We start from the raw sequence: 56,380 nt of genomic DNA, 5'->3' as shown, positions 1-56,380 counted from the left end.
CTGACCCGCGCCTGCACGATCACGGCAACCTGTCATTACTCTGTGCGGAGGACCTTCGGTAGTCCCACCGTGTCGAAGCGCTTCGACAGACTTATGGACAGGTGGCCGTCGATCCCCATAGGGTCGACAGGTCGAACGGTCACGGGCAACCCGCGCCCGTCGAAGCGCTTCGCGTCGGCGTCCCCCCGTCACGGCTCAGGAGAACGACATGGTCACGCTCGCAGAGGTCGCCCGGCACGCCGGAGTCTCCGCCAGCACCGTGAGCTACGTCCTCAGCGGTAAGCGGTCCATCTCCGCGGCCACCCGGGAGCGCGTCGAGAGCAGCGTCCGCAAGCTGGGGTACCACCCGAACGCGGGCGCCCGGGCGCTGGCCAGCAGCAGGTCGAACATCATCGCCTTGATGGTGCCGCTGCGCACCGACATGTACGTGCCGGTGATGATGGAGATCGCGATGGCCGTCGCCACCGCCGCCCGCACCCACGGCTACGACATCCTGTTGCTCACCGGCGAGGAGGGCGCCGAGGCGGTGCGCCGCATAGAAGGCAGCGCGCTCGCCGACGCCATGATCGTGATGGACGTCGAGCTGGACGACGAGCGGCTGCCGCTGCTGCGTGCCGCGAACCGGCCCGCCGTCCTCATCGGCCTGCCGTCCGAGACCGCCGGACTGAATTGTGTGGACCTCGACTTCGCCGCCGCCGGGGCAGTGTGCGCCGAGCACCTCGCCGGCCTCGGGCACCGTGAGATCGCCGTCATCGGCGAGGCCGCCGCCGTGTACGAGCGGCACACCGGATTCGCCGAACGGACCCTGACGGGCCTGCGGGAGCGCAGCGCCGAGCTGGGCCTGCGACTGCTCCACCGCCCCTGCGAAGGCAGCTACGCCTCGGTCTCGGCAACGTTGTCGCGGGTCTTCGACGAGCGCCCCGGCACGACCGCGTTCGTCGTGCAGAACGAGGCGGCCACCGACCCGCTGCTCGCCTTGCTGCGCCAGTCGGGCCGCGCCGTCCCCGAGGACGTCTCCGTCGTCGCCGTCTGCCCCGAGCAGGTCGCCGCGCACGCGTCGGTGCCGCTCACCTCGGTCGCGGTGCCCGCGCAGGAGATGGGGCGACGCGCCGTGGAGCAGGTCATCGCGAAGATCGAGGGGCGCGGCTCGGACGAGGAAGTCGTCCTGCTGGCACCGGAGTTGACAGTGCGCGAGAGCGCGGCCCAGGCGCCCGCCGAAACCTGAGCCGCGCGTCCCTCTGCGCGCGGGATCAGCTGCTGGACACCTTGAAGGTGTTGGTGGTGAAGTCCAGACCGCCGGCCGACGATGTGATCTCGTAGCCGAACTGCACGTCACCGATGGTCTCGTCGCCCCACCAGCCCTTGGTGTCCTTGATCCACTTGAGGATCGGCAGGACGTTCACCGTGCCGGACGTCGAGTCCGAGGTGCGCAGGAACGAGAAGACCTCGTTGGCCCCGTTGTTTCCCTTGTAGACGGTCCAGGTGTGCCCGCCCAGGCTGACGTTGCCCTGCGAGGTGCCGAGCGGGCCGACGGCTCCGTTGTAGTTGACCCAGAGCATGACCTCGTAGTCGTAGTCGCTGTCCCAGATGTCGTACGACGTGTTGTACGCGCCCGACGACGGCACCGTCACGTTGTAGGTGCTGGTGAGGGAGGACAGCGAACTGATCGACTTGTTCACGACCTTCTTCGCGTTCGGGTAGGACTTGATGCCGCCCGTGTTCGGGTGGTCGGCCCAAACACCCCAGTTCGACGACGAGTTGACCCAGATCGACTGCGCACCCGCGCCCGAACCCCAGATGTTGTTGTAGAGGGTGTAGCCGTCCGAGGTGGTGTAGTTGCCCCACTGGTCGGAGGAGGACCAGATCGCCGCCTGCGCGGGGGAAGTGGCGAGGGCGAGCAGTGCGCCGCCCGCGAGGACGGAGCCGAGGAGCGTGCGGCGGCGCAGGGAGTGTCGTGCGGTGGGTGCCATGGTGTCCCTTCCATGGGTGGTGGAGCCCGGTGGGCCCCGGTGGGGGGAACTAGTGCGTCCTCAAGATGAGTTCACGGTCCTCGCCGGCGGTCAGGCGTAGCAGGCCGTCACTGCCGGCGGGGGTTCTGAGATCGACGTGCGCGTCACGCTCCGGGCGTACGACGGCCGTGCAGCCGCCGTCGGCCCATGTCAGGTCGACGCGGGCGCCGAACCGGGTGCGCAGGCCGCGCACGGCGCCGTCCCGCCAGGCCGGCGGCAGCGCGGGCAGCAGCACGAGGCGGTCGGGCGTGGACTGCACGAGCGCGTCGGTGAGCAGGGCCGGCAAGGTGTGCGCGGCGTCGGCGTTGTAGACGTCGCGGTCCGGGTAGTGCGAGCTCATCAGGGAGTGGTGGAAGTAGTCGCCGGTCAGGACCTGGCGCAGTGCCGCGGCCACCCGGTGAGGATCGCGCAGTCGGGCCGCGATCAGGGCATGGTGCAGATGGCCGTGCGCCGAGTGGTTCTCGGCGCCGCGCAGTTCGAGCGTGCAATGCGCTGCCTTCGCCAGCTCCGGGGTGTCGTAGGGGGTGATGTCGTGGTGCGGCCACACCGGGTACAGGTGGCTGAGGTGCCGGTGGTCGTAGGTGTCGTCCAGGCCGGGCCAGGCCCATTCGGCGAGCGCACCGTCGGAGTTGACCCGGTAGTCGGGCAGCCGGTCCGCGAGCGCGTTCCAGCGGTCGCCGTCCGCTCCCGGGTGCCAGGCGGCGGCGGTGCGCAGGGCGTGCCGGGCCGCCGCGATGTCCATCGTGGCGTTGAGCGTGCCCCAGCTCGCGTTCGCGGGCCGGTTCTCCGGCGAGTACGACGGCACGACCACGAGGCGGCCGTCCGGTCCTGAGCGGGTGAGGAAGTCCTCGTAGAACAGGGCGAGTTCGGTGAGGGCGGCGGCGAGCCACGCGGGCCGCACCCCGGTCGTCTCGGCCTGCTCGACGAGCGGGGTGAGCAGCCAGTCGGCGCCCGCCGTCCACAGGTGCAGCGGCCACTCCCGCTGGAAGTGGTACGTGTGCCCCGACTCGCCGTCGGTGTGTGCGGGCGCTACGATGCCCCGCGCCCCGAAGATCTCCCGCGCGTTGTCCCGCCAGTCAGCCAGCTGACCTTGGATCAGGGCACCTTGCGCCTGGGCCACCTCGGGCAGGTCGCAGGCCGCCGCGGACGCCGTCTGGAGATTGAGGTTGGCGTCCGTGGTGAATGCCCCGGACCAGGCCGTGCCCCATTCGCCGGTCCACAGCCCGGTGAGCCGCGGCGGCAGCGTGCCGGACGCACTCAGCAGGTGGTAGCGGCCCGCCGCGAACAGCCGTTCCAGGAGGGCTGGGCTGTCGGTCCGTTCCAGCAACTCCGAGCCGGGCAGGTCGCGTTCGGAGCGTGGGGCGTCGAGAGTGAACGTGACCCGTTCATAAGCGGCGCGGTGCAGGGCCTCGTGCCGGGCGAGCAGGGTCTCGTAGGTCTCCTCCAGGTCCGGGCCCGCCAGCGAGGCGAGCGCCGCCGCCTCGGCGCCCGCGTCCAGCTCTCCGGGGTGGCGCCGCACCCGCGTGAGCAGCAGCAGTCCGGCCGCGCCGTCGATTCTTAGCCCCGCGCTGCCCACCGAGCGCCGCCCGCCCTGCACCAGCGCGACCGTCACCCCGGTGTACGCCAGATCGCTGTCCGGGTAGCGGCAGCGCAGTGTCAGCCAGGCGCCCTGGGGTGTCAGGACGAGGCTGCGGCCGACCCCGAGCCCGTCCGGCACACCGGTGAGGCGGTGGTCCAGGGACACGTCGCCGTCGAGCCCGGGCCCGGTGACGTACTGCACGACGACATCGTCGGCCCGCGACACGAACACCCGCCCGCGCCACCCGCTGCACCGCGCCTCGGCCACTCCCGTCGCGAAGGCGACTGCGCGCCGGTAGCCGCGCCACACCACGCTGTCCCGCACGAACCGCACCTGGAACGCCGGATGGAACGCCTGCACCCAGCGCAGCGCCCGACCGTCGGTGAAGTGCTCGGCCGCCGTGACATCGCCGGCCAGCAACTGTTGCTGGATGTACGGGAGTTGGGCGGCGAGCGCGGGCGGTCGTGGGCGCGGGCCGCCGTCCGGGCGGACCAGCGCGTGATGAGTGACGATCACCCGGTCATCGTGCGGGTCGCCGAACACGAGAGCGCCGTGGGTGCCGTTGCCGCTGAGGAAGGCGTCCTCCCAGCGCGTGGCCGGCGCCGGTTCCCAGGTGCCGTGCGGATGGTCAGCCGGCATCGTGCCCCCGCGTCGTCGTCCCGAGAGCGAGAATCGCGACACCGAACCGCCCGAGAGTCACGGAACCGGAGTGTTCGGCCCCCGTCAGCAGATCCCGGTACGTCGTGTCGTCCGGCAATGCGACGGTCACCTCGTCCCGACCATGGTGCAGGAGGAACAGCAGCTCGCCGCGGCGTACGGCCTCCACACCTGCGGGGAGGCCGGTCAGCGGAGGCCGTACGCCCGCCTCGGCCGCCACGTCCTCGAGCAGTGAGCGCAGCGCCGGGGGTTCGGGAAGCGTCGAGAGGTACCGGGCCCGGTCGCGCCGCAGCACGGCCGGCAGCCCGTCGAGCTCGCCACCGCGGTACACGGCACTGACCTCGGTGCCGGGCTCGGCCGTCAGCTCCTCCGACCACAGGGTGCCGGTGAACTCCCCGCAGTCCACGGTCTCGTCGGGGTCCAGCGGCCACCACTCGTGCACCGTACGGATCCCGAACAGCGCGCGCAGCCGCGCGTCCATGCCGCCGGGCCGCACCCGGTCGTCCGCGTCGGCGACCCCGGTGAAGAACCCGGCCACGAGCGTGCCTCCGCCGCGCACATACGCCAGGAGATTCTCGATCGCCGCGTCCGTGAGCAGGTACAGGTGCGGCACGACCACCAACTTGTAGGCGGACAGGTCGTGTTCGGGGTGCGCGAAGTCGGTGGTGAGATGCGCCTCCCACAGGGCCCGGTGCCAGGCCCGCACCACGTCCTCGTACGTGACGTGCGCCGACGGCCTGCCGTCCTGGCAGCCGGCCCACCAGGAGTGCCAGTCGTGCAGTACGGCGACATCGGCGGCGACATGAGTACCCGCGACCTGCGATCCCAGCTCCGCAAGTTCCGCACCGATCTGCTTCACCTCGGCGAACGCGCGGCCCTCCTCGCCCGCGTGGCCGACCATCCCGGAGTGGAACTTCTCGGCGCCCTGCCGGGACTGCCGCCACTGGAAGTAGCAGACGGCGTCCGCGCCGCGCGCCACCGTCTGCAGCGACCAGAGCCGGTTGAGGCCGCGCGGCTTGGGGTGGTTCACGCCGCGCCAGTTGACCGGCCCCGCCGCCTGCTCCATCACCATCCAGGGGCCGTGTGCCTGGCTGCGCGTCATATCGGCGATCATCGCGTTGTACTGACCGCCCAGCGGGTCCCGCGGATCCGGGTACACGTCGACCGACACCACGTCCTCCCGCTCCGCCCACGCCCACGCGTCCTGGCCGATCCACAACGGCATGAAGTTGGTGGTGACCGGGACGCGGGCGGGGGAGTGCCGTCGGACGATGTCCCGCTCGGCCGTGTAGCACTCCAGCAGCGCGTCCGAGGTGAAGCGGCGGAAGTCGAGGACCTGCGCCGGATTGTGCAGGTACTGGGCGCGGCGCGGCGGAATCACATCAGCCCACGTCGCCAGGTGCTGGCTCCAAAAGGCCGTGCCCCACGCCTCGTTGAGTGCGGCGAGCGTGCCGTACTTCGTGCGCAGCCAGTCGCGGAAGGCGCGCGCCGCCTCGTCGCCGTAGTCGAACGTGCAGTACTCGTTGTTGATGTGCCACATCCGCAGGGCGGGGTGGTGCCCGTAGCGGATCGCGAGGTCCTCGGTGATCGCGGAGGCATGGCGGCGGTACGCCCTGGAGGAGTGCGCGAACTGCTGGCGCGAGCCCCACCAGACGGTCTGCCCGTTCTCGTCGCGCGGCAGCGTCTTCGGGTGCAGTCGCCCCAGCCACGGCGGCGGTGACGCGGTCGGTGTCGCCAGGACGACGCCGATGCCGTGCGCGTGCATCAGGTCCATCAGGCGGTCGAGCCAGCCGAACTCCCTTGCCCCTGGGGTCGGTTCGAGCTTCGCCCAGGAGAAGACGCCGAGTGTCACCGAGGTGACGCCGGCCTCCTTCATCAGCCGGACGTCGTCGGCCCACACCTCCTCGGGCCACTGCTCGGGGTTGTAGTCGCCGCCGTACAGCAGGCGGCCGTCGTGTGCGATGGTCACCCCTTCACCGCCCCCGTGAGCATGCCCTTCTTGAAGTGTCGCTGGACGAACGGGGAGGCGACGGCGACCGGGATGAGGGCGAGCACCATCATCGCCATCTGGAGTCCCAGGGCGGACAGTTCACCCGCATTGACCCGCTGGCTCAGCCCTGTCGGCAGCGCCGTGTTCTTCTGCACGAGCTGCATCAGCACGTTCTGAAGCGGCAGTTTCGCGGGATCGTCGATGTAGATCATCGCGTTGAACCAGGCGCTCCAGTACGCCACCGCGTAGAACAGCGAGATGACGGCGATGACCGCGCGGGACAGCGGCATGATGATCGTCCACAGGATTCTGAAGTCCCCGGCCCCGTCGATCCGGGCGCTGTCCGTCAGCTCCTGCGAGATGTTCATGAAGAACCCACGCAGCACGAGGACGTTGAAGACACTCACCGCGCTCGGAAGGATCAGCGAGAGGTAGCTGTCGGTGAGCCCCAGCGTCTGCACGAGGAGATACGTCGGGATCAGTCCGGCGCTGAAGAACATCGTGGTCATCAACGCCATCAGCAGCGCCCGGTGCGCGAACGACCCGGGCCGGGACAGCCCGTAGGCGGCGAGCACCGACACCACCATCGAGAACAGCGTGCCGAATCCGGTCACCCCCAGCGAGACCAGCATGGCCCGGCTGACCTGGCCGCCACTGAGCAACTCCTTGTAGTTGACGAAGGTGATGCCCTCGGGCCACAGCACCAGGCCGCCCGCGGAGTCGATGACGTGTCGGGGCGACAGACTCGTGACGATCACGACCCACAACGGGCCGAGCACCACCAGACAGCACAGGGCGATGATCAGCCCCTTGGCTCCGAGCCCCGCCTTGGTCGGCGGCTCCTCCCACGCCGGGCGCTCGGAGGCCCGCCAGAGCGGGCGCGGACGTTCGACCGTGACACTCACTTCTTGTACACCCCTTGCTCGCCGAGGAGATGGGCGAACTTGTTGGCCGCGAGGACCAGACAGATCCCGACCACACCCTTGACCAGGCCGACCGCGGCCGCGTAGCTGAAGTCACCGTTCTGGATGCCGGTGCTCCACACATACGTGTCGAGCACTTCGGAGGCTCCCGCCCCCACCGCCTTGCGCTGCAGCAGGATCTGCTCGAAGCCCACGGTCAGCGCGTCCCCGACCCGCAGCACGAGCAGCAGCGCGATCACCGGGCGCAGCGCGGGCAGCGTGACATGCCACATGCGGCGCCACCGGCTCGCGCCGTCCATCGCCGCTGCCTCGTACAGTTCGGGGCTGACGGAGGCGAGCGCCGCGAGGAAGACGATGACGGCCCAGCCGGCGTCCTTCCAGATCATTTGCGCCGTCAGCAGATACTTGAAGATCCCGGCGTCCGTCATCAGGTCGAAGCCGTCGACCCCGTGGTCCTGGAGGATCTGTGCGATCAGTCCGGCCCCGCCGAACATCTGCTGGAAGACCGTGACGACGAGCACCCACGAGAAGAAGTGCGGCAGATACAGGATCGCCTGCGACAGGGCCCGCACCCGGGGCCTGACCACACTGTTGATGAGCAGGGCCAGCGCGATCGGCACGGGAAAGAACAGCAGGAGCTGGATGAGGAAAAGGACCAGCGTGTTCTGCAGGGCGTTCCAGAAGTCGGCGTCCTCGACCATCCGCTGGAACTGTTCGAGCCCCACCATCGGTGAGTGCAGGATCGCTGTGATGCCGTTGGTCGAGACGTACGGGTTGTAGTCCTGGAACGCGACCACATTGCCGAGCAGCGGAAGGTAGTTGAAGAGCAGGAGCAGCCCGATCGCGGGCAGCGTCATCAGGATCAGCGTGCGGTCACGGCGCAGCCGGATCCGCCAGGTGATGCCGCCCTTACGGGCGTCGGGTCGGGCCGTCCCGCTCCTGCGGCGCTCGCGCCTGCGGACGGCCTTCTCGGCCGTCCGGGGCGGTCGCTGGGCCTGCAGAGCCATCAGGACGCGCTGCCGTTCTCGTCGAGGAGCTTCTTGTACCAGTCGCGCAGCTTGTCGCCACCGCCCGACTTCCAGCTGCTGATGGCTTGCTGGACGTCGCTCAGCTTCTTGTTGCCGCGGACGTAGTCGTCCTCCAGCTGCTCGAACTTGTCCTCCAGGTTGGCGTAGCGCGACGGCTCGACGATGGTCATGCCGTAGAACGGCGTCTTGGTGACGAACGCGCCCATGCGCTGCTGCCACTCGACCATCGCCCTGGTGACGTCGGGCAGGTCGGGGTAGGCGAAGAACGGCGCCGGGCCCGACAGCATCTGCCAGGTGTTGAGCGCCTGGGCGTTGCCCTTCTCGGTCTTCTTCGGGACGCCGTCGGTGATCGTGAAGTGGGTGCCCTCCTCGCCGTAGTAGGCGAGCATGTGCTCCTTCGTGCCCACGGGCGCGGCGGCGTAGTTGGCGGCCGCCAGCGCGTTCTCCACGATCTCCTTGGGCGCGTTCTTGCGGAGGAACGCCCAGACGTTGGCCGGCGTGCCCGCGTACAGCGTCGGGTCGCCACCGTCGGCGCCGAAGATGTCCATGGCGGCCATCTCGAAGTCGGGGTAGGCCTTGCTGCCCTGCATCTCGGCGGTCTTGCCGTACCAGTAGGCGATGTCGCCGTTGCACATCATGACCTTGCCGCTGGTGAAGCGGAGGAACCCGTCGCCGGTCTGTGCCTTGGCGTCGGGGTGCACGACGCCCGCCGCGTACAGTTTGCGGGTCCACTCCAGGGCCTCGAGGTACTCGTCGGTCTCCAGGCGCTTGACCAGCTTGTCGCCGTCCAGCTTCCAGCCGAGCGCCTTCTCGCTGCCGCCGAGCGAGCCGAAGATGTTGAAGGAGGACCACTTCATGTCGTCGCAGCCGTAGACCCCCGCCTTCTTGCTGGTCATCTCCTTGGCGAGGTCCAGGAACTCCTGAGCGGACTTGGGCGGCTCCCAGCCCTTCTTGCCGAAGAGGTCCTTGCGGTAGAAGGGCGCGATGTTGGGGAGGTACGAGTACGGGTACGGGATGCCGCGAAGCTTCCCGCCGAAGATGCCGCGCCGCCAGGCGTCCTGCGGTACCGCCGCCAGGTTCGGGTACTTCTTCACCTTGTCCCCGGCCAAGTAGGGGCCGAGGTCCGCCATCTTCGCGACCAGCGCGGAGGGGATCTTCCCGGACAGCTCCCAGCCGGGCACGATCATCACGTCGGGCAGCGAGCTGGAGGCGAGCACGGCGCCGATCTTCTCGCCGTAGGTGTTGCCGTCCTGGTTCTGCCAGCTGACCTGGACCCCGGAGGCCTTGTTGAGCGCGGTGTAGTACTCGCAGTCGGACTTCGGTGGCGGCCCCCAGAACGGGGCCATGATCTTCACCTGGGCACCCGTGCCGAGCTTCTTCGGCACCGAGGTGGCGAGTTTGTCCAGGTCGACCTTGCTTGTGAAGCCCACACAGGAGCCGTTCTTCGACGCGATGTCGGGGGTGACGATGCTGCGTGCGGCGAAGGTCGGCAGCAGCTTCTTCGCGGACTTGCCCGAAGTCGCCCCCTCGCCGGACTCGGCGGACCCGCCGCAGGCGGCGAGCAGCGGCATCCCGCCGGCCACCGCTGCGGCGGCCACGGCGGTGGAGGCGAGGAAACTTCTCCGGCTGGGTGCGGAGGCGGAGGGCGAGTTCGGCGTCATTGCGGTAACCCTTCGGGAACGCGTTGCGCATTTGTCGAAGCGCTTCGATGTTGCAGCGAGGTTAAGGGAGCGCTTCCGCGGTCACAAGACCGGTGCACGGAATTCCTGAACGGGCGATTCCTGTCAGCCACTTGACACCTGCCGACCTCACTACGGAGCATCGAAGCGCTTCGAAGATTTTCTGACCTCCTTCGCCAAGGGACCCGCACGTGACCGAAAGACTCCCGCTCCACCCGGACGCGGCACCGCCCACGGACAAGCGCGTCGACGACCTGCTGTCCCGGCTCACCCTCGACGAACGCATCGCGCTGCTGCACCAGTTCACGCCGGGTGTGGAGCGGGTCGGCCTCGCCGCGTTCCGCACCGGGCAAGAGGCGCTGCACGGCGTCGCGTGGATGGGCCCGGCCACCGTGTTCCCGCAGTCCGTCGGGCTCGGCGCGACCTGGAACGACGACCTGGTGCGACGGATCGGCGACGCCGTCTCCGCCGAGGTCCGCGCGATGCGCGAGCACGACGACCGGATCGGCCTCAACGTCTGGGCTCCCACGGTCAATCTGCTCCGCCACCCGCTGTGGGGCCGGAACGAGGAGGGCTACTCCGAAGACCCGCACCTCACCGCCGCCATCGCCACCGCCTACACGCGCGGCCTGCGCGGCACCCACCCCACGTACTGGCGCACCGCCCCCGTCCTCAAGCACTGGCTCGCCCACAACAACGAGACGCTCAGGGACACGTCGAACTCCTCCGTCCGCCCCCGCGTCCTGCACGAGTACGACCTCAAGGCCTTCCGCGCCCCCGTCGAGGCGGGCGCCGTCGCCGGCGTCATGCCCGCCTACAACCTGGTCAACGGTCGGCCCAACCACATATCGCCTTATCTGCGCGAGCAGTTGCGGACCTGGACCGGCCAGGAACTCCTCGTGTGCTCGGACGCGGGCGCGCCCAGCAACCTCGTCGACTCCGAGCACTACTTCGACACCCACGAGGAGGCCACCGCCGCCGCCCTCGTCGCGGGCGTCGACAGCTTCACCGACCACAGCACCGACTCCTCGACGATCACCGGGCGGATCCGCCGCGCCCTCGACCAGGGCCTGATCTCCGAGTCCGACATCGACACCGCCGTGCGCCGGCAGCTCGATGTGCGGCTACGCCTGGGCGAGTTCGAGGACCGCGACCCCTTCGAAGGCGCCGGGGCCTTCGACACGGAGGAACACCGCACCCTCGCGCAGGAGGCCGCCGAGCAGGCGGTCGTGCTGCTCAAGAACGGCGGGTTGCTGCCGCTGCCCGACACCGCCCACATCGCCCTGGTCGGCCTGCTCGCCGACGAGTGCAAGACGGACTGGTACAGCGGCACCCTCATCCACCGCTCCACACCGCTCGACGGCCTCTGCGAGCGGTTCGGCACCGAGCACGTCACCTTCGCGGAGGGCGTGGACCGGGTGCGGCTGCGCTGCGACGCCGGATGGCTGTACGTGCCCGAGAGCGACGCCGACGCGAGCGTGCCCGGTGCCGAGGGTGCCCTCGACCCCGCCCTCCTCGCCGGCCGTACCGACCTCCCGCCGCTCACCACCGCCACCGAATCGGGCACCGAACTCGCCCTCGTCGACTGGGGGAACGACCTGCTCACCCTGCGCGCACCCGACGGACGCTACCTGTCCGTCGCCGAGGACGGCTTCGTGCGGGCGTCCGCCGAGCAGCCCGGCGGCTGGGTCGTCCAGGAGACGTACACCCTGGAACGGCACGGAAACGCTCACCTCCTGAGGCACACGGGCACCGGCCGGTACGTCGCTGTCGCCGCCGACGGCGTGAAGGTTGCCGAGCAGGGCACGGCATTCCAGGTGGAGTACGTGGAGCGCGGCGCCGACGCCGTGGCACGGGCAGCCGCCGACGCCGACGTGGTGATCGTCGTCGCGGGCAACGACCCGCACATCAACGGCCGAGAGACCGAGGACCGTACGACCCTCGCCCTCCCCGACCACCAGGACCGGCTGTGGCGAGCGGCCCGCGCCGCCAACCCGAACACCGCCCTGGCCCTGATCGGCGCTTACCCCTACGCCGTGCCCGACGCGGACACCGAACTCCCCGCCCTGCTGTGGACCGCCCACGGCGGACAGGCCGCCGGCCGTGCCCTCGCCCGGGTCCTCGCGGGCGACGTCAGCCCCGCCGGACGCCTCCCGCAGACCTGGTACGCCGTCGACAGCGACCTGCCGGACCTGCTCGACTACGACGTCATCGGCTCCCGCCAGACCTACCTCTACTTCGAGGGCACACCGCTGTACCCCTTCGGACACGGCCTGTCCTACGCCTCGTTCGACTACGACGGACTCTTCGTGCACCGAGGCGCGGACACACTTGAGTGCACCTTCACCGTCACCAACACCGGCACCACCCCGGCCGACGAGGTCCCGCAGCTGTACGTCCGCCCGCTCGGCATGCCCGTGCCGCGCCCGCGCCGCCAGCTCCTCGCGCACCGCCGCATCGCCCTCGAGCCGGGGGCGTCGCAGCGCGTCACGTTCTCCGTGCCCGTCGCCGACCTCGGCCACTGGGACGTCGCCCGCGGCCGCTGGAGCGTCACCTCGGGCACGTACGAACTCCTCGTCGGCGCCTCCAGCGAGGACATCCGCCTCACCGCGCGCCTGACCCTCGACGGCGACAAGCCCGCGCCCCGGCCTGTGCTCGTCGACGGCCTGGACGCGGCGGCGTACGACGAACAGCGCGACACGGCGATCGTCGACCGCACGAAGACGTCCGGCGACGCCGTCACCGCGACCGGACCCGACGCCGAACTCCTCTACAACGCCTGCGACCTCGGCACCAACGGAGTCAGCGCAGTGCGCGTGACGGTCGCGGGCGCGGGCACCGTCGCGATCGGGGACGGCGGCACGGTCACCGTCCCGGCAACCGGTGGCCCGTACAACTACGTCACACTGGACGCCGACTTCACCGCCCGCGGAGTACGTGACCTGCGCGTGCGCCTCGGCGGCGAGGTCCGTCTGGCCCGGCTCACCTTCATCCCACGGGGGACCACCGTATGAAGTTCACCGACGGTTTCTGGCTGATGCGCGAAGGGGTCCACGCCGCATACGCCACCGAGGTCCGCCAGATCCTGGCCGCCGACGACCGGTTCACCGCCTATGCCGCCGTCCGGCACGTCCGCGACCGCGGCGACACCCTCAACCAGCCACTGATCACGGTCGACTGCTTCGCCCCCGCCGAGGGCGTCATCGGCGTCCGCTTCACCCACCACGCCGGCAAGCGGCACCGGGGCCCCGACTTCGAGCTGCTGCCCGCCGAAGGCGGCGCCGGCGCGCAGGTGACCCGCGAGGGCACGGTCACCGAGCTGACGACGGGCCCGCTCACCGTCCGCCTGGACACGGCAGGGGAGTGGGGACTGGAATTCCTCGACTCCACAACAGGACGCCGACTGACGGCCGTTGAGGGCAAGGGCACCGCCTTCGCCACCACCCCCGACGGCGCCCACCACATGGTCGCCCAGCTCGCTCTCGGCATCGGCGAGCACATCTACGGCCTCGGCGAACGCTTCACCCCGTTCGTCAAGAACGGCCAGACGGTGGACATCTGGCAGGCCGACGGCGGCACCAGCAGCGAACAGGCCTACAAGAACGTCCCGTTCCACCTCTCCTCCCACGGCTACGGCGTCCTCGTCAACCACCCCGGGAAGGTCGGCTACGAGATCGGCACGGAGTCCGTCGGCCAGCTCCAGTTCAGCGTCGAGGACCAATCGATCGAGTTCTACGTCGTCGCGGGCCCGACCCCGAAAGACGTGCTGCGCCGCTACACCGCGCTCACCGGCCGCCCCGCCCTCCCGCCGGCCTGGTCGTTCGGCCTGTGGCTCACCACCTCCTTCTGCACCGAGTACGACGAGGAGACGGTCACGTCGTTCGTCGACGGCATGGCCGAGCGCGACATCCCGCTCACCGTCTTCCACTTCGACTGCTTCTGGATGCGCGAGTACCAATGGTCCGACTTCACCTGGGACCCGGACGTCTTCCCCGACCCGGTCGGCATGCTGCGCCGCCTCAAGGCACGCGGGCTGCGCATCAGCATGTGGATCAACCCGTACATCGCCCAGAAGTCCCCACTCTTCGACGAGGGACTGGCGTTGGGCCATCTGGTCCGCAAGCCGAACGGCGACGTCTGGCAGTGGGACCTGTGGCAGCCCGGCATGGCGCTCGTCGACTTCACCAACCCGGGCGCGCGCGACTGGTACGCGGGCAAGCTGCGCGGCCTGCTCGACATGGGCGTCGACAGCTTCAAGACGGACTTCGGCGAACGCGTTCCGACCGACGTCGTCTGGCACGACGGCTCCGACCCCGCGCGCATGCACAACTACTACGCGCACCTCTACAACCGCACCGTCTTCGAGCTGCTGGAGAAGGAGCGCGGCAGCGGAGAGGCGGTCGTCTTCGCCCGCTCGGCGACGGCCGGCGGCCAGCAGTTCCCGGTGCACTGGGGCGGTGACTGCTTCGCCTCGTTCACGGCGATGACGGAATCGCTGCGCGGCGGCCTCTCCCTGTCCTTGTCGGGCTTCGGCTTCTGGTCGCACGACATCGGCGGCTTCGAGGGCACCCCCGACCCGGCCGTCTTCAAGCGCTGGCTCGCCTTCGGCCTGCTCTCCTCGCACAGCCGCCTGCACGGCAATGTCTCGTACCGGGTGCCGTGGGCGTTCGGCGAGGAAGCGGTGGACGTGGCACGGAAGTTCACGCGCCTCAAGCACCGCCTCATGCCGTACCTGTACGGGGCGGCGGTCGAGGCGCACCGCACCGGCGTACCCGTGATGCGCCCGATGCTCCTCGACTTCCCGGACGACCCCACGTGCCGGGTCCTGGACCGCCAGTACATGCTCGGCCCCGACCTGCTCGTCGCGCCGGTGTTCTCGGCGGACGGCGACGTCGAGTTCTATCTGCCCGAGGGCACGTGGACGCGGCTGCTGACGGCGGAGCGGGTCGAGGGCGGGCGCTGGCTGCGCGAGACCCACGGCTTCGACAGCCTGCCGCTGTTCGTCCGTCCCGGTGCGGTCGTCCCGCTCGGCGCGGACGACGGGCGCCCCGACGGCGACTGGACCGACGGCGTCACCCTGCTCGTCGCGCCGGGCGCGCGAGACGTGACCGTGACGGTGCCGGACCACGACGGGAGCCCCGCCGCCGCGTACCGGGTCCGCCGGGACGCCGTCGACGGGGCGATCACGGTGGAGGTGACGGGGACGGAACCCCTTTACGAGGTAAGGGAGTTGTAGCCCTTCCGACGTGGTCGGTCAGGAGGCGGCGGTGCCTGTCACTGTGTCTCCCGACCGGGTCACGTGGTACGTGACGGAGGCGCCGCTCCAGAAATGGAAGGTGAGAGTCACCGGCACACCGTCCTTGAGGGAGTTCAGGAAGTCGGCCGTGAGCCTGAGCGTGCCGCCGTCGTAGTCCGGGGCGAACGCGGCGCCGAACTGCTGGTACGAAGTCCAGTCGGCCGGACCCGCGTTGGTGCCGTCGGCGTATCTGGCCTCCATGGTAGCCAGGGAGTCGCCCCGGAACTGGGCGGGGGCCGCGAAGGAGCCGGTCGTCCCCGTCGCGCCCGCGAGGACAGGCGGGTCGTACGTCGTCACGTCGATCCGCCACGGCACGCCGGACGAGAACCGGGCCTGAAGCGTCGCGTTCACCCCGTACGCGCGGTCCCCCGTCAGCCGGGTCAGCGCGGCCGCTGTCAGTGTGAGTCGGTCACGGGACACGGTGTAGTCGGCGCCCTGGGCGAGCTTGGTGCCGCCCTGCCAAAGTCCCCTGAACGACGTGCCGTTGAGGTTCATGGTGAGCGACTGGTCGGTGACCGGGCCGGCCTTGCGGACATACACCGTATCCGCCGAAGCAGTGCCCGAGCGCGTCGTCCAGCTCGACTTGACGAGGGCGAACAGGACGGGGTCGCGCCACTGCAGCGTCTCGCGGTTCAGCAGCGAGAACGGGTCCCACAGCGCGGTGGTGACGCCGTTGACGCGGGCCGTGTGGCCGAGCGCCTCGAAGTACTTCAGGGCCTCGCCGCGCTCGACGTAGTCCTGGTGCGTGTAGTCCGGGTAGCTCAGGAGTCCGTACTCGCCGAGATACACCGGAATACCCTTGGCGACGAACGTGTCGTGCATCCGCGCGAAGGCGTCGGTCATGTCCTGCTGGACGGTGGCGTCGAAGCGGGTGTAGCCGGCGATGTTCACACTGAACGGCCAGAAGCTGTAATAGTGCACGGTCGCGACCAAGTTGGGGTCGTGGAGCACGTCGATGGTGGCTGCCAGGTCGTCCATGAGGGTCTGGTCCGGGGTGGCGCCGACGGTGGGCAGGACGAGGAGGCGCTGCGCGTTCGTGCCGCCCGACGCGCGCACGATCCTGTGGAACGAGGTGTTGAGCTCGTCGACCAGCTCCATCTTGTGGACGTCGTCGGCGTTGTCGAAGGCCGGTTCGTTGATGCTCTCGAAGAGCAGCGTGCGCGGTTCGTCCTTGAACGCGGTGGCGATCTGCTGCCAGGTCGCGTCGTAGCGGGCGAGCACCTGGTCGTGGTCGGTGGCCATCTTGTTGATCCACTGCCAGGAGTCGTGGTGCACGTTCAGCACGACGCGCAGACCGTCCGCCTGCGCCCAGTCGACCACCTGCCGAACCCGGCTCAGGAACGCGGCGTCGACCGTGTAAGGCGCCTGCGCCGACTGGTGGTTGCCCCAGGTGACGGGGATGCGCACGCTGCGGAAACCCTGGCTCTTGACGGTGTCGAAGAGCTCCTTGGTGACCGGCGGGTTTCCCCAGGACGTCTCGTCGGGGATGGCGTCGAGGGTGTTGCCCAGGTTCCAGCTGGGCTGCATGGCGGCGACGGTGTGCATGGCGGAGACGGTCGCGGAGGGAGCGGGGCGGGCGGCCGCCACAGCCCCGGTCTGGGAGGTGCCGACGGTGGAGGTCAAGGCCAGAAAGAGGCCCGCCACCCATCCGACGCGGCGTCTGCGGCTCCGTGCTTGTCTCATACGGGTCCCCTTCAGCTGCTGAGTTCAGTGGCTCCGGCCGGCGGTCGGGTTCAGATGGCGAGCGGTTCGTAGCGAAACCAGTCGAAGTGGGCGGTGCCGGTCGCGGCGTACAGGCCGATGACGCGGCCGGTGAACCCGCCGGCGACCTCGGTCGACAGATAGCGGCCGTCGAGGGCCGCGAGGGCGGTGAACGTGCCGTCCTGCTCCTCGACTCCGAACGTGAGCGTGTCAGGGCCGGTGCGCGCGTCGCGAGGGCTGTCCGTGCAGGCCACGTCGACGCCGAGAACGAGCGGCCCGCCGGCCGTCGCCCGGGAGGTAGAGGCCACCACGGTGCGCAGCGGCCCGACGCGGGCGATCACCCGTACTTCGGCGGCGTCGGCCTCGATCTCGTAGTGGTGCCGCTCGTCGAGCCGGACCGCGAGGCCTGCGGTGCCGTCCGCCGGGTCGAGGTGGGTGCGGACGCGGCAGGAGAGGTGCTGCTGCCGGTGGCCCACGAAGGTGACGTCGCCGGCGTCGAGGCCGTCCCCGAGGGCGTGCAGCGTCAGCCGACCCGGCCGTTCCTTCGTGGTGCAGTGCCGCGGGGAGCGGTGACGGAGCGAGATCCAGCAGGGCTGCAGATCGGTGTCGTCGAAGTCGTCCGTGAAGGGTTCGGCGGAGGCGGGCGCGGGGCCGCCCGTCGCGGGCGGGCCGACGACCGGCCAGCCGTCCTCCCAGGTCACCGGCGCGAGGAAGGTCTCGCGGCCGAGCACGTGCCAGCCGGGGGTGCCGCCGCGCGGCCGCACCCCGAGGAACACCATCCACCACGTGCCGTCGGGCGCCTGCACCAGATCGGCGTGCCCGGTGTTCTGGACGGGTTCATCGGTGCTGCGGTGGGTCAGGACCGGATTGGCCGGACAAGGTTCGAAGGGGCCGGTGGGCGCGGGGCCGCGGGCCACGGACACGGCATGCCCACGCTCGGTGCCGCCCTCGGCGATCAGCAGGTACCAATGGTCACCCACGTGGTACAGGTGCGGCGCCTCCGGAGCCTTGGCGCCCGGCGTTCCGGACCACAGCGGGCGCGGCTCGCCGAACGTCTCGCCGGTGTACGGGTCGATGCGGACCTGGGAGATCCCGGCGACCGTGACCCAGCACGCGCCGTCCTCGTCCCAGGCGAGATCGGGGTCGATGCCGGGGACACCGGGCAGCGGGACCGGGTCCGACCAGGGGCCCGCCGGGTCGGTCGCGGAGACGAGCAGATTGCCGCCGTCCTCGCTCACATTGGTGACGATCAGCCAGAAGCGGCCGTCGTGGTGGCGCAGCGTGGGCGCGTAGATCCCGGCGGAAGAGGGTGTGTCCCAGGGCAGCCGCAACTGGCCGGGCCGGTCGAGGACGTTGCCGATCTGCCGCCAGTGCACCAGGTCGCGACTGTGGAAGAGCGGCACCCCGGGGACGTACTCGAAGCTCGAGCACGCGAGGTAGTAGTCGTCGCCGACGCGGCAGACGCTGGGGTCCGGGTGGAACCCGGGGATGACCGGGTGCGGGTCTGCCATGCTGTGTCTCTCCCTGGTGTCGAAGCGCTTCGATTCGCGGGGAGGATATGCACGGGGGTCATGGCGCGCAAGGGGTTGGACAGGACGTAAACGGGCCCTGAAGTCCCTTCGTGCTTACGGGACTTCAGGGCCACGGCATCATCGATGCGCTTCAACAGGCAGTCGTTGGGGAGGTCCTACTCGTACGGCAGGCACGGGACGAGCCCGGTCCGCCCGCGACGACTGCGAGTCTGATGGTGAAACCGGCTGTCAGTACGCGCCGTTCACGTTGTCGATCGAGCCGTACTTGGCGGCCGCGTAGTTGCAGGCGGCGGTGATGTTGGCGACGGGGTCGTAGCTGTTCATCGAGGTGCCGGCCACGTGGTAGGCGGCGAACGTGGGGTCGATGACCTGCAGGAGCCCCTTGGACGGGGTGCCTGCGACAGCGTTGGAGTCCCAGTTGTTGATGGCCAGCGGGTTGCCGGAGGACTCGCGCATGACGTTGCGGTGGATGCCCTCGTAGGAGCCGGGAATCCCGTGCTTGGCCATGATGTCGAGCGACTCCTTGATCCAGCCGTCGAGGTTGTTGGTGTAGGACTTCTTCGCCGGGGCTGCGGTGAGCGCGGTCCGCTGCTCGGAGCGGTCGGCCCGTTCGGTGGACGCCCTGGTGGCCGCGGGCTTGGCCGGGCTCTTCGTGCCGAGCGTGAGCTTGATGCCGGGGTGGATCAGCCCCGGGTTGTCACCGACGGTGGCTCGGTTGTCCTGGTACAGCTTCTTCCAGCCGCCGCTCAGAGAGTGCTCTCGGGCGATCTTGACGAGGGAGTCGCCCTGGGCGACGACGTACGTCGTGGAGGCCGCGGCGCTCTTTGCGGCAGGGACGCCCTGGGCCGCGCCGGCGCTGGTCGCGCCGAGCACCGGGAGAACGAGCACAGCCGCGCCCGTGCCTGCGACGGCGATTCCCCGGGTGAGCGAGATGGACTTGGTGCGGCGGTGCTTTCCCTTTGAGGGCATGTTCTGTTTCCTCTCCGTCGCCTACGAGGTGAGCTGTCGGGTTCGGACGGGAGATGTCCGGACGCACTGCGAATGCGACTTCACCCCGAGCCGTTCCGGAAACCGGATCGGCGGCTTAACTGGGTCCCCCGCTCCTGCCGTGAGTAACCGAGTAGGTGGGGTTCCGGACAGCGGCAGGATTCGGCGTTCCATCCGGATTGACGGTGACATTAGGCGAGAAGGAGCGGGCGGAACAAGACCAGAATTCCCACAGGGGAATGTGAGAGCCCTTTCTCTGGCCACCAGAGCCCGCCGCTCTGTTTGATCGAAAAGCCCAACCTTCTTTGCGCGGAAGGGAAGTGGGCTCAGTGGAGCTCGGAGCCGGCGTCCGTCCCTGTGACGCGATTCACTGAAGGGGATACGGGTTGGGATGCCATTCGATTGTGTATCAGAGTGCGATATTTCGCGTGAATACCTCTGATATGGACAGAGCGTCATGCACGCGGCTAATGACGTGAAATGTGAGATTCAAGGGCAAAGACGGACATAGTGTCGTGTCGCTTTTGGTACCTTATGTAGTAGATTGCGGTGAATATCGGCCGGGGCGTGCGAGCCGAGAGGTGCCCCCCTGCAAGGCCCATGGGCAGGTGTCGATCGGGATCATGCCTGAACATCGCCGTGTGCGGCTCGGCGGAAAGATCGACTGAGGCGAGGGCGACGGGCTCCGTCATGCGAATACACGTCGCGTCGACCTGCTGAGCTCGCGGAATACCCGAGGCTCAGCAGTGAGGGCTCTTATGCGGCACCCGGAGATCTTTGCCGGCTCAGTTTGTGCGTGAGCTCAGAAGATGGTCTGCAGGTGATGGGAGGTCAGTTGGGTCAGTTGCCGATCGTCACCGATATGCCAGTGAAGGTCTCGGCTCGGACCGGGAGGAAGCTGCTGAAGTCCTCTGCCGACTCCGGACTTCCGGGCACGCATCTCTCTGCGTGGAACCTGGCCAATTCCGGGCCCCAGCGGTCGATTTGGCCAGGGACGGAAACTCGGCACGCACCTGCACCGGGCCGGACCCGAACTGAAGACCCGCCGCCAAGAAGCCCAGGAATAGGGGCAGTTACCCCGGTGCATGGGACGTACCGGCGACGTCGGAGTTGCGGCGCCGGTACGGAGACGGAGGAGAAACTCGGCTGGGAGCGCCACTAAAGGCTGCTCCGAAATGATCCGCGAGTTCGTGAGGGTTCGGCCGTCTGCCGAAGATGCGGGTGCTCTTTTCGGCAAGGTCGAGGTCGTGCAGCCGAGAATGGTGCAGTGCGCTTTTTCTTGCCGTTGATTCGCGAGTCGCTCGGGATATCTGAACACTTCATCCGAGCGAAGGTGTGCTGTACGCAAGTGCGAACAGGCTTGTGGTCGTGGCGCGTTCCCGTTCTCGGGCAGGAAGCGCCAGGGTGTGGTGAGCCGTGGGACGGCCGCTTCCTCGCGTCCGGTTGTGCGGCGGGCTGACGGGACGCGGCTGCTGCTGCCGGGGTACGCGTGCCTTCGCGGCGTGCGCGGCATCTGACCGATGCCGGGGCGAGATGGTCCGTTTCCCTGCGGGTGCCGCTACCAGCTTCATTCGCAGTGCTCCGGCGCTTACGCCGAGGGTGAAGCGAATCATGTGGTGGCGGCGCAGAGCGGCGCAGTGTTGCGGGCCGCGGAGCGGCCCAACGCGTCGTAGGCAAGGCCTGCCGCGGAGCGGTGTGGTTGCCTTCCGGCGGAGCTGGACTGGGGCACAGGTGAACGCGTGAGATCGGAGAAGGGCAGTGCCCTGCTCGGTGTCAGCGCATACGTGATCAGAAGAAGGCGTCGGTGATCAGTATGGATCTTCCCTCTGCCCGGCATCACCGCACCGGGTACGGTTTCCCTTCATGCAGCTGAGGTACAGCTTTCGCTTGTACCCGACCCGCGGCCAGCAGGCCGCTCTGGGACGGGCGTTCGGCTGTGCCCGCGTCGTCTACAACGACGCCGTGCGTGCCCGGCGCACCGCGTATGAACACAAGCTCCCCTTCCCGAAGACCGGCGCCCTGTCCCGCATCCTGATCACCGAGGCGAAGAAGACCCCGGAGCGGGCCTGGCTGGGCGAGGTCTCCTCGGTGGTGCTGCAGCAGTCTCTGCGCGACGCGGAGAGTGCGTACAGCAACTTCTTCGCCTCCCTCAGGGGTGAACGCAAGGGCCCCAGGCTCGGGGAGCCGTCCTTCAAGTCCCGCAAAGACACCCGCCAGGCCATCCGCTTCACCGCGAACGCCCGCTGGAAACTCACCGACGCCGGACACCTCCTGCTCCCCAAGATCGGCGAGGTGAAGGTGCGGTGGTCGCGCACCCTGCCCACGGTGCCCTCGTCGGTCACGGTCATCAAGGACAGCGCCGGACGGTACTTCGCCAGCTTTGTCATCGACACCGACCCTGCCGCCGACCTGGAGCGCTTCGGGCCCGCCGGCCCCGGCCACCAGACCGGTATCGACCTGGGCCTGAAGCACTTCGCGATCCTCTCCGACGGCACAAAGATCGAAAACCCGCGGTTCCTGCGCCGCGCGGAGAAGAAACTCAAAAAGGCCCAGCGCAACCTGGCCCGCAAGCAGAAGGGATCCAGCAACCGCGAGAAGGCCCGCCTCAAAGTCGCCCGCGGCCACGCGGCCGTCGCCGATGCGCGCCGCGAGTTCCACCACCAGCTCTCCACGAAGCTGATCCGCGATAACCAAGCGATCGGTGTGGAAGACCTGGCGGTCAGGGCACTGGCGCGCACCCGGATGGCCAAGAGCGTGCACGACGCGGGCTGGTCCCAGTTCGTGACCATGCTCCAGTACAAGGCCCAGCGCTACGGACGCACCCTGATCAAGATCGGGCGGTTTGTGCCGACCTCTCAGACCTGTCACGTCTGCGACCGCATCGACGGCCCCAAGCCCCTGCACATCCGCGAGTGGACCTGCCCCGGCTGCCACACGGTGCATGACCGGGACATCAACGCCGCGATCAACGTGAAAAAGGCCGCCGGACTCGGTGGTCACAGCCTGCGGAGCGCAGATAAGACCACGGCCCCGGTCGTGGCACAGCGCAGCGAAACAGGAAGCCACGGACTCCCCGATGCCGCCCGCGTCGCGTAGCGGCGCAGCAACATCAGGGAAGGCCAGAATCCCCGGGCTTCAGCCCGAGGAGCAAGTCAACGGTGTTCCGGGTTTTCGTAGTCGTGGCGGCAGCCGGCGTCCCAGGCGGTGCGCTGGTTGCCGTAGGCGGGGATGCCACCGAGATCTTTCAACGCCCGGGCCAGGTGCAGCAGGTTCCAGGTCATGAACGCGGTGTTGCGGTTGGTGAAGTCGTTGTCAGGGCCGCCGGAACCCGGGTCGAGGTAGGAGGGGCCGGGGCCGGCCTCACCGATCCATCCGGCGTCCGCCTGGGGAGGGATGGTGTATCCCAGGTGTTGCAGGCTGTAGAGGACATTCATCGCGCAGTGTTTGACGCCGTCCTCGTTGCCGGTGATCAGGCAGCCGCCCACGCGGCCGTAATAGGCGTACTGTCCTGCGTCGTTGAGAAGACTGGAACAGGCATAGAGGCGCTCGATCACCCGCTTCGTCACGGAGCTGTTGTCGCCCAGCCAGATCGGTCCGGCCAGCACGAGGATGTCGGCGGCCATGACCTGACGGTAGAGGTCCGGCCAGGCGTCGGTCTCCCAGCCGTGCTCCGTCATGTCGGGCCACACGCCCGTGGCGATGTCGTGGTCGACGGCCCGGACGACGTCGACGTGGATGCCCTGGGCTTCCATGATCGCGGTGCTGCGCTCGATCAGGCCCTGGGTGTTGCTCGTCTCCGGTGAGCGTTTGAGGGTGCAGTTGAACACCAGCGCTCGCAGGTCGTCGTACCGGGCCGGAGGTACGTCGGTGGCGGGTGACGAAGCGGTCATACGGTCCTCCCAGAGCCCTGTCGCCACATGGTGCGCGGCGACTTGTCCACTTTGCCCAATGCGAAGCCCGGCCGGCGGCGGCCGCTACAGCAGAACCTCCGAATGGCCCTGGTGGTCTGCACAAGCGGTCCGCTGATCCCGAACAGGAGGTGTGGGGCGATCAGAGCTCCCCTACTCCAACGCGTGAACCGCCGCGGCGAACACCGGTGACATCCGGGACGCCGCCGGGACGACGAGGCGGGCGGTGCCGGGGCGGCGGCCCGCGGCCAGGAGGGCGCCGGTCAGCAGCCGGTGGCGACGGGTCAGCCGCGTCCAGGCGCGCTCGTACTCCTGCGGTCGTCCGGCGGCCAGACAGCGGACGGCTGCCCGTGCCGTCGCAAGGCCGAGAGCGATGCCCTCGCCGGTGAGGGCGTCCAGGTAGCCCGCGGCGTCACCGACGAGCAGGACACGGCCGGCGACTCTGCGCCGAGCGCGCTGCCGCAGTGGTCCCGCGCCCCGTACGTCGGTCGCCGTCGCACCGCGGAGCGACGCCGTGAGGGTGGGGAAGCCGGCGAGGTGCTGGTCGTAGCTGCGGCGACAGCGGCTGAGGATCGCGACGCCCACCAGGTCCTCGCCGACCGGAGTCACGTAGGCCTCGCCCTCACCGGACCAGTGGACCTCCACGAAGTCGGTCCATGGCTCGACGCGGAAGTGCCGGCGAAGTCCGAAGCGGCCGTCTTTGACGCCCGGCGTCTCCAGTCCCATCGTTCGCCGCACGGGGGAGTGCAGGCCGTCAGCGGCGATCAGCCAGCGGGCTGTCGTGCCCGCCGCGGTGACGGAGTCAGCGCTCTGGTGCACTTCGCCGACCTTGCCTGCCAGCATCCGCACGCCGAGATCAAGAGCGCGCTGGTGAAGCGCGGCGTGGAGCGTCGTACGGCGGATTCCCAGCCCGCTACGTTCGCGGAAGAACGCTTCGGCGCGTGCCGTGCCGTCCACGTAGCGGATGCCGCGCAGTTCGTGGCCGGTGACCTGGATGCCCAGTCCTCGCAGTGCGGCGACACCGCTCGGCATGACGCCCTCGCCGCAGGCCTTGTCCACGGGCGCGGTGCGGGGTTCGACGACGACTGTGTCCAGGCCGGCGAGCGCGGCGTGGATGGCGGCGGCCAGACCGGCCGGGCCGCCGCCCGCCACCAGTACGTCGATCACGCCGAAACGGGCGTGGTCGACGCGGCCAGGGCCCGGTTCTCGCAGCGAATGCGGACGGTGAGCAGAGCGGCGTTGAGCAGGGTGAACAAGGTCGCCGTGACCCAGGCGGTGTGGATCAGCGGAAGGGCGACGCCCTCGGCGACGACGGCCACATAGTTGGGGTGCCGCAGCCAGCGGTACGGGCCTCCTGTCACCAGAGGTAGTCCGGGTACGACGATCACCCGGGTGTTCCAGCGGGGCCCGAGCGTCCTGACACACCACCACCGCAGGGCCTGGGCAGCCTTGAACAGGGCGAGCATCGGCCAGGCCAGTGCGGGCAGGAAAGGACGGTCCGCGAGCCATACCTCGTAGAGGCAGCCACCCAGCAGCCCGGTGTGGAGGGCGACCATCGCCGGGTAGTGGCCCTGCCCGGAGACGGTTGCCCCGCGGGCCGCGCTCCACCGTTCGTTGCGACGGGCGACGACGAGTTCAGCGACGCGCTCGCCTGCGGCGGCGGCCACCAGCAGTCCGTACCAGATCATGTGTCCTCTGTCCTCCGGGATCCGAACTACCAGCGCAGCAGTACGAGTTCGCAAGCGAAGCCGGGCCCCATCGCAAGCAGCACACCCGGCGTGCCCGGCGGCGGGCGGTGGTCGGCCAGGGTGTCGCGCAGCACGTGGAGCACCGACGACGAGGACAGGTTGCCCACCTCGGCCAGGTGACGCCAGGTCACATCGAGTGCGTCACAGGGCAGGTCGAGTGCCTCGGCGACAGCCTCCAGCACCTTGGGGCCGCCGGGGTGGCACACCCACGCAGCTACGTCCTTCGTCTTCAGTCCGTGGTCTTCGAGGAACCCCTTGACGTCGTCGGCGAGGTGACGGCGTATGACGTCGGGGACCCGAGGGTCCAGGACGACCCGGAAGCCGGTGTCCCTCACGTCCCAGCCCAGGAGTCGCCCGGTGTCCGGATAGAGGTGGCTGCGGGTGTCCACGATCGTCGGGCCGGCGGTCTCGGCCGGGCGGTGTGACCCGAACCCGACGACGGCGGCGGCCCCGTCGCCGAACAGCCCGGTGGCGACCAGGTTGGCCATGGTGGCGTCATTGCGCTGGAAGGTGAGCGAGCACAGTTCGACCGACAGGAGCACCGCCACGTGGTCGGGCCGGCCGACGAGGTAGTCGTGCATGCGTGCCAGACCGGCGGCGCCGCCGGCACAGCCCAGTCCGAACATGGGCAGTCTTCTGACGTCCCGCCGCAGTCCGAGGCGCACAGCGAGCCGGGCATCGATCGACGGGGTGGAGATGCCGCTGACAGAGGTGAAGATCAGCAGGTCCACGTCCGCCGCCGACAGCCCGGCCATGCGCAGTGCGTCCCGGACAGCCCGGCCGCCCAGGTCGGTGGCGGCAGCGATGAAGACGTCGTTGGCGGCGCCGAACCCGTCCAGTTCCCGGTACTGGTCGAGGGGTAGCGTCATGTGGCGCGAGTCGACCCTGGCGCCGCGGTGCAGCCGGTCCAGGACCCTGCGGTCGGTGCCCTCAGGCAGGCACGTGCGGGCCACCATGTCGGTGATCTCGGATTGGGCGCGACGGTGCGGTGCGAGGGCGCCGTGAACGGCAGCGATCCGCGTCATAGGTTCCCGTCCGATGACCGACTGGGCTGGCTTGCTCTCCACGTGTTCCCCATGCCGAGGGCTCGGCACCAGGGATCGCCCGTCCGGCCGTTCGGCGACGGGCGCGTGCTCAGGCCGGGCGGGGCCGGGGCGTCTACGATCGGCCGGGTGGGCACTCCCGAGCATGCGGCGGCCGACGGCGCGACCGTGAGTTGGGCGGGCCGGGCGGTCGGTCTGGCCGGTTCGTGCCACCCCGCACCCGTGGTGGTGGTCACCGCTCTGACGGCCGTGATGGTCGTGACCTCCGGCCAGGGCACCGCGCGTCTCGTCCTCACCACGGTCGCCGTTCTGGCAGGTCAGCTGTCCATCGGATGGTGCAACGACGCCTTCGACGCACGCCGGGACATCGCCGCCGGCCGACATGGCAAACCCGTCGTCGACGGCGCCATCGACGTGAGGCATGTGTGGGTGGCCGCATACGTCGCGCTGGCGCTGTGCGTGCCGCTGTCGTTGGCCTGTGGTGTGTGGGCGGGCACGGTTCACCTCGTGGGCGTGGCGGCGGCGTGGGCGTACGACCTACGACTCAAGGCGACAGCATGGTCCTGGGTGCCGTACGCGGTGGGTTTCGCCACGCTCCCGTCGTTCGTGGCGCTGGGACTGCCGGGGCAACCGTGGCCGCCCTGGTGGGTCGTCACCGCCGGTGCGCTCCTGGGAGTCGGAGCCCATCTGGGAGATGTGCTGCCGGACATTCGCTCGGATCTGGCGCTGGGTGTACGGGGATGGCCGCACAGATTCGGGCCTGATGGTGCGCGCCTGCTGCTCCCGGTCCCCCTGGTGACCGCGACGGCGGTTCTGGCGCTGGGCCCCGCAGGACCACCCGACAGATGGGGAGCGATGGCCCTCGCGGTGGCCGTCCTGGTCGCGGCGACAGGGACGGTAATGGGGCGCTTCCGGGAGCGGACGGCGTTCGGTGCAGCCGTGGTCGTGGCGGTGGTGGACGTGGCGTTGCTTGTGCTGCGCGGGACTGGGGTCAGGTGATCGTTGGCTGTCGCACCTCGCTGACGACGTGACGTTCCGGTCGCCGGTGGCCGCTCAACTGCTCGCCAATGACGGGGTCGTTCGCGGTGAGGACACGCAGCGCGCCTACCGGGCGGAGGGCCTGCGGCGCATCCTGGACAACCTGCCGCCTCAATGATTGATTCTGCTTGGAGTCGCGCACTTGCAAGCATGTATTGACACTCCTCGGGCGGGGCGCCATAGTCTTCCGCAGGCAATTGGGCCGCAGAGTTTTGACGAACGAAGAATGTGACCACTGGTGCGGCAGCTGTCGTCGCAGTGCCCCTTCGGGGGCAAGTAGCAGCACGTTGCGCGGGGATTGAATTTGTCAGGTGCATGCCTGCTATTGCGGACGTGGCGGCGCAGTCGTTACCGCCTGCAGCACTCATGCGAGAAGGCGGTGCCCAGACGTTCACGGCCCTGCTCACCTTCAACACCCCCTTGAGGAGCATCAGATGAAACGAGCGTTGACACGCGTTGCGGTAGCAGCCCTCGCCGCACTCGTCCCGTTCATCGCGGCACCTGGCGCACAGGCGCAGACCTTCGGCGGGAACGAACTGCTGTCGTGGACAGTAGACGGGGCTCCCAGTGAGGGACTGACATCCCTCAACTTCCCGATCACCGTGAACACCGGCACCGCCCACGTGGCCGGGACCTACTTCGCGATGCAGTACGGGTTCACCGGACAGAGCGACATCGGGTACGCAGGACTGCAGCCGCGGCCGGATGCGAACGGGCACCAGCGCCTGCGTGGGGTGTTCTCCTCCTTCATCAGCGGCACGACAAGCACCCACGCCAACTGTTCGGACGGTGCCGACGGCGGCGCCGGCGTCAGCTGCGGAGTGGATTTCGACGCCGTGTACGGCCACACCTTCCGCGTCGAGATCGCCCGGGTCGGAACGGACACCTGGTCGGGCACCGTCGTCGACACCAACAATGGACAGCGAATCCCCGTCGGCACCTACAAGCTGCCCGCCGGCTCCGGCAACCTGAAGGCCTCCCAGGCGGGTTTTATCGAGTACTACAACGTGCCCAGCTGTGACCAGCAGCCGCGGTACGACGTCACGTTCGGAGGACCGTCCTCCGGATCCCTGTCCGGTTCAACCAAGTGGGTCAAGGAATACGGAGAGTGCGCCGGCTACGGCAGCACCCAAGTGGCCACGGTCGGCGCAGGTGTGCACGTGACCCGCGGTAGCGCGGGTTAGCACGCCAGGGGCAGGGCTTGGTGTCGGCCCTCGGGGCGATGCCACGGCTGCTGCATCCACCCCGGGCTGATGGCTTGATCGAGGGGCGGCCTCACGGAGGCCGCCCCTCGATCAAGCGCCTGGCGCCGACGCGACCTGTAACGTCGACATGGATGACAGCAGAGTCACCGGCGCAGACTGTGCAACGCTTGTTCCCGCCGCTCGCCGACGGGAAAAGCGCGGAGGCGGCGGCGCTGTTCGCCGACTCGGTGTCGTTCTCCATCCCGCACCCGCCCGGTATTCCCTGGGTCCGGGACATCGACACCGCGTTCGCCCTGCACACCACAGTCCGGGACGGACGGATCACCCGCTACCACCTGTACGAGGACAGCTACGCCGTAGCCAAGGCCTACTTCGACGACTGAGCGCCAGGCGGCCTCGCTCAGCTTGTGACCTCTGGCCTCGAAGGTTGCATCGCAGGCACTCACTGACGCGATGCTCTGTGAGAAGGGGCCGGTGACCTCGCCAGTCCATCTCGCGTTGCGGGCCGAACACCGTCGTGGGCGCGGCGCGTTGCGCGACGCCCTGAACTACTACTGCGTCGACGTGACACGTGACCGGGTTGCGCCGGGCCCCTGGCCGCGTTGGAAATCCTCCAGCGTGCCCAGTCACCCGCGGCTTCCATGCCGCAGCCGGGCTTCGACCCCGCGATCCATCGTGGTCAGGGTGCCTTGAAGAGAGCTGGGAAGCGCGGAGCGAGCCAGGGCTTGCGCCCCCTGACCAGGATGCGGCCCTGGGCGAGGGCGCCCCACTGGCCACGGCGCCCGAGCGCCATCAGGAGAAAGGTGACCGGCTCGATGAGGATGGTGCAGTCCGCACGCCCCGACAGCCGCTCGCCGACCGACACCGCGCCCGCGGCCACCCGCACGTCGAACCGGCCGCCACCCCACAGGCGGATCGCGTAGCGGACGCTCAGCCCGGCGGTGCCGGACGCGTCGGTCACCCGTGGCATCGCCGTCAGCATGAAGGGCAGCGTCAGCCGCACCCGCTCTCGGTCGATCATGTGCGCACGTCCCAGCGCGCGGGCGAGGTCGTATCCGTGTCCCAGCATGTGCGTGAGCAGATACGAGCCCAGCACATCCGGCCCCATCGGCCCCAGCGGACTGACCACGGTCCCTTCCGTGCGCCGCTCCTCCAGCGCCTTCAGACACGCGGCGGCCTGCTCTACGATCATCGCGGCCAGCGGCTCGGCCTCCCGCTCACCGAACGTGGCGAGTGCCTGTTCGTTGGCCGTGGCGAGACTCTGCGGTGTGCCGTCTCCGTAACTGCGCGCATGTCCCGCCGCGATGTCAGCCATCAGCTCGTTGGCCAGTGCCAGATGCGCGGCCGCCTCTCCGACGCTCCACTGGGACCCCGGCACCGGAAGCTCCATGTCGGCGTCCGCGCGCAACAGCGCGGCTATCTCCTCGGCCGTATCCCGTATCGCCGCACCGAGCCCCTCGGGCACCGTGCTCCATCTGTCCGGCCCCGCCGCTGGTCCCATGCCGTCCCGTCCTCATTTGCGCCCCGCACCCGGTGTTCCGCCCGCAGACTCTCACGGCCACCCGGCGCGCCGCAGCCGAGCCGTGGCGGCACGGGCGCCACGGGGGTGGGCCGACCTTCCTGTCCAGCAAGGAGATTCGGCCCATGACACACGGCAAGGCGCCCACCACCCCGCGATCCACCCTCGTCGTCACCGCACACGCCGGAGATTTCGTCTGGCGGGCCGGCGGAGCCGTCGCGCTGGCCTTGCGCTGAAGGAGGGAGACTCGGGCCGGTCCCGCTCGTTGCTGTGCCGCTACGCGGCGCGTGCTCGGGGGGATTCCGTGACTTCCTGAGACCCGTTGAACGGGAGCCTTGGATTGCCAGGCTCCCGCGCCGGCAGCTGTGTCTGGTGTCAACGAGCGAACTTCTCGATCGCGGCCGGGGTGACCGGGGTGAAGAAGTTGACGAGGTTGCCGTCGGGGTCGCGGAAGAGCAGTGCGCGGTTGCCCCAGGGCATCGTGGTGGGCTCGTTGACGAAGTCGGAGACAAGGCCGGTCAGGTTCCCGTGCACGCGGTCCACGTCGTCGACGAGGAACTCGATGATCACGCTGTGGTTGTCCGCCGGGCGGGCGGAACCCGGAGCGAACAGCGGGACGGTGCGGGTTCCGGCGATCGCGAGGGTGGCGCTGGGGGTCTCGAGTTCGGCGAAGTCCTCGGTGGCCCAGGTCGCCGACACCCCTGTGGCCTTCTCGTAGAACTCGACGAGGCGCGCGACGTTGCCGGTGATGATGCGGATCGAGACGAAGTCCATGGTGTTCTCCCAGGTTGGCGGAGCCGCTGTCCTTCGCAGGCTAGAACGAATAGAGGACAGAATCGGCCCGGTATTCGCGCTAGGTTCTGAACCATGTCTCGACCTACCGTGCGCGTGCTGACTCTCCTGGAACTGCTGCAGTCGGGCGGCGTCCGGACGGTGGCTGAACTCGCCGACCGGCTCGGCGTCGACGGGCGGACCGTGCGGCGCTATGTGGACCAGCTGAACGACCTCGACGTGCCGGTGGAGGCGGTGCGGGGCCGCTACGGCGGGTACCGGCTCGCCCCCGGATACCGCCTGCCTCCGCTCATGCTCAGCGACGACGAGGCACTCGCCGTCCTGCTCGGCCTGGTCGCCGGCCGCCGAGGCGGGCTGACGACGGCGGACACGGCGAGCGAGACGGCGGCGGCCAAGATCCGCAGGGTCCTGCCCGAGCGCTTGGCCCGCAGGCTCGACGCGGTCCTGGAATCCCTCGCATTCACGGCTTCGCCCGGCCAGTTCGCAATCCCGGACGGCGAGGTCCTGCTCACCGTCGCCGATGCGGTACGCCACCGACGACCGCTCTCGATCAGATACACGGACCGCGACGGCCGACGCAGCGAACGCCCGCTGCACGCGTACGGGATCGTCGCCCATTCGGGCCGGTGGTACGTCACGGGCACGGACCCCGAGATCGGCGAGGACCGGACGTTCCGGCTCGATCGCATCGCGGCCGCGAGGACCCTTCCCGGCTCGTTCGAGGTCCCCGCCGGACTTGATCCGGCGCAGCGCGTGTTGTCAGGGTTCGCCACGGCTGAGTACCGGTATGCGGTGACCTTGCGGATCCACGGGACGGTCGATCAGATCCGCGTCCGCCTTCCGGCCGGCGTTGCGAGTGTGGAGGAGACTGCGCCCACGGCACGCGTGGATCCGGGGACCGAGCGTTGGCTGCGAGTCGAGCTCCGGGCGGAAACGCTCGACTGGTTGCCGTCGGTACTCGCCTCACTTGACCGGCCGTTCGTCATCGAGCGCCCGGATGAACTTCGCAACCTCGTCATCGCTCTCGCCGACCGCCTCGCGTCCCGCGCCCGTCAAGCCTGACCGCGGGTATGAGCGCGAGTACCTGCCGGTCAACCGACTGCGAGACGGGTCCGTTCACGACTGGGGAGCCGCCCTGGCCGCGCCGGTCGCACCGCACGTCCGTTGATGGGAAAGGCAGTCTTGCGGATGTGTCTCGTGCCCACGGACGGCAGGCCGTCGCGCTCGCCCACCTCCTGCCCCCGCACACCCTCCGGTGCACGGGCAGCCGCAGTGCGGCCCCTGTGTGGAGGGGCCGCAGCCGACATCGTCAGTTCTGGCTGATGGCGGGCGGGGCGGCGTTGACGCCCCAGGTCGTGGGCTTGTCGGAAAGGTCGATCTTGATCGTGCCGGAGCGGAGCAGATCCTTGTGGGAGAGCCAGCTCTGGTGCAACGTGCCCTTGCCCGTGTTCACGGAGGACACGTACTGAAGCTTCGAGGCGTCGGCGCCCGGCGCCTCGATGCTGATCCTGCGTCCGTGTTCAGGCCGGATCTCGACCTTCTCGAACATGGGCGCAGTGACGATGTAGTTGGCGGAACCCGGCTGGGCCTCGAAGACGCCGGCCATGGCGAAGACGAGCAGCGACGAGGTGGCGCCGAGGTCGTCGTTGCCGGGCATGCCGTACACGTCGTCGGTGAAGAGCGTCCGCATCGCACGCAGCACCGCCGAGGTCTTCCACGGGGCGCCGGTCCACGAGTACATCCACGGAGTGTGGAAGTCGGGCTCGTTGTTGGGGTTGAAGGCGAAATTGTTGTGGTAGTCGTACGCGCCGCTCACCCAAGACTCCGAAGCCGCCTTGGCCGGGTCACTGAGCACGGTCGGCATGTCGAAGAACTTGTCCAGCCGCTGCTCCGCAGCCGCCTGGCCGCCCATGAGACCGAAGAGGGTCTGCGGGTCCTGCTGGGCGAGCCACTGGTACTGCCATGCGGTGCCCTCGTGGAACGCCCCGGACTGGGTGGGGTCGGGGTCGCCGGCGACCGTGCCGTCCGCGTTCTTCGTGACCGGGAACCCGGAGAAGCCCTGTGAGGTGACGCCGGAGTCCCAGAGGTTCGTGAAGTTGTCGCAGCGCGAGGCGAGCGTCGCGGCCTTGTCCTTGTAGCCGAGGCCGTCCGCCATCGTGGACAGGGCGCAGTCGCCGAGTGCGTACTCGAGTGTGGCCGAGCCGGCCTGGCGGCTGTCGCCGTACGTGTAGCCGGGCAGGTTCTGATAGCCGACCCAGCCGTTCTTGACGTACGTAGGGTTGCCGTCACGGCCACGGAAGAGCGACTGGTCCGAGGGGACCTCGTTGACGTTCTTCCAGAGTGCGTCGAAGAGCTGGTGCGAGGTGCGGTTGTCGAGCAGGCCGCGGTTGTAGATGTCGACGATCCACGGGGTGATGGGATCGCCGCTCATCACGTTGGTCTCGCTGTTGCCGAGCCCCCAGCGCGGCAGCCAGCCACCGTCCTGGTAGATGTGCAGCACCGACTTGGCCATGTCCGCGGCCTTGTCCGGATGCAGCAGGGCCACCAGCTGGTTCTGCGAGCGGTAGGTGTCCCAGAGCGAGAACATCTGGTAGTACGTGGAATCCGCTCGGTGCACCTTGTCGTCGAAGCCGCGGTAGCGGTTGTCGACGTCGGAACCGATCGACGGGTGCAGCAGCGAGTGGTAGAGCGCGCTGTAGTACGTGCGCTGGTCGGCGGTGCTGCCGCCGGCCACGCGCATCCGGTTCAGCTCGCCGCGCCAGGCGTCGTGCGCGCCGGCGCGGGCCTTGTCGAACGACTTGGGCTGCTCGGCGGTGCGGTTGAGGCGCGCGCCGTCGATCGAGGTGTAGGACAGGCCCACCGACGTTCCGACCTGGTCGCCCTTGGCCGGGTCGAACGTCAGCCAGGCACCGGCGCGCTTGGTGCCGCGCGACGCCTCGCGCTGGTTCGGCGTGAGGGTGCCGTCGGTCCAGGTGCCGAACGTCGAGAACGTCCGGTCGAACTTGGCGCTGAAGTAGACCCGGTAGCGCTCCTTGCCGGTCTCGCCACAGAAGTTGCCGCCCTGGACCCAGCCTTCCACGGTGTCGTTGCCGACCACCTTGACGTCGCCGGCGTAGGTGCTGCCGTTGCTCTGGCCGGCCTCGATGAGTACGTTCTCGGAGCCTGATCCGGCGGGGTAGGTGTAGCGGTGCTGGCCGGTCCGCTGGGTGGCGGAGAGCTCGGCCTTGATGCCGTTGTCGAACTTCACGCCGTAGTAGCCGGGAGCGCGGGTCTCGTTGTCATGGCTGAACTTCGCACCGTACTGCGCCGGGTCGGACGAGGTGACCGCACCGGTGGTCGGCATGAACCGGAAGTTGCCCATCGTCTGGCAGCCGACGCCCGAGAGGTGCGTGTGACTGAAGCCGAGGATGGTGTCCTGCGCATAGTCGTACGAGGCGTACTTGTTGAGCTGTGTGTCAGGACTCAGTTGCACCATGCCGAACGGAGCGGCCGCGCCCGGGAAGGTGGTTCCGTCGCCGTTGTTGCCGATCGACGTGTCGACCAGCGTGGTGGGGTCATCAGCGAACTTCGGCCCCCGCTCCTTGGCGTTCGCGACGCCGGAGGTGGCGGAAGCCGTGGCTATGGTGGTGACGATCAACAAGGCGGTGAACACGCGTCTCAGCGCTCTCATCGTGATCCTCTCTCCTACGACAACGTTGTCAAAATCAGTGTCTGTCGATCTTTGCCTTTCCGGTGTCGTTCCGTCAATCCATCGTTCACCGCAGCTGGTTGAGTGTGCGGAGGGGCCCTTGCCCTTGCCCTTGCCTGCGTGGCCTCTAGAGAGAGCACTCCTCCTGCTCCCTCGCGGCGCCGCCCGAACGCGGGTCGCTCCGAGGCCATCGGCGAGAAGCGCGGCGTGCAGTCGCCCCGCGGTGCAGCGGATCGCGGCTCAGTACGACTCGCATGGCTGCGGCCACGTGTAGCCGTGTCAGACATGGGAGCGGCCCGCCCCGGTCGGGGCGGGCCGCTGGTCGCGGTGTGGGTCAGCGGCCGGCGTCTTCGGGTCGCAGCACCCGGAACGGCATTCCGGTCCGCTCCGCGTGCGCCACCACGTCCGCGGTCCCGCCGAACCCGCGCGCGGGCTTCCCGTCCCAGACCGCGAGCAGCTCGTCAGAGAGCCCGACAAGGATTTCGCTGCCCGTCTGGTGCGCTTCGCTGGTCGACTCGGTCATGCCTTCTCATGGAGTCGCGGTGCAATGGCCGGATGGTGGCGGGCCCGCGCGCTCCGCGTATCCTCGCTACGTGCTTCTTCGGCCGCGCGGGACATCGGCCGGTCGCACACCTCGTGGTGCCACTCGGGCAGGCCTGCCCGGTACTCGGTGGCCGGGATGACTACTTCCAGGCGGCCCCGCGTTTGAGGACGGCTTCCGCGACCCAGGTGGCGGGGCCGTCGGCGATGCACGAGACGGCGACCAGCTCGACCGCGCCGTAGCAGCTGACGGCCTCGTCGAGCAACGCCCGAACTACACGTTCCCCGTGCCGCGCCTTGCCCTCGCGGACCTGTATCTGTGCCACTCGGTGCTCGCCCCGGACGCCGGGATCGAGGCGTACCTGACGCAGATCGACGCGTGGCTCGGACGGGGCCGATGGCGCAAGAAGGGCGACGCCACCTGGTCGAAGGGCGGCCCTGCGCGTCACCGTCCACCACGACGCCGCGCACCCGTAGGACGGCGCGCCGACCGTGACATCCCGCCCGGCTTCCGCTCGGTCGACGTCGTGATCCTCAGCGACGAGTTCGAGGTCTCGCGCACGGTGCGACAGCTTCCCTGGAAGTCCAACAGGGCTTTGGAACTCCGTGGACCGGCCGCCGTGTGCCCTTGCGCACGCTCGGTGAACGTGCCGGGCGGTCGGCTGGCCGGTGCCCTGTGCCGTCACCCGCAGGGTCCGTCAGTCCGGCGGCTCCATCGGGGAAGGCTGACCCGGCTTCGGCTCCGCAGGGTCGGGCTCGTCCGGGCCGGGGGGCGCGGGCGGCTCAGGTGGCGGGACGGGTGAGCCGGGCGGTTTCGGGGGATCCGGTGGACTTGGCGGCTCGCCCGGTTTCGGCCCATCGGGCGGTTCGCCAGGGTCCGGGGGCTTTGGGCGAGGCGGGGGTTCGGGCGGCGGCACGGGGGTCACGTCGGGGTCGGTTGGTACAGGCACAGTTCCCATGATCACGGCTCCTACCGGCCGAGGCTGTGTTCGCGTTTCAGTGACGATCACTCTCGCGGTGCCGGCTCGTCCGGCTTCGCGCACGCTCCGTCCAGGCCACCCGGGCCGCGGACGATCAGCGCGAGCCGGTCGCCCCGGGCGCCGAACGCAGTAACGCACGTGCGCCCGATGCCACCGCTGGTGCCGGTGACCACCACGGTGCGGCAAGCGCCAGCGTGATGTGTCATACGGTGCGGGTTTCCCTGATCAACGCTGGCAAACGGCCGTGGAGACCGTGCCGTGAGGGTGGGCTGATCGTAGGGTCGAGAACAGGCAGACGAGGCTCGAGTGAGGGAGGCAGCTGATGCGGGTCGTGACGCTGCTCCATGCCGATGGTCCTCCGCTCGTCGTGAGCTACTGGCACCCGATCGCCTGGACCTCGGCGCTCGCCCAAAGCCGCCACCGCCGGGCGATGGCGCGCATCGACGGAGTGAGCAGCACGTGCGGTGACGAGCTGCCGGACCACGTGCCCGCCAATCGTGAGGACTGTGGCGGGGCCGGGGCGGTCGGAACGGCGAATCAGGAGCTGTCCGCCCGGCTGCGGTCCCACATGCGGGCCCTTGTCGGTATGTCCGGGCTGGTGCGGACGGTGAAGGGGCGCGGCTGGACGATCGTCCTCGCTTTCCCGGCCTCGGCGAGGGACCTTGCGGCGAGGTGGTGTGTCCTGGACGCGGATGCCGTGACCGACACCGGTACCAGAGCGCAGGGTGTGGACACTGGTAAGCCCGTCCCCGACCGCGGGCCTGTTGCTCTCAAGAAGGCGGGCGTGGGGCCGCCCCAAGCGCTGGTCGCCCGCCACAGCCCCACAGGGCGTGCAGGCTGCGGCCCGGGCCAAGGTGCCGTTTGTAGTGGTGCCGTCCCGCGGACTCGGCGAGCGGGCCCTGCGCGCGGCCGGCGCCTGGAAGGCCACCTCGGTGTTGCCGGACGGCGCGCCTGTTCCAACGGCGGTGTGCTCGCGGACCCTGCCCTCTGCGCGCCCGATTTCGTTGGGCCGCACTGCCGTGGGTGAGATGTTCGGCGCCGGCTACACGGTCTCTGTCGAGTTCTACGATCTGCTCCAGGGTGAAACCGACCGTCGCCTGGCACAACGGCGCTTCGCCGAGGCGGCCAGCCACGCCCGGCACGGGATCCTTGATGTCGGTGCGGGTACCGGGATCGTCACAGAGACCTTGCTGACCGCGTCCGCCGCGCCGATCCACGCTGTCGAGCCGGCGGCCCCGATGCGCGCCGCCCTGCTGTCCCGCCTGGCTGGTCTGGGCGCTGACCAGCGTGCCCGCGTCACCCTTCACCCCGAGTCCATCGAGAGTGCGGGACTCGAGGAAGTTGCAGACCTGGCCGTCGCCTCCAACATCATCGCCTGCCTCGACCCCGCCACCCGACGCTCCACCTGGCAGGCCGTCAGCCGCGCGCTCCTGCCCGACGGGCTCCTGCTCTTCGACCCTCCGCCCACCGAACTGCCGACCGGGCGCGAGAAGGTGGGACGGCTCGGGCCGGTCCGGGTAGGCCCGGACATCTACGGCGCGGATATCACCCGAGAACCCGATGCGGGGTTCGTGCGCATGGTCTTCACCTACCACGTCGAACGAGACGGACGGGTGTTGCGCCAGCAGCGGGAGACATTCGAGCTCTGGCCGGCCAGCGCTGCGGAGATCGGCGCAGAACTTGAGGCACAGGGCCTGCAAGTCGTGCACGCCCCCCACGCCGATCTTCTGGCCGCGCGCCGCCCTGCGCGCTGAGGGAGACGTGTGGGCCGGCGCCGGAGCACCCGGGCCTGTTGCGAAAGTTGATTTTCTTCATCGATGGCCATGTCTCGTGCGAGGTGATGCCGCGTCTGCGTACAGGCGGGAGCGACTTGTGCGGCAGCCGTGCGCCTCGTCGGCGCGCACTCGGTCCGGCCTTGCATCGCCGGCCCCGGCTACGCCCGGGCGTACCGGATCGCGTCTGGCACGTGATGATGCCAAAGGCGATCATCACGTGCGTCCCAACTTCCGTGTGCCCCGCCGTATCGACGTCACCCGTCGACAGCGGTGAAACCCTCGGCATCGGCCTCCAACGGACTGTCACGCGACGACCCGCTGGAGGCCGGCCGTCGCGCGACGCACGTCCCATGTCGGCCATGCCGCACATCCCGGCAGTTCGGCGACCCCTGCGACGCGACGTCGGCGGCAACTGCGTCAACTGCCGGGCGGCCGTACCGTTTTCCAGAGAGCGGGCTTCTCTGCTGCCATGGGTATTCGTGCTCCCTCGGAGCACTCCTGAGGGCGCCCCTGTCTTCGTCCTCGGTTCAGTCGCGTGCCTCCTGTGCCTCGACTGTCGCGTCCAGCTCACGTCGTTCACCGGCGGCACGGGCACGGTCCTTCGCGGTGGCCTCGGTGACATCCAGAAAGACTTGGTCGGCGAGAGGCCAGCGGCGGGTCATGTCCGACTTGATGCGGACGAGTACCTCTTCGACATCCTCGCTGTCCATACCGCCAATCAGGTCGACGCGGACGGCGACGAGTGTGGAGCGGGTGCCCAGGCGCATGGTCAGCAGGGTGCTGACGGCATCGATCTCCCGCTGCTCGTCGAGAAACTCGTGGATCTCGCGGCGCAGTACAGGGTCGGCAGCCTCGCCGATCAGCTGATCGCGTGACTGGCCTGCCAGTTGGAACGCGACGAAGACGAGCAAGACACCGATGAGGAGCGAGGCCCAGGCTTCGTAGGCGATGTTGTCGGTGAGCATATGCAGGCCCACGCCAACGATGGCGAGCACGACACCCAGGCAGGCGGTGGAGTCCTCGGCGAGCACTGTCCGCAGGGCCGGGTCGTCGCCCGCGCGGATCTCGCGCACCATGCCACGCGAGGCGTGCCGGGCATTGCCGCGGACCTGAACCAGAGCCCTCACCAGCGATGAACCCTCCGCGAGGAGCGCGACGCCGAGCACGGCGAGAACGACGACGTAGCCGGTGTGAGTCTCGGAGCCGCCCGAACGCAATGCCTCGATCCCCTGGAAGAAGGAGAAGCAGCCGCCCATCACGAAGATGCCGACGGCAGCGAGCAGGGACCAGAAGTAGCGTTCCTTGCCATATCCGAAGGGATGCTTGGCGTCCGCGTCGCGGGTGCTGCGCTTGAGCGAGGCCAGCAGGAAGACCTCGTTGAGGCTGTCGGCCACCGAGTGCGCCGCCTCGGACAGCAGGGCGGGCGAGTTCGAGACGAGCCCACCGAGTAATTTGGCCAGCGCGATGACGAGATTGGCACCGAGGGCGACATAGACGGTGACAGTCGTCCTGCTGTCTTCGTCCGGATCACTTCGCTTCTGCCGGGCGTCAGACATCGTTCCACCTTCGTCGTGAGCAGGGGCGAGGCAATGCGAGAGTGGGGTCGGGGAACCCGCCCTCACTCCGGGCACCAGATCCGTTCACGGGCCGCACCCGTCTTTGAGCTACGGCTCGCAGGAGGAGTACGGCGATCTTCGCGATACCCGGCACCGCGAAGACGGAGTAGTCACTGACGTGCTCTGCATGTAGTCGTGCTAGGGGTAGTACCCGGCGCGCGCGGTACCACGCCCTGCGGTGCACGGCTGTCCGGGCGAGCATGGCCGCGAGCCCGTGGACAGCAGCCCGAGCAGCACTCCGGCGGCGCGCCAGGGCGGGGGCGTGCTGGACGGACCGTGGCGATGGCATGGGTCACCTCAGCAACGTAGCCAATGTGGTCGGTGAAGCAGTGGGCGGCGCGACCGGCGCCGGTGCCGGCCCGCAGCGATCAGGACGAACGCGAGGGTGGCGGCGAGCAGAACAGCCGGTCAGGCAAGCATCGTGTCGGGAATGCGGATGAGCCGGCCTGCGCGAGGTTCGCAGGGCCAGGCCCGTATCGCTACAAGAGGAGCGCGGTCAGCAGCGTGATGCCCGCCAGTGTGAACGCGACGTAGTCACCGAGGTGGCCCGACTGGAGACGGTGGAGGGGCGCGGCCCAGCGCGCCCGTTCGTCCGTGGCGGGCCGGCGCACCGCCGTCCAGGCCAGGGCGAGCGCCAGGGCCGAGGAGAGAAGGCCCAGGGCGACCCCGACTCCCGTCCAGTGGGGTGCGGGTGTGACCGGGGGCGGCGCCGTTTCTGCTGTCCCCAGTACAGCGGCCGTGTATCCGGCGTGATCGGTGAACGCGTCGGCCGCCCGGCCCACGGCCGGCCACAGCCCCGGCACCAGCCCCACGGCCAGCGCACCTGCCATGAGCACTACGGGTACGGCGAGCATCGTGTCCGGGATGCGCCTCAGCGGGCCGCTTGTCTCCGGCTCCTCGTCCTTGCCCGTCGTGGTCTCCAGGTTGCCGGAGGGACGGGGACCCCAGCCCAGGAAGATCCGCGCGGAGGCACGCAGGACGGCTCCTCCCGTGAGTGCCGATGCGGCCACGAAGACACAGGTCGGCCACCACCCCGCGGCCTCCTCGGACACGGCCTTGCCCAGGCCCGTACCGAAGGGCGGCAGTCCGGCGAGAGCCAGCCCGCCCGCCGCGAAAAGCGCACCGACCAGGGGGAGTTGACGTGCCCGGCCGTGCAGTTCGTGTTCGTCGACGCTGCTGAATCGGTTCAGGAGGATGCCCGCGCAGGCGAACAGCGCGGCCTTCACGCCCGCGTGGGCGAGGACGTACAGGATGGTGCCGTCGAGGCCCTCCGGGCTGAGGACCGAGACGCCGACGAGGAACAGGCCCGTGTGGGAGACGCTGGAGAACGCGAGCAACCGCTTCAGGTGGCGTTGCTGCCAGCACATCACGGCACCCACGAGGGCGGTGAGCACGCCGAGGGTCAGCAGGGCGCGGTGCACGCTGGGCCCCGGGATGCCGCCGGGGCCGGCGAACACGGTCCAGTAGACACGTGCCGTGCCGTAGACGCCGAGCTCGACCATGACTCCTGACAGCAGGATGCAGACGGGCGTCGGGGCGACGGCATGCGCGTCGGGCAGCCAGAAGTGGAACGGGACGGCCGCCGCCTTGACGAGGAGACCGGTGAGGACCAGGACGAAGGCGGCCAGGACCAGCACGTCAGGGCGTCCGTCGTGCGGGTGCGCGTCGAGACGTCCGCCGATCTGCGCGAGGCCGAGCTCACCGGTGCGTGCGTACAGCAGACCGATGCCGAACAGCGTGGTGTAGCCGCCCAGTGAGTTGATGATGCCGAACGTCAACGCGCCCTGAACCGCCCGGGCTTCCTCCACCCGGTAGCCGGTGAGGGCGTAGGCGACGACGCCCATGAGTTCGAAGAAGACGAACGCGTTGAAGAGATCACCGGTGAGAACGAATCCGCACATACCGGCCTGGAACAGCAGGATGAGAGCGGGGAAGGAGCCCGCGTGCTGGTGCGGCGGTTCGTCGAAGTACCGCCAGGAGTAGGCGAGAGCGGCAACCACCAGGACGGAGGTGAGAGCGGCGAGTCCGACGCCGACCCGGTCGCCGACGAGCACGATCCCCACGCTCACGCCGTCGCGGGGCCGCCATCCGCCCATCCACTCGACGGCGCGCGAGCCCGCCGACGGCGAGAGTACGAGGAGGGCGACGGCCCACGCGGCAGCGCCCGCAGAGAAGGCGAAGCCCAGAACCTCGGCGGCGAACCTGGGCAGCCGTCGGCCCGCCGCGACCAGAAGTGCCGCGCCGAGGAGCGGGGTAGCCACAATCAGGGGCAGGAGCTGCGCGGTTGTCACCCCCGGAGCTCCGACAGTTCGTCCGGGTCGACGGTGCCGTGCCGTTTGGCGGTCTGGATGACGAGGGCGAGCAGCAAGGCGGTGACCGTGGCGCCCACGACGACGTCGGTGAGGACGAGAGCCTGGACGACCGGGTCGACGACGGGGCGGGAGCCGGGGGCGATGTCGGAGAAGACGGGGGCGGTTCCGCCCCGGCGGTAGCCCACGGCGAGCAGTAGCACGTACGTCGAGCTCTGGCATACGGACAGGCAGCCCACCGCGTGGATCAGATTGCGGCTCGTGGCCAGCCCGTAGCAGCCGACGAGGAAGACCCATCCCGCTGCCAGATACGGAAGCACGCTCATGACCGGTTCGCCTCCTCGTCCTGTCGGCCAGTCCCGCCCGTCCCGCCGCCCTCGATCTCCAGGGCCTGGTCCAGGAACCGGGCGAGCAGCACGACGGTCGCGCCGGCCACCTCCACGCCGATCGCGGCGTTGAGGAGCGGGACGGTGCCGCCGGAGGAGAGGGTGTTGAACGTCCCGTACGGCAGGAAGTTGGCGAGGAACACCGACCCGGCGAGGAGCCCTGCCGTGCCGAGGAGAACGTACGCGGCTTCGCCCGCGGCGTCCGCGATCGCGTACGCGGCGGCCGGTCTGATGCGCTCGAGCGCCTTGTAGTCGATGGCGATGTAGAGGAGGTGCAGCGCGGTCGCCACGATGACGCCGCCCTGGAAGCCGCCGCCGGGACTGAGCTGACCGTGCGCGATGATGTAGAGGCCGATGAGCAGAGTGACGGGCAGGGCGATCAGCGCGTAGCGACGTACGTGTGGATCGACCCGGACCGTCTCGGGCGGTTCGCTGTGCTCGTCGCGGGTTTCGCGGAGCAGGACGACGGTGCCGAGGACGGCGGCGAACAGGATGGACTCCTCGCCAAGGGTGTCGAAGGCACGCTGGTCGAAGTTGACGGAGGAGATGACGTTGGCGGTGTGCCGGGCAAGGGCACTGCGGACCGCGCGCTCCCCGTACGGGTGCGAGGTGCCGCCGAAGCCGGGCAGGTCGAAAGCTGCGCAAGCGAGGAGGACGGCCACGCCGATGCCCCCCACCGCCAACAGCCACAGCCGTGCCTTCCTGCTCACGCGCGCCCCCTCTTCCGGCCGCCGCGATGGCCACGGCCACGCACCTTGCGGACGGTGAGCAGGAGCATCAGCGGCGTCAGCGCGGAGCCGACCGCGAGCTGCGAGAGGGCCACATCCGGAGACTGCAGAGCGGTGAACAGGACGGCGAGCGCGAGCCCGAGCAGAGCCAGCACGAGTGCCTGACGGGCCGGGTCCCGGGTGAGGACGGCGGCGGTCGCGGCGGCGACGACGAGCGTGAGGGCCAGGACGACCAGCAGATCAGCCATCATGTGCCTCCCGGGGGAGGGACGTCGTGCCCGACACCGCCCGGCCGGAGATGGTGTTTCCAGCAGTAAGCAGCGCCCCGATGAGCAGCAGTTTCACGAGGGACCGCCCCGGGCCCGTCGCCACGCAGAGCGGCAGCACGACGAGCGGCGGGGCCGCCGCCGACAGGACCGTCATGGCGCGTGTCACCCGGGCGGTGGGCGGATCGGCCGCCAGCTCGGCGGCGAGCAGACGAGCGTAGACGAGCGTTCCGGCCGGTCCCAGGACTGCCAGGACCAGGCCGAGGTCGATGTACGAGGGGCGGGCGTAGCCCTGGGCGAGCAGCAGCATGACCAGGCACACGAGGAGGGCCGCGACGTTCTGTGCGACGACCCGGCGCCGGAGAGGGCCGGTGGTCGCCCCCCACAGAGCCGGGGCAACGCCGAGCGCCAGCACGACTGCGGCCGCGAGGAGCCAGCCGTTCACCGGGCCGGTCCCAGATCGTGACCGAGGGGCGGCGGAAGGAAGACGTGCGGCGTCACGCGGATCCGCTCCGCCCCGTCGCGGCCACGCGCGCGGCGCGGGCGCCGAAGGCGGCGAGGAGGGAGGCGCACGATCCGACCACCCACTCCAGCAGGTCAACGCGGGAGATCAGCACGAGCCAGAGTCCCGTCAACACCGCCCACCAGCCGACCACTTCGGCGGTGACACGCAGCGCCGCAGAGCCGGCGACCGTACGAGCCATCAGCCCACCTCCCGAGAACCGGGTGCCCGGCGGTCAGGCTCTCATGCCGTCGCTTGACGTCGCGTCAACCTCGCCGGTGCCGGTTCCAGCGGTGTGAGCAGCCCGCTGCGGCCGTCCCACCAGGCCTTCAAGAGGCGTCTGCCGAGGCGTTCATCGAGGAGGACGGTGGCCTGGACGCCGAGGGCGACGTGCCGCGCGGTCGCTGCATGTCCTTGTGCCAGAGCTCGACGTGCTGTTGCGGCTCTCTTGGGCCGGCCCTGGGGCTCACTCCCTCCTGACGGCCAGGATGATCCCGAGAAGGAGCGTGGCGTCATCCTGCACTGGCTAGGCGGTGAGGAGGCGGTTGAAGAAGGACCGGTAGTGCCGGAGCGCCTTGCGCAGGTCTTCGGTGTTGGCTTCCTCGCCGCTCTTCCACTGGCCTTCCAGCCCACGCTTCTGATCGGCGAAGGTGGTGGCCAGGGTCTGCATGACATCGGTGACCAGGGTGTCCGCCGACTGAACGGCCTCCCGTGGCTCGTCCACGAAGGTGCTCTGGACCTTGTTCCAGCGATCGCGGAAGTCTTGGGCGTCCCCGGTCGTCAGGAGCGGGGGCGTTTCTTCTTTGTTTGGCTGTTCGGCTTGCTGCTGCTGCGCCGGTTCGGCCGTCGCAGCTCCGTCCGGCCGCCCTTCTTCCGGCCGCCCTTCTTCCGGCGGCGGTGCGTCCGATCGGCTGTCTTTCGGCTGGGCGAGGTCTTCGGTGGACCGGCCCGTGAGGATAGGGTCCGATGCGGAATCGCGTGGCATAGTTCCTCCTCTTGGCCAGGGTTAGGCACGCGCGTGGCGCGACTGGCCGCCGTTGCTGAGCAGTTCGTCGAACAGGGCGCGGTAGTTCGTCATGGCCCCCCGCAACTGTTCCGTGCTTGCCTTGTGTTGCGTGCTGAGGGTGTCGATCTCGTGGGCTTCCCGGTAGTGCTTCAGGGTGCTCCCGTGCTCGACGGAGAGGTCTTTGAGGCGTTGTTCGAAGTCCTCCGTCGGGTATCCCCTTTCGTGCATGAGCGAGGTCACCAGACGGTCCGCGTCGTGCACGGCCGTCTCGGGCCGGTCGACGAACTCCTGTTGCACGTCGTCCCAGTCGTGCCGGTAGCGTTCCCGGCGTCCCTCTTCCAGGGGCTTGATGTCGAGCGCGTCATGGCGTTTCGCTCGGGCCTTGAGTTCCCGCTCGCCGGCCGTGCGGCTGTCGGCGTCTTCCATCGTCCGGTCGTACTCCGGCCCGAACTGCTCACGAAGGCGGCGACGGCGCATGAAGAGCGCCACGGCCACGCCGATCAGAAGCAGCACGACGACCACCGGGATGATGATCGCCAGAAGAGTTCCTGTTGACATAGAGAGCAACCTCCCTCGTCGCGGATGGCCCTACAATTTTATGCTTTGTCCTCTATTTCTGGTGGGGTGACCGACGGTTATTGGCGGACAACCCGTTGGCATCGCGCGGGTGGGGTGCGGGCGTCAGGGCGGGGACGCTTCAGGCTGCGCGCAGCACGGCGCCGTTCGCCCGGTCCTCACCGGGCGAGTGTTGCTCCGGGCCAGCGGAATGATGCGAGCGGCGTATGCCACCACCGCGGCGGGGAGTACGTCAGGGACGTGATGCTCGCATCGCTGCTGGAAGAGGCCGGCCGCGAGGGCGAGGCGCTCGCTGTACTTCTCTCGTCCGCCGCGTCCGAGGGGCGCCGCGCGCCGGCAGAGTTGCCTGATCAGGCAAGACCGGCCCACCGAGGCCATCGCGTCCCTCCCCTTGGTATCCGCTCGACGCGAAGGGCGCGAGGCTCGGAGTCGACGCCGAACCCGAAACCGACCCCGACCCATTCGGCCGATGGCCCGCTCGCAACGTGACCACGGTGAACGCAATCCGGAGCTGAGCAGCGGAGTTGGCGAACAGTGTCAACTCGGGTGCTCAGTCACAGGAGCGCTGCTGTGACTGAGCGCTGTAGTTGGCCCGTGAGCGTTGCATTTGGCCTGGGTAAGCACGCCAGGTGGCCTGCAGGGTAGTGATCTTGGTGCCGTCTGGCAGTGAGCTGCGGGCGGTGCCCCTCGCCCCGATTGAAAGGGAAGCGCGTGATCCGCGTTCTAATCGTTGATGACCAGAGCCTCATCCGTTCCGGCCTGCGCTCGGCGCTGGAGGCTGCGGACGGAATTGAGGTCGTTGGTGAAGCCGCTGACGGTTTTCAGGCCGTCAGTGCCACCAGGGAGTACCGTCCCGACGTCGTCATCATGGACCTGCACTTGCCCAACGGCAGAGGGGTGGAAGCCACTGTCCAGCTGGTGCGGATGGAGGAGTCTCCTCGGGTACTGGCACTGACTCGCTTCAGCGCCGACGACATCGTCCTCCAGGCGCTCAATGCCGGAGCTGGGGGCTTCCTCGAGAAGGACCTCATTGCGGGGGAGCTGGCTGCCGCAGTGCGGACCTTGGCGGCCGGCGGACTCGTTCTCTCGCCTGAGATCATGAAGAAGTTGGTCAGTCACGCGCCGACGCGTGGTTCTGGCTTCCTGGGGGAGAAGATCCGCACTCTCACAGACTCCGAGCGCAATGTCCTGGCCCTCATCGGTGCGGGGCACCCCAACCAGAGCATCGCTGAGACTCTTCACCTGTCCCTGGCCAGCGTGAAGACGCATGTCTCCCGGATGCTCGCCCGGCTCGGCCTCGAAAACCGGACCCAGGCCGCAATCCTCGCCCATGAGGCCGATCTGGTCGGTGCCTGACGCGTTCGGTGCCACGAGAACTGAGCGTTGTACTTGGGGATGCGGGCCAAGTACAGCACTCGTCCACAGCTGTTGGGACTGAGCGCTCCAATTGGCACGTGACCCTGCTGAGGCGCTGGTCTTCTCGGACTGGTCGGAGCGGCTCGGTGGCCTCGGAGCCGTCGGCCTGCTCCGGTCGCGCCCCTTCGACACCGATATGCGTGCGGTGGTGACGAGGAGCGTCTATCTCGTCGATCAGGGCGAGCGCGAAGTCACTGTGGGAGATGCGGCTGGCCGTGTCGACGTCGGCAACGGAGTGCCGGCCTGCGCGGCCCCGGCGTGATCGAAGTCACCGGCCGGACTGAGCTGCCTCGCTCACGGTGATCTCGCCAGGCGCCACGGGCCGCGAGTACGCGGCATCGGCTTCCAGACGGCCGCCGGCCGTCTGGAAGCCGATGCCGGCCGCAAAGCAGTCGGTCACGTGCGGGGTCGGCTGGTGATGCCGTCCAAGACGGTGGTCAGGTTGTGGTGGAAGGTCTCCTCGGCATTGAGGTGGGCGCCGTCGATGACGAGCCGGGCGATGGTGGGGTACCTGCCGGTTTCCAACATGCGTGTGAGGTAGGGGCCGAGGCTGGCCTGAAAGGCGGCTTCATCGGTGCCGGTGGAACGGGTGGTGCGTCGCTCGGTGACCTCTCTGCGGACCGCTCCGATGATGAAGGCGTTGAGGGCGCCCAATGCACGCTGGAGCTCGTCGATGCCGTGCACGCCGGGGGCCTGGCTCAGCGCCGCCGCGGTCGCTTCGCCCACGGCGAGCGCGTGAGGTCCCAGGTGCGGCCTTCCGCCGAGCAGGTCGGAAAACCATTCATGATCAAGGGCGGCATCGCGGGTCGCGTGGGCGATGGCCAGTACCGTGGCGCGCCACGCGGAGTGCCGGCCGACCTCGGCGATCCGGGCGTAGACGACGTCGACCATCAGATCGAGCAGTTCGGATCTGTTGATCACATAGTCGTAGAGCCGCATCGGACCGACACCGAGTTCTTTGGCGATCTTGCGAACCGACAGTCCGTCGAGGCCGTGCGCGTCGGCAAGCCGGATCGCCGCAGCGGCGATCTTCTCGCGGCTCAACGGCACCGGCGCCGCCCGCGGCTGAGGTTCGGGCCTTTCCCAAACGGGCAACATTTCGCTACCGTACGGTGCATTCATACGGACAGTGTACGGTAAAGGCGGGGTGGGAATGCGAATTGCGATCGCTGGTGGCGGCCTTGGCGGGCTGACACTGGCACGGATCCTGCATCAGCACGGCATCGATGCGGTGGTGTACGAGCGCGAGGCGAGCCGATCCGCGCGGCCGCAGGGCGGCGCCCTCGACCTGCATCCGGAGTCCGGGCAACAGGCCCTGGCCGAGGCGGGTCTCGCCGGCCGGTTCCGGTCGGAGGCGCGGCCCGAGGGCGAGGAACATCGCATCGTCGACCCGACCGGACGGACCCTGGTGCACCATGAGCCGCAACCTGGCTCATTCTCCGGACGTCCCGAGATTGACCGGAGCGCATTGCGCGATCTTCTGCTCGATTCCCTCCCCGGCGACACGGTTGTGTGGCAGCGCCGGCTTGTCGCGGCGAACCCGCGACCTGACGGGGGCTGGGAACTGACGTTCCATGGCGGCCACCGAACCGGCTGCGACATCCTCATCGGCGCGGACGGCGCGCGCTCGATCGTCCGGTCGCTGCTGACCGACGTCCAATTGTCCTATGTGGCCACCCTCGTAGAGCTGAACATCGAAGATGTCGACCGGCGCCATCCGGATCTCGCCGAGCTGGTCGGCCCCGGGAACCTGTGGTGCGTCGGCGTGAACCAGATCCTGGCAGCGCAACGCCTCAGCGACGGCAGCCTGCGTGTCGGGATCTCGCTGCGCGCAGACGATCGCCCCCTCGACGCATACCGTAGTAAGCGCGCGCTGCTGGACACGTTCGGCGGCTGGGACCCACGGCTCACCGCACTCATCGAGGCCGGGGACAGCGCGCCGACGCCGCGCCTGATCGAGGCGATGCCCATCGGTACGTGCTGGTCCAGCCGGCCGGGCGTCACCCTCATCGGCGACGCCGCGCACCTCATGCCACCGGTCGGCGAGGGCGCCAACCAGGCCATGCTCGACGCCGCCGAACTCGCCGGCCGACTCGCCGCCAACCCCGCCGACCCGGACTCGGCGATCCGGACGTACGAGGAGGTGATGTTCACCAGGATTCACCCGATCGCCGAAATGTCCGCACGAGTCCAGGCGATGATGCTGTCCCCGACCGCGGCGGAAGACATCACCCGCTTCTTCACGGCCCGGCCCGCCGAACCGGCACCCGCAGACTGAGAACGCCGGTGCAGTCGATCGAGCCGAAATGCGCGAGCCCTGCCCTCTCGCGAGCCCTGCCCTCTATGGACACACGCACCTGTTCAGATCGCCGCCCGGATCGGGCTGCCTCGACCCTGGAAGAGCAGATACCCGCGCACCGGCCAGTCCGGCACACTGTCGCGGCAGCTTGCCGTCACTTCGCGTAGTCGCTGGACCCTTATGGCCGCTCCCGCGCTCCTATAGATGTCGATCGCGTAGAGGTAGATCGCGACTGTGTACTTCCTGGTGCACGCCACTCTGCACTCTTGGCCGTACGCCGACAGCACATGGAGATGCTGTGCCATATCCCGTGATTGGTGACATTCTGTGAGGCCTGGGTTCGTGCAACGTGCCTCAGCAGGGTGGCGCGTCGAACAGAGGAGCGCTGCGCATGAGCTATCGCCTGAAGTCGATCACCCGCGACGAACATCTGGCTTTCGTCGCAGCCCAGCCGTCAGTGAGTCACATGCAGGTTCCGGCCTGGGCGGATGTGAAGCCGGACTGGCGGGGGGAGAGCCTGGGCTGGTTCGACGAAGGCGGCAAACTCGTTGGTGCCGGGCTGGTGCTGCTTCGTCCGTTGCCGAAATTGAAGAAGTACTTCGCCTACCTGCCTGAGGGCCCCGTCATCGACTGGACAGCGACGGGCCTGGACCAGTGGCTTCGGCCGATGCTCGAGTACTTGAAAGCACAGGGCGTCTTCTCCGTGAAGATGGGGCCGCCCGTGGTGCAACGCCGCTGGAGCGCCGAGGCGGTCAAGGCCGCGATCGCCGACCCGCAGGCCACAAAGCTGGGGGATGCGCAGGCCACCATTCACGAGCCCGACGCCCTCGAGCTGGCCGACCGGCTGCGCCGGATGGGCTGGCGGCAGACCGAGTCTGGCGGTGAGGACGGCTTCGCCGCAGGCCAGCCGCGCTACGTGTTCCAAGTTCCTTTCAAGGGACGGCCGCTGGAAGAAATCCAGCGCGATCTCAACCAGCAGTGGCGACGCAACATCAAAAAGGCGGAGAAGGCCGGCGTCAAAGTGGTCCAGGGCGACTACGACGACCTGCCCGCCTTCCACGCAATCTACGTCGAGACCGCCGAACGGGACCAGTTCATCCCGCGCCCACTGGCCTACTTCCAGCGCATGTGGACCGCGTTGCAGGCCGAGGACGACAACCGCATGCGCCTCTACCTCGCCCACCACGAGGGAGAGGTACTCGCGGCCGCCACGATGCTGACCGTGGGCGAGCACGTCTGGTACTCCTACGGGGCCTCCACCAGCCGTAAGCGGGAGGTCCAGCCCAACAACGCCATCCAGTGGCGAATGATGTCCGATGCCCACGAATTCGGCGCCGGCATCTACGACTTCCGTGGCATCACCGACACGCTGGAGGAGGACAACCACCTCCTCGGCCTACTCCGGTTCAAGGTCGGCAGCGGCGGACAGGCCGTTGAATACCTTGGGGAATGGGACTTCCCGCTCAACAAGGTTCTGCACAAGGCATTCAACCTCTACATGTCCCGGCGCTGACATCGGCCCGCGCCGCATGCCGCCCCCGGATCCCGGGCCCCAATTGGCTCCAGCTGGTTCCGAGTTCAACTCCGGCCCGAAGTAGCCCCGTCTCCAACCTGCGGCGCGAACTGGCTCGCCCAGCACCTCGCCGTGGGCCTCGTCACGGGTCTTGTCGTGCGTGCGCGGGTGGGGCGAGTGGTGGGCTGTCGGGGCGGTGATCTGCGGGCGCCCGCCTGAGGGTGCGTTGAGGAGATACGGGTGTGGCGGCGTACTCCGACGTGGTGTCGGGGTGCGCCGCCACGAGATGGTGCGGGCTTTGCGGGTGGTGGCGCGGGTGGTCATGCGGGCTACTTCGGGTCGTCGTTGAACTTCGCTTTCGACCAGTAGTAGCCGAGGACGGTGAGGCCGAGGCTCCAGGCGATGGTGAGCCAGCCGTTGTTGCCGATTTCGCTGCCGAGGAGGAGTCCGCGGAGGGTTTCGATGGCGGGGGTGAAGGGCTGGTATTGGGCGATGGGCTGGAACCAGCCGGGCATGGTGTTGGTGGGGATGAAGGCGCTGGACAGGAGGGGGAGCAGGATGAGGGGCATGGCGTTGTTGCTGGCGGCTTCGGCGTTGGGGCTGATGAGGCCCATGCCGACGGCGATCCAGGTGAGCGCCATCGCGAACAGGACGAGAAGCCCGAACGCGGCGATCCATTCCAGGGCGGTGGCGTTGGTGGAACGGAAGCCGATGGCGACGGCTACGGCGCCGACGAGGATGACGCTGGCGATGCATTGCAGGACGCTGCCGATGACGTGTCCGATGAGGACGGAGCCGCGGTGGATGGCCATCGTGCGGAAGCGGGCGATGATGCCTTCGGTCATGTCGTTGGAGACGGACACCGCGGTGCCGATCGTGGTGGAGCCGATGGTCATCAGCAGCAGTCCCGGCACGATGTAGGCGATGTATACGGAGCGGTCGGCGCCGCCGCCGCCGATGCCGGCGCTCATGACGTCGCCGAAGATGTAGACGAAGAGCAGCAGCAGCATGATCGGGGTGAGGAGCAGGTTCAGGGTGAGGGAGGGGTAGCGCCGGGCGTGCAGGAGGTTGCGGCGCAGCATCGTGGACGAGTCGCGCACGGCGAGGGTCAGTGAGCTCATCGGACGGTCTCCTTGGGCTGGTTGGGCTGGGCCGGCACGTTGGTGGTGGTGAGGGCGAAGAACACGTCGTCGAGGTCGGGGGTGTGCACGGTCAGTTCGTCGGCGTCGATGCCGGCGGTGTCCAACCGGTCGAGGATGGTGCGGAGCTCGCGCTGGCTGCCGTCGCTGGGGATCTGCAGGGCGAGGGCTTCGTCGTCGCGATGGGCTTCGTGCAGGGAGAGGGCGGCGTTCTGGTAGGCGTCCGGGTCGGTGAACCGGAGCCGGATGTGTCCGCCGGGGATGAGCCGCTTGAGTTCCTCGGCGCTGCCTTCGGCGGCGATCTTGCCGTCGTTGAGCACGGCGATGCGGTCGGCGAGCTCGTCGGCCTCGTCCAGGTACTGGGTGGTGAGGAAGACGGTGACGCCGTCGGAGACCAGCTCGCGGATGATGCCCCACATGTTGTGGCGGGCGCGGGGGTCGAGACCGGTGGTGGGTTCGTCGAGGAAGATGATCCGGGGGTTGCCGACGAGGGTCATGGCGATGTCGAGGCGGCGCTTCATACCGCCCGAGTAGGTGGAGGCGGGCTTCTTCGCGGCGTCGGTGAGATCGAAGCGCTCCAGCAACTCGGCGGTGACGCGCCGTCCTTCGGACTTGGGGAGGTGGTGCAGGTCGGCCATGAGGAGCATGTTCTCCTCGCCGGTGATCAGGCCGTCGACGGCGGAGAACTGGCCGGTCACCCCGATCGCGGCGCGCACCGCCTGCGCCTTGGTCGCGAGGTCGTGACCGCCGACGCGGATCTCGCCGGAGGCGGGGTCGGGGGAGATGAGGGTGGACAGGATCTTGACGGCGGTGGTCTTGCCGGCGCCGTTCGGCCCGAGCAGGGCGAAGACGGTTCCTTCCGGGACGGCGAGGTCGATGTCGTCGAGGACGGTTTTGTCGCCGTAGGACTTGCGCAGTGCGTTCGCTGCGATGGCCAGGTTGGTCATGGTGGCTGCTCCTTAGGGAGTGCGGGTGGTTAGAGGGTGCGGGCGGTGATGTCGCCGTAGGAGGTGGTCGCCTGGATGTTCAGGCCGGCGGTGGCGCCTGCGGTGTTCTGGAGTGTGTTGTGGATGCGGCCGTAGGTGGTGCCGGCGTCGAGGGTGGCGGAGGTGCCGCGGGCGGCGCCGATGGTGATGTCGCCGGACTCGGTGCGCAGTTCGACGGTGCCGCCGGTGGCTTCGGCGACGTTGAGGTCGCCCTTCTGTGTGTTGATGTGTGCGGGGCCGTTCAGGCGGCCGATGAAGATGTCGCCGGCCTGGAGGGTGAGGTGGGCGCTGGCGGTCTCGTCGAGCTTGACCGAGGCGTGTGCGCCTTCGAAGGTGATCTCGCCGAGGCGTCCGACGCCGCGGAGTTCGGCAGCGGCGGCCTTGGCCTGGACGCGGGAGCCGGCGGGGAGTTGGACGGTGGCCTCGACGGAGCCGGAGTTGCCGAGGATCCGGTTCTTCGCCGGGGCCGCTTCGATGCGCAGGATGCTGTCGCTGTAGGCGACGGTGACCTGTTCCGCGGCCTTCGCGTCGCGGGAGTTGGAGGCGTCGGCGGGCAGGATCTCGACGGTGGTGTCGGCGCGGTCGGCGGCGATGAACTGGATACGCCCCGCGGGGATGTCCAGGACGGCGGTGATGGGGGAGGGGGTGTCGAACTTCTGCATGGTGTGCTCCTTCGATCCGTTGTTTCTGATGGGTGAAACGCTACGTTGCATTCAAGGATCGAGCAACAGTCTTGTTGCTCAAGAACCCTATAAACGCAGGTAGTTGCAGGGATTTCATTGCAATGGTCTGGGCTCTAATGCAACAGGCCTCAGCCCTGGCCGTTGCAATGAAATGGAAGTGAACGCTATAGTCGACCCGCCGGACCCCAGACACGGACACCTGACGCCGGAGACCGTGCGCGGGCGCTGGACACGAGCCCGGCCGCCGGGCACCGACGCCGGTCGCCGCGCGTGGGTGCCCGGCGGCCGGTGCAGGGCCGCTAAGGAGAAGGAGAACGTAATGCCGGGAGGCAGACTTACTCAGCGGGAACGCCAGCAGATCGCGTTGGGGCTGGCCGATGGCCTCGCCTATGCCGAGATCGCCAGAAACCTGGAGCGGCCGACGTCGACGATCACGCGTGAGGTGATGCGTAACGGTGGCCCGACCGCCTACCGTGCGGACCTCGCGCACCGGGCTACGGAACAGCGGGCCCGCCGTAAACAGGCCACGCCCCGGGACGCGGACACGCCCGCGCAGGCTTATGGGCGTGATGCCCAGGCGGTGCTTGCGTATGAGGAGACGTTCACGACCGTCCTCATACAGTCGGGCACGCCGAAGATGATGGCGCGGGTGATGTCCTGCCTCACCCTCACCGACACGGGCAGTCTCACCGCCGCCGAACTCGTCCAGCGTCTACAGGTCAGCCCTGCGTCGATCTCGAAGGCGGTCGCGTTTTTGGAGAGCCAGGGCATGGTCCGCCGGGAGCGCGATGAGCGCCGCCGTGAGCGTTATGTCGTGGACAACGACATCATGTACCAGTCGATGATGGCGTCCGCCCGTTCCACTGCCCACATGGTTGATATTGCGCGGCAGGGTGTCGGTGTTCTCGGGTCGGGCACTCCGGCGGCGACCCGTCTGGAGAACATCGCCCGTTTCCTCGATTTCGTCTCCGAAAGCATTGCGCGCGCGGCGGAACAGGCCCGCGACATCCTCCATACCCAACCCGAACCGCCGAAGGACAGCACCACCTGAGCCGCCCTCAGCCCGCAGCCGGGCCCGGGCCGCAGCCTGCCGTCGGTTCGGGTCCGGTGAGCGTCCGGCGGGATGTACCTCAGGTGCTCGGTGCGGTCCAGGTTTGGCCGGCTCACGCCCACTGGCCGGCGAACCCGCACCGTCGTCACGGATTCAGGAATCCATCAGCGGTAGGCCGGGGAGCACCTTCTCGATGGTGATGGGGAAGTCGCGTACGCGCACGCCGGTGGCGTTGAACACCGCGTTCGCGATCGACGCACCGGCCCCGCAGATGCCCAGCTCGCCAACGCCCTTCGCGCCCAGGACATTGGCCTTGTCGTCGTACCCGTCAAGGACGACCGCGTCGACGTCGGGGACGTCGGCGTGGACCGGCACCAGGTACTGCGCGAAGTCCCGGTTGACGAAGGCGCCGGATCGCAGGTCGACCACGGCCTCTTCTTCGAGGGCCGCGCCGGCTCCCCAGATCATGCCGCCGATCAGCTGCGAGCGAGCCGTCTTCGCGTTGAGCAGGCGGCCCACCGAGAACACGCCGAGCATCCGCCGCAGCCGGATCTCGGCGGTGTCCGCGTCGACCCCCACTTCAGCGAAATGGGCCCCGTAGGTGTTGATCGAGTAGTCCGTGTAGTTCGGATCGTCGCCCATGAAGCGGGTACCGCCCTCCGCCTCGAACCCTTCCGGGTGGTTGCGTGCGACGATTTCGCTCAGAGCCTCGGACGCGCCGCCGATGACCACGTTGCCATCCGAGAACACGGCGTCTGCCGGGTCCAGGCCGTGCAGCGGAGAGCGCGTGTCGCCACACGCCGCGGTCAGGACCTGCTCGCGCAGGGCCATGCACGCACCGTGCACCGCATTGCTCGAGCTGGCGGCGCCCCACGAGCCGCCGGACCCCCAGCTGGTGGGAAACTCGGAACGCCCGAGCTCGGTCCGCACCCGATCGGGCGGCAGTCCGAGCCCGTCGGCCGCGACCTGGGTCAGGACGGTGTACGTGCCCGTGCCGAGGTCGGTCATGTCCGTCTGGACGACGCCCGTGCCGTCGGCCTCCAACCGCACCCGCGCCGCTGTCGGCCCTTGGAAGTGCCCGCGGATGGCGGCCGACATGCCGTAGCCGACCAACCACCGGCCGTCGCGCACACTCGCCGGGGTGGCGGGGCGGTGCTCCCAGCCGAACCGGCGCGCGCCCTCGCGCAGGCAGTCGACCAGGTGCCGGTCGCTGTACGGCACGTCCCGCTCGGGATCGACGGTGGGTTCGTTGAGGATCCGCAGTTCGACGGGGTCCATCCCGAGCGCCTGGGCCAGCTCGTCCATCGCCGACTCGACCGCCAGCATGCCCGGCGCCTCACCCGGTGCGCGTACGTCGGTCCCGGGCGGCAGATCGAGCGGCGCCAGCCGGTGGCTGGTCAACCGGTGGGGCGCGGCGTAAAGGCTGCGGGTCGTGGCGGCGGTCTGCTCGGCGAACTCCACGTCGGGGTTGGTGTGCATGGTGACGTCATGGGCGATCGCGCTCAGCCGTCCGTCCTGCTCCGCGCCCAGTCGAACCCGCTGGCTGGTTGTGGGACGGTTGCCGACGAGCTGGAAGATCTGCTGCCTGGTCATCGCGACCTTGACCGGTTGGCGCAACTCGCGAGCGGCGAGCGCCGCCAGGATCGTCTCGGAATGGATGCCCAGTTTGGAGCCGAATCCCCCGCCCACGAAAGGGGTGACGATGTGAACCCGCTCCGGGTCGAGACGAAGCGTGGCGGCGACCGAGGCCCGCGCCGCGTCGACGATCTGGCAGCTGACGTAGACGACCAGGTCCTCGTCGCGCGGTTCCACGAGACACGCGTGCGGTTCCATCGGCATCGAGAGCTCGTACGGCGTCGTGTACTCCTGGTCGACCTTGACCGCCGAGCTGTCGAACCCGGCATCGAAGTCGCCGACCGCAGTGTCGGTCGGGAGACCGGCGTTGACCACCTTCGGGATGTACACCTCGTCTTCCTGCTCGGCAAAGTTGAAACGTCCGTGCCCGCCGGCGTATTCGACTTCGACCAGACCGGCCGCCGCTCGGGCCTGTTCGAGGGCCGTCGCGACGACGAATGCCACCGGCTCGCCGTAATAGTGGATGTCGGGGCCGGTCAGCACCGGCTGGGCGCGCCAGTATTCGGCGGGAACGGACTCGTCACGGACACCCTGCGCGGGGGCATTGTGATAGGTCATCACCATCACTACGCCAGGTGCGCGTTCGGCGTCCTCGGTGTCGATGCGGGTGATGCGGCCTTTGCCGATCGTCGCGCCGACGATGAACCCGTAG

General features: G+C 69.0%; 49 protein-coding genes, 1 pseudogene and 1 riboswitch (1 of these 51 cut by a window edge). Of the genes and pseudogenes, 16 read left to right on the top strand and 34 right to left on the bottom strand.

The genetic code is table 11. From position 1 onward, the window contains the following. Positions 1 to 208 precede the first annotated feature (208 nt). Positions 209 to 1,225, top strand: coding sequence for a LacI family DNA-binding transcriptional regulator (locus tag OG456_RS48215; protein ID WP_266571438.1), 1,017 nt, complete (start codon positions 209 to 211; stop codon positions 1,223 to 1,225). A 25-nt stretch (positions 1,226 to 1,250) separates the two neighbouring features. Here the strand turns inward: OG456_RS48215 and OG456_RS48210 are convergent, their stop codons facing one another. Genes OG456_RS48210 through OG456_RS48185 form a run of 6 tightly spaced genes read right to left on the bottom strand, consistent with a single transcriptional unit; the run spans position 1,251 to position 9,847 of the window. Beyond that, positions 1,251 to 1,970 (bottom strand): hypothetical protein, encoded by a 720-nt coding sequence (locus OG456_RS48210; protein ID WP_266571437.1) that lies wholly within the window; start codon positions 1,968 to 1,970, stop codon positions 1,251 to 1,253. A gap of 49 nt (positions 1,971 to 2,019) precedes the next feature. Continuing rightward, positions 2,020 to 4,227, bottom strand: a complete 2,208-nt coding sequence (locus OG456_RS48205) for a glycoside hydrolase N-terminal domain-containing protein (RefSeq protein WP_266571436.1) — start codon at positions 4,225 to 4,227, stop codon at positions 2,020 to 2,022. Then, positions 4,217 to 6,214, bottom strand: coding sequence for a beta-galactosidase (locus OG456_RS48200; protein ID WP_266571435.1), 1,998 nt, complete (start codon positions 6,212 to 6,214; stop codon positions 4,217 to 4,219). Before OG456_RS48200 ends, OG456_RS48205 begins: the two co-directional genes overlap by 11 nt. Beyond that, positions 6,211 to 7,140 (bottom strand): carbohydrate ABC transporter permease, encoded by a 930-nt coding sequence (locus tag OG456_RS48195; protein WP_266571434.1) that lies wholly within the window; start codon positions 7,138 to 7,140, stop codon positions 6,211 to 6,213. The genes OG456_RS48200 and OG456_RS48195 overlap by 4 nt, the downstream gene beginning before the upstream one ends. Then, positions 7,137 to 8,165: a sugar ABC transporter permease gene (locus tag OG456_RS48190; protein WP_266571433.1), complete on the bottom strand. Its 1,029-nt coding sequence runs from the start codon at positions 8,163 to 8,165 to the stop codon at positions 7,137 to 7,139. The genes OG456_RS48195 and OG456_RS48190 overlap by 4 nt, the downstream gene beginning before the upstream one ends. Beyond that, positions 8,165 to 9,847, bottom strand: coding sequence for an extracellular solute-binding protein (locus OG456_RS48185; protein WP_266571432.1), 1,683 nt, complete (start codon positions 9,845 to 9,847; stop codon positions 8,165 to 8,167). The genes OG456_RS48190 and OG456_RS48185 overlap by 1 nt, the downstream gene beginning before the upstream one ends. Positions 9,848 to 10,056: 209 nt before the next feature. On the opposite strand from OG456_RS48185, the gene OG456_RS48180 reads away from it, so the two are divergent. Both OG456_RS48180 and yicI read left to right on the top strand, forming a co-directional pair. Continuing rightward, positions 10,057 to 12,879 (top strand): glycoside hydrolase family 3 C-terminal domain-containing protein, encoded by a 2,823-nt coding sequence (locus OG456_RS48180; protein ID WP_266571431.1) that lies wholly within the window; start codon positions 10,057 to 10,059, stop codon positions 12,877 to 12,879. Further along, positions 12,876 to 15,101 carry an alpha-xylosidase gene (gene yicI, locus OG456_RS48175; protein WP_266571430.1) on the top strand — a complete coding sequence of 742 codons (2,226 nt, stop codon included), beginning with the start codon at positions 12,876 to 12,878 and terminating at the stop codon, positions 15,099 to 15,101. The genes OG456_RS48180 and yicI overlap by 4 nt, the downstream gene beginning before the upstream one ends. Before the next feature lie 18 nt (positions 15,102 to 15,119). Here the strand turns inward: yicI and OG456_RS48170 are convergent, their stop codons facing one another. The 3 genes from OG456_RS48170 to OG456_RS48160 form a co-directional block, all read right to left on the bottom strand. Continuing rightward, positions 15,120 to 16,844, bottom strand: a complete 1,725-nt coding sequence (locus tag OG456_RS48170) for a cellulase family glycosylhydrolase (RefSeq protein WP_266571429.1) — start codon at positions 16,842 to 16,844, stop codon at positions 15,120 to 15,122. A 50-nt stretch (positions 16,845 to 16,894) separates the two neighbouring features. Continuing rightward, positions 16,895 to 18,373, bottom strand: coding sequence for a glycoside hydrolase family 43 protein (locus tag OG456_RS48165; protein ID WP_266571428.1), 1,479 nt, complete (start codon positions 18,371 to 18,373; stop codon positions 16,895 to 16,897). A gap of 249 nt (positions 18,374 to 18,622) precedes the next feature. Next, positions 18,623 to 19,363, bottom strand: a complete 741-nt coding sequence (locus tag OG456_RS48160) for a LysM peptidoglycan-binding domain-containing protein (RefSeq protein ID WP_266571427.1) — start codon at positions 19,361 to 19,363, stop codon at positions 18,623 to 18,625. A 3-nt stretch (positions 19,364 to 19,366) separates the two neighbouring features. Beyond that, a riboswitch (cyclic di-AMP (ydaO/yuaA leader) is annotated at positions 19,367 to 19,559 on the bottom strand. A 1,685-nt stretch (positions 19,560 to 21,244) separates the two neighbouring features. On the opposite strand from OG456_RS48160, the gene OG456_RS48155 reads away from it, so the two are divergent. Beyond that, complete coding sequence (locus OG456_RS48155; RefSeq protein ID WP_266571426.1) at positions 21,245 to 22,477, top strand: RNA-guided endonuclease TnpB family protein; 1,233 nt, start codon at positions 21,245 to 21,247, stop codon at positions 22,475 to 22,477. Between the two features lie 56 nt (positions 22,478 to 22,533). On the opposite strand, the gene OG456_RS48150 is transcribed toward OG456_RS48155, so the two are convergent. From OG456_RS48150 to OG456_RS48135, 4 genes are all read right to left on the bottom strand, one after another. Beyond that, a complete protein-coding gene (locus tag OG456_RS48150; RefSeq protein WP_266571425.1) occupies positions 22,534 to 23,271 on the bottom strand; it encodes a flavodoxin family protein in 738 nt (245 codons plus the stop codon). Positions 23,272 to 23,442: 171 nt separating this feature from the next. Next, entirely contained in the window at positions 23,443 to 24,456 is a 1,014-nt protein-coding gene (locus OG456_RS48145; protein ID WP_266571424.1) for an NAD(P)/FAD-dependent oxidoreductase, read from the bottom strand. Further along, the gene (locus OG456_RS48140; RefSeq protein WP_266571423.1) at positions 24,453 to 24,977 is read right to left on the bottom strand and encodes an isoprenylcysteine carboxyl methyltransferase family protein; all 525 of its coding nucleotides are present in this window, start codon (positions 24,975 to 24,977) and stop codon (positions 24,453 to 24,455) included. Before OG456_RS48140 ends, OG456_RS48145 begins: the two co-directional genes overlap by 4 nt. Before the next feature lie 26 nt (positions 24,978 to 25,003). Beyond that, entirely contained in the window at positions 25,004 to 26,062 is a 1,059-nt protein-coding gene (locus tag OG456_RS48135; protein ID WP_266571793.1) for a type III polyketide synthase, read from the bottom strand. Positions 26,063 to 26,209: 147 nt separating this feature from the next. On the opposite strand from OG456_RS48135, the gene OG456_RS48130 reads away from it, so the two are divergent. From OG456_RS48130 to OG456_RS48115, 4 genes are all read left to right on the top strand, one after another. Next, on the top strand, positions 26,210 to 27,079 hold the full coding sequence (locus OG456_RS48130) for a UbiA family prenyltransferase (protein WP_266571422.1): 870 nt from the start codon (positions 26,210 to 26,212) through the stop codon (positions 27,077 to 27,079). Between the two features lie 28 nt (positions 27,080 to 27,107). Next, entirely contained in the window at positions 27,108 to 27,236 is a 129-nt protein-coding gene (locus tag OG456_RS48125; protein ID WP_266571421.1) for a hypothetical protein, read from the top strand. A gap of 316 nt (positions 27,237 to 27,552) precedes the next feature. Next, positions 27,553 to 28,302, top strand: coding sequence for a hypothetical protein (locus OG456_RS48120; protein WP_266571420.1), 750 nt, complete (start codon positions 27,553 to 27,555; stop codon positions 28,300 to 28,302). Positions 28,303 to 28,454: 152 nt separating this feature from the next. After that, a complete protein-coding gene (locus OG456_RS48115; protein ID WP_266571419.1) occupies positions 28,455 to 28,706 on the top strand; it encodes a hypothetical protein in 252 nt (83 codons plus the stop codon). 296 nt (positions 28,707 to 29,002) lie between these two features. On the opposite strand, the gene OG456_RS48110 is transcribed toward OG456_RS48115, so the two are convergent. After that, on the bottom strand, positions 29,003 to 29,824 hold the full coding sequence (locus OG456_RS48110) for a maleylpyruvate isomerase family mycothiol-dependent enzyme (protein ID WP_266571418.1): 822 nt from the start codon (positions 29,822 to 29,824) through the stop codon (positions 29,003 to 29,005). 143 nt (positions 29,825 to 29,967) lie between these two features. Here OG456_RS48110 and OG456_RS48105 point away from each other — a divergent pair. Next, positions 29,968 to 30,069, top strand: a pseudogene (locus tag OG456_RS48105) (PIG-L family deacetylase); the annotation flags it as partial. A 148-nt stretch (positions 30,070 to 30,217) separates the two neighbouring features. Here OG456_RS48105 and OG456_RS48100 read toward each other — a convergent pair. Next, a complete protein-coding gene (locus tag OG456_RS48100; protein WP_266571417.1) occupies positions 30,218 to 30,616 on the bottom strand; it encodes a VOC family protein in 399 nt (132 codons plus the stop codon). Positions 30,617 to 30,709: 93 nt separating this feature from the next. On the opposite strand from OG456_RS48100, the gene OG456_RS48095 reads away from it, so the two are divergent. After that, complete coding sequence (locus OG456_RS48095; RefSeq protein WP_266571416.1) at positions 30,710 to 31,696, top strand: YafY family protein; 987 nt, start codon at positions 30,710 to 30,712, stop codon at positions 31,694 to 31,696. 247 nt (positions 31,697 to 31,943) lie between these two features. Here OG456_RS48095 and OG456_RS48090 read toward each other — a convergent pair whose 3' ends face one another. The 4 genes from OG456_RS48090 to OG456_RS48075 form a co-directional block, all read right to left on the bottom strand. Then, positions 31,944 to 34,304 (bottom strand): GH92 family glycosyl hydrolase, encoded by a 2,361-nt coding sequence (locus OG456_RS48090; protein ID WP_266571415.1) that lies wholly within the window; start codon positions 34,302 to 34,304, stop codon positions 31,944 to 31,946. A 352-nt stretch (positions 34,305 to 34,656) separates the two neighbouring features. Beyond that, a complete protein-coding gene (locus OG456_RS50735) occupies positions 34,657 to 34,845 on the bottom strand; it encodes a hypothetical protein (RefSeq protein ID WP_323136478.1) in 189 nt (62 codons plus the stop codon). 160 nt (positions 34,846 to 35,005) lie between these two features. Further along, positions 35,006 to 35,188, bottom strand: coding sequence for a hypothetical protein (locus OG456_RS50730; protein WP_323136477.1), 183 nt, complete (start codon positions 35,186 to 35,188; stop codon positions 35,006 to 35,008). A gap of 680 nt (positions 35,189 to 35,868) precedes the next feature. Further along, positions 35,869 to 36,048, bottom strand: coding sequence for a hypothetical protein (locus OG456_RS48075; protein ID WP_266571413.1), 180 nt, complete (start codon positions 36,046 to 36,048; stop codon positions 35,869 to 35,871). A 660-nt stretch (positions 36,049 to 36,708) separates the two neighbouring features. Between OG456_RS48075 and OG456_RS48070 the strand changes: the two genes are divergently transcribed. Further along, the gene (locus OG456_RS48070) at positions 36,709 to 37,596 is read left to right on the top strand and encodes a class I SAM-dependent methyltransferase (RefSeq protein ID WP_266571412.1); all 888 of its coding nucleotides are present in this window, start codon (positions 36,709 to 36,711) and stop codon (positions 37,594 to 37,596) included. 548 nt (positions 37,597 to 38,144) lie between these two features. Here OG456_RS48070 and OG456_RS48065 read toward each other — a convergent pair. The 9 genes from OG456_RS48065 to OG456_RS48025 form a co-directional block, all read right to left on the bottom strand. Beyond that, a complete protein-coding gene (locus OG456_RS48065) occupies positions 38,145 to 39,173 on the bottom strand; it encodes a cation diffusion facilitator family transporter (RefSeq protein WP_266571411.1) in 1,029 nt (342 codons plus the stop codon). Positions 39,174 to 39,712: 539 nt separating this feature from the next. Continuing rightward, positions 39,713 to 41,524 carry a complex I subunit 5 family protein gene (locus tag OG456_RS48060; RefSeq protein ID WP_266571410.1) on the bottom strand — a complete coding sequence of 604 codons (1,812 nt, stop codon included), beginning with the start codon at positions 41,522 to 41,524 and terminating at the stop codon, positions 39,713 to 39,715. Then, entirely contained in the window at positions 41,521 to 41,868 is a 348-nt protein-coding gene (locus OG456_RS48055; RefSeq protein ID WP_266571408.1) for a sodium:proton antiporter, read from the bottom strand. The genes OG456_RS48060 and OG456_RS48055 overlap by 4 nt, the downstream gene beginning before the upstream one ends. Continuing rightward, positions 41,865 to 42,638 (bottom strand): MnhB domain-containing protein, encoded by a 774-nt coding sequence (locus tag OG456_RS48050; RefSeq protein ID WP_266571407.1) that lies wholly within the window; start codon positions 42,636 to 42,638, stop codon positions 41,865 to 41,867. The genes OG456_RS48055 and OG456_RS48050 overlap by 4 nt, the downstream gene beginning before the upstream one ends. After that, complete coding sequence (locus OG456_RS48045) at positions 42,635 to 42,904, bottom strand: hydrogenase subunit MbhD domain-containing protein (RefSeq protein ID WP_266571791.1); 270 nt, start codon at positions 42,902 to 42,904, stop codon at positions 42,635 to 42,637. The genes OG456_RS48050 and OG456_RS48045 overlap by 4 nt, the downstream gene beginning before the upstream one ends. Beyond that, on the bottom strand, positions 42,897 to 43,367 hold the full coding sequence (locus OG456_RS48040; protein ID WP_266571406.1) for a monovalent cation/H+ antiporter complex subunit F: 471 nt from the start codon (positions 43,365 to 43,367) through the stop codon (positions 42,897 to 42,899). The genes OG456_RS48045 and OG456_RS48040 overlap by 8 nt, the downstream gene beginning before the upstream one ends. Positions 43,368 to 43,419: 52 nt before the next feature. Further along, a complete protein-coding gene (locus OG456_RS48035; RefSeq protein ID WP_266571405.1) occupies positions 43,420 to 43,626 on the bottom strand; it encodes a hypothetical protein in 207 nt (68 codons plus the stop codon). Positions 43,627 to 43,950: 324 nt separating this feature from the next. After that, entirely contained in the window at positions 43,951 to 44,409 is a 459-nt protein-coding gene (locus OG456_RS48030; protein ID WP_266571404.1) for a hypothetical protein, read from the bottom strand. Between the two features lie 21 nt (positions 44,410 to 44,430). Beyond that, the gene (locus OG456_RS48025; RefSeq protein ID WP_266571403.1) at positions 44,431 to 44,988 is read right to left on the bottom strand and encodes a hypothetical protein; all 558 of its coding nucleotides are present in this window, start codon (positions 44,986 to 44,988) and stop codon (positions 44,431 to 44,433) included. A 729-nt stretch (positions 44,989 to 45,717) separates the two neighbouring features. Here OG456_RS48025 and OG456_RS48020 point away from each other — a divergent pair. Both OG456_RS48020 and OG456_RS48015 read left to right on the top strand, forming a co-directional pair. Further along, positions 45,718 to 46,362 (top strand): response regulator transcription factor, encoded by a 645-nt coding sequence (locus OG456_RS48020; RefSeq protein ID WP_266571402.1) that lies wholly within the window; start codon positions 45,718 to 45,720, stop codon positions 46,360 to 46,362. A gap of 91 nt (positions 46,363 to 46,453) precedes the next feature. Next, on the top strand, positions 46,454 to 46,684 hold the full coding sequence (locus tag OG456_RS48015; RefSeq protein ID WP_266571401.1) for a hypothetical protein: 231 nt from the start codon (positions 46,454 to 46,456) through the stop codon (positions 46,682 to 46,684). 134 nt (positions 46,685 to 46,818) lie between these two features. On the opposite strand, the gene OG456_RS48010 is transcribed toward OG456_RS48015, so the two are convergent. Then, complete coding sequence (locus tag OG456_RS48010; protein WP_266571400.1) at positions 46,819 to 47,544, bottom strand: TetR/AcrR family transcriptional regulator; 726 nt, start codon at positions 47,542 to 47,544, stop codon at positions 46,819 to 46,821. Between the two features lie 31 nt (positions 47,545 to 47,575). On the opposite strand from OG456_RS48010, the gene OG456_RS48005 reads away from it, so the two are divergent. Beyond that, complete coding sequence (locus OG456_RS48005) at positions 47,576 to 48,700, top strand: NAD(P)/FAD-dependent oxidoreductase (protein ID WP_266571398.1); 1,125 nt, start codon at positions 47,576 to 47,578, stop codon at positions 48,698 to 48,700. 83 nt (positions 48,701 to 48,783) lie between these two features. Here OG456_RS48005 and OG456_RS48000 read toward each other — a convergent pair whose 3' ends face one another. Further along, complete coding sequence (locus OG456_RS48000; protein WP_266571397.1) at positions 48,784 to 49,026, bottom strand: hypothetical protein; 243 nt, start codon at positions 49,024 to 49,026, stop codon at positions 48,784 to 48,786. 86 nt (positions 49,027 to 49,112) lie between these two features. On the opposite strand from OG456_RS48000, the gene OG456_RS47995 reads away from it, so the two are divergent. Then, positions 49,113 to 50,234, top strand: coding sequence for a peptidoglycan bridge formation glycyltransferase FemA/FemB family protein (locus tag OG456_RS47995; RefSeq protein ID WP_266571396.1), 1,122 nt, complete (start codon positions 49,113 to 49,115; stop codon positions 50,232 to 50,234). A 329-nt stretch (positions 50,235 to 50,563) separates the two neighbouring features. Here OG456_RS47995 and OG456_RS47990 read toward each other — a convergent pair whose 3' ends face one another. Genes OG456_RS47990 through OG456_RS47980 form a run of 3 tightly spaced genes read right to left on the bottom strand, consistent with a single transcriptional unit; the run spans position 50,564 to position 53,021 of the window. Further along, positions 50,564 to 51,355, bottom strand: coding sequence for an ABC transporter permease (locus OG456_RS47990; protein WP_266571395.1), 792 nt, complete (start codon positions 51,353 to 51,355; stop codon positions 50,564 to 50,566). Further along, positions 51,352 to 52,320 carry an ATP-binding cassette domain-containing protein gene (locus tag OG456_RS47985; protein WP_266571394.1) on the bottom strand — a complete coding sequence of 323 codons (969 nt, stop codon included), beginning with the start codon at positions 52,318 to 52,320 and terminating at the stop codon, positions 51,352 to 51,354. The genes OG456_RS47990 and OG456_RS47985 overlap by 4 nt, the downstream gene beginning before the upstream one ends. 29 nt (positions 52,321 to 52,349) lie before the next feature. Next, positions 52,350 to 53,021 carry a DUF4097 family beta strand repeat-containing protein gene (locus OG456_RS47980; protein WP_266571393.1) on the bottom strand — a complete coding sequence of 224 codons (672 nt, stop codon included), beginning with the start codon at positions 53,019 to 53,021 and terminating at the stop codon, positions 52,350 to 52,352. Between the two features lie 340 nt (positions 53,022 to 53,361). Between OG456_RS47980 and OG456_RS47975 the strand changes: the two genes are divergently transcribed. Then, complete coding sequence (locus OG456_RS47975) at positions 53,362 to 54,093, top strand: helix-turn-helix domain-containing protein (RefSeq protein WP_266571392.1); 732 nt, start codon at positions 53,362 to 53,364, stop codon at positions 54,091 to 54,093. 153 nt (positions 54,094 to 54,246) lie between these two features. Here OG456_RS47975 and OG456_RS47970 read toward each other — a convergent pair whose 3' ends face one another. After that, on the bottom strand, positions 54,247 to 56,380 hold the 3' portion of the coding sequence (locus OG456_RS47970; protein WP_266571391.1) for a xanthine dehydrogenase family protein molybdopterin-binding subunit. 95 nt of this gene lie beyond the right edge of the window; only the last 2,134 of its 2,229 coding nucleotides appear in the window; its start codon lies beyond the right edge, outside the window; it ends in the stop codon at positions 54,247 to 54,249.

Source organism: Streptomyces sp. NBC_01446, assembly GCF_026340095.1.
GTDB lineage: Bacteria > Actinomycetota > Actinomycetes > Streptomycetales > Streptomycetaceae > Streptomyces > Streptomyces aureus.
Note: the sequence above shows the minus strand (reverse complement) of the source record. Positions and strands in the feature narration are given on the sequence as shown.

What these genes read in the sequence shown, in the direction of transcription:
- OG456_RS48185 (WP_266571432.1), bottom strand. Translation starts at nt 9,847, where the DNA reads ATGACGCCGAACTCGCCCTCCGCCTCCGCACCCAGCCGGAGAAGTTTC.
- OG456_RS48170 (WP_266571429.1), bottom strand. Translation starts at nt 16,844, where the DNA reads ATGAGACAAGCACGGAGCCGCAGACGCCGCGTCGGATGGGTGGCGGGC.
- OG456_RS48135 (WP_266571793.1), bottom strand. Translation starts at nt 26,062, where the DNA reads ATGACGCGGATCGCTGCCGTTCACGGCGCCCTCGCACCGCACCGTCGC.
- OG456_RS48115 (WP_266571419.1), top strand. Translation starts at nt 28,455, where the DNA reads ATGACAGCAGAGTCACCGGCGCAGACTGTGCAACGCTTGTTCCCGCCG.
- OG456_RS48055 (WP_266571408.1), bottom strand. Translation starts at nt 41,868, where the DNA reads ATGAGCGTGCTTCCGTATCTGGCAGCGGGATGGGTCTTCCTCGTCGGC.
- OG456_RS48155 (WP_266571426.1), top strand. Translation starts at nt 21,245, where the DNA reads ATGCAGCTGAGGTACAGCTTTCGCTTGTACCCGACCCGCGGCCAGCAG.
- OG456_RS48190 (WP_266571433.1), bottom strand. Translation starts at nt 8,165, where the DNA reads ATGGCTCTGCAGGCCCAGCGACCGCCCCGGACGGCCGAGAAGGCCGTC.
- OG456_RS48035 (WP_266571405.1), bottom strand. Translation starts at nt 43,626, where the DNA reads ATGGCTCGTACGGTCGCCGGCTCTGCGGCGCTGCGTGTCACCGCCGAA.
- OG456_RS48025 (WP_266571403.1), bottom strand. Translation starts at nt 44,988, where the DNA reads ATGTCAACAGGAACTCTTCTGGCGATCATCATCCCGGTGGTCGTCGTG.
- OG456_RS48045 (WP_266571791.1), bottom strand. Translation starts at nt 42,904, where the DNA reads ATGGCTGATCTGCTGGTCGTCCTGGCCCTCACGCTCGTCGTCGCCGCC.
- OG456_RS47980 (WP_266571393.1), bottom strand. Translation starts at nt 53,021, where the DNA reads ATGCAGAAGTTCGACACCCCCTCCCCCATCACCGCCGTCCTGGACATC.
- yicI (WP_266571430.1), top strand. Translation starts at nt 12,876, where the DNA reads ATGAAGTTCACCGACGGTTTCTGGCTGATGCGCGAAGGGGTCCACGCC.
- OG456_RS48100 (WP_266571417.1), bottom strand. Translation starts at nt 30,616, where the DNA reads ATGGACTTCGTCTCGATCCGCATCATCACCGGCAACGTCGCGCGCCTC.
- OG456_RS48075 (WP_266571413.1), bottom strand. Translation starts at nt 36,048, where the DNA reads ATGACACATCACGCTGGCGCTTGCCGCACCGTGGTGGTCACCGGCACC.
- OG456_RS48210 (WP_266571437.1), bottom strand. Translation starts at nt 1,970, where the DNA reads ATGGCACCCACCGCACGACACTCCCTGCGCCGCCGCACGCTCCTCGGC.
- OG456_RS48065 (WP_266571411.1), bottom strand. Translation starts at nt 39,173, where the DNA reads ATGTCTGACGCCCGGCAGAAGCGAAGTGATCCGGACGAAGACAGCAGG.
- OG456_RS47985 (WP_266571394.1), bottom strand. Translation starts at nt 52,320, where the DNA reads ATGACCAACCTGGCCATCGCAGCGAACGCACTGCGCAAGTCCTACGGC.
- OG456_RS48165 (WP_266571428.1), bottom strand. Translation starts at nt 18,373, where the DNA reads ATGGCAGACCCGCACCCGGTCATCCCCGGGTTCCACCCGGACCCCAGC.
- OG456_RS48000 (WP_266571397.1), bottom strand. Translation starts at nt 49,026, where the DNA reads ATGGCACAGCATCTCCATGTGCTGTCGGCGTACGGCCAAGAGTGCAGA.
- OG456_RS48160 (WP_266571427.1), bottom strand. Translation starts at nt 19,363, where the DNA reads ATGCCCTCAAAGGGAAAGCACCGCCGCACCAAGTCCATCTCGCTCACC.
- OG456_RS50735 (WP_323136478.1), bottom strand. Translation starts at nt 34,845, where the DNA reads ATGACCGAGTCGACCAGCGAAGCGCACCAGACGGGCAGCGAAATCCTT.
- OG456_RS47995 (WP_266571396.1), top strand. Translation starts at nt 49,113, where the DNA reads ATGAGCTATCGCCTGAAGTCGATCACCCGCGACGAACATCTGGCTTTC.
- OG456_RS48095 (WP_266571416.1), top strand. Translation starts at nt 30,710, where the DNA reads ATGTCTCGACCTACCGTGCGCGTGCTGACTCTCCTGGAACTGCTGCAG.
- OG456_RS48090 (WP_266571415.1), bottom strand. Translation starts at nt 34,304, where the DNA reads ATGAGAGCGCTGAGACGCGTGTTCACCGCCTTGTTGATCGTCACCACC.
- OG456_RS48030 (WP_266571404.1), bottom strand. Translation starts at nt 44,409, where the DNA reads ATGCCACGCGATTCCGCATCGGACCCTATCCTCACGGGCCGGTCCACC.
- OG456_RS48120 (WP_266571420.1), top strand. Translation starts at nt 27,553, where the DNA reads ATGAAACGAGCGTTGACACGCGTTGCGGTAGCAGCCCTCGCCGCACTC.
- OG456_RS48205 (WP_266571436.1), bottom strand. Translation starts at nt 4,227, where the DNA reads ATGCCGGCTGACCATCCGCACGGCACCTGGGAACCGGCGCCGGCCACG.
- OG456_RS48005 (WP_266571398.1), top strand. Translation starts at nt 47,576, where the DNA reads ATGCGAATTGCGATCGCTGGTGGCGGCCTTGGCGGGCTGACACTGGCA.
- OG456_RS48010 (WP_266571400.1), bottom strand. Translation starts at nt 47,544, where the DNA reads ATGAATGCACCGTACGGTAGCGAAATGTTGCCCGTTTGGGAAAGGCCC.
- OG456_RS48215 (WP_266571438.1), top strand. Translation starts at nt 209, where the DNA reads ATGGTCACGCTCGCAGAGGTCGCCCGGCACGCCGGAGTCTCCGCCAGC.
- OG456_RS48150 (WP_266571425.1), bottom strand. Translation starts at nt 23,271, where the DNA reads ATGACCGCTTCGTCACCCGCCACCGACGTACCTCCGGCCCGGTACGAC.
- OG456_RS47990 (WP_266571395.1), bottom strand. Translation starts at nt 51,355, where the DNA reads ATGAGCTCACTGACCCTCGCCGTGCGCGACTCGTCCACGATGCTGCGC.
- OG456_RS48140 (WP_266571423.1), bottom strand. Translation starts at nt 24,977, where the DNA reads ATGATCTGGTACGGACTGCTGGTGGCCGCCGCCGCAGGCGAGCGCGTC.
- OG456_RS47975 (WP_266571392.1), top strand. Translation starts at nt 53,362, where the DNA reads ATGCCGGGAGGCAGACTTACTCAGCGGGAACGCCAGCAGATCGCGTTG.
- OG456_RS48110 (WP_266571418.1), bottom strand. Translation starts at nt 29,824, where the DNA reads ATGGGACCAGCGGCGGGGCCGGACAGATGGAGCACGGTGCCCGAGGGG.